The organism is Variovorax sp. V35 (assembly GCF_041154465.1).
Lineage (GTDB): Bacteria > Pseudomonadota > Gammaproteobacteria > Burkholderiales > Burkholderiaceae_C > Variovorax > Variovorax boronicumulans.
In genome coordinates, this window is record NZ_AP028666.1 from 1,992,740 (window position 1) to 2,048,125 (window position 55,386).

Consider the following 55,386-nt stretch of genomic DNA (forward strand, 5'->3'; position numbering starts at 1 on the left):
GAGCAGCTCGACCGCGCGCACCAGTCGCCGCCGCCCGCGCTCGGCAAAGCGCTGCAGCGGCTGAACGATTCACTCATCGAAGTGCGCCGCATCTCGCACCGGCTGCGCCCCGCGCTGCTCGACACCCTGGGCCTGCCCGCCGCGCTGGAGCGCCTGGGTGCCGAGTTCGGCGAAGAAGGGGGCATCGACGCGTCGATCATGGTCGAGGGCGAACCCTTCGAGCTGTCGCAAGAAGCCAAGACCGCGCTCTTTCGCGTCACGCAGGAAGCGTTGACCAATGTGCGCAAACACGCCCGTGCGCAGCAGGTGCACATCGCACTGGGCTTCGACGAAGAGGCCGTGCGCCTGGAGATCAGCGACGACGGCGTCGGCTTCAACGTCGAGGCCATGCAGCTCGACCCGCAGCGCGGCATCGGCCTGCGCAACATGCGCGAGCGCATGGAGTCCATCGAAGGCCGGCTGCGCATGCGCTCGGGCCGGGGCCACACGTCCATCGTGGCCGAAGTGCCCGTGCGGCGCGCAAAGCCAGAATAGCGGCCATGAAAGAAGACCCCGCCGCTGCTGCTCCCGTTGTCGTGCGCCTGTTCCTGGTCGACGACCACCCGCTGGTGCGCGACGGCCTGCGCGCGCGCCTGGGCGCCATGCCCGGTCTGGAGATCGTGGGCGAGGCCGGCAGCGGGGCCGAGGCGCTGGCACTCATCGGCCCCGCGCAGCCGCACCTCGTGCTCATGGACGTGGGCATGAAGGACATGAACGGCATCGAGCTGGCGGCGCTGCTGCTGCAACAACAGCCGCAGCACCAGCAGCCCGCGCCGCACATCGTGATGCTCAGCATGTACGACAACCCCGAGTACGTGCAGAAGGCCCTGCAGGTCGGCGCGCGCGGCTACGTGCTGAAAGACGCGCCGGCGGCGGAGATCGTGGCCGCCATCGAGGCCGTGTCGGCGGGCGGCACCTTCCTGAGCCCGGCCGTGTCGAAGAAACTCTTTCGCAACCAGACGCCGCGCCCGCTGCTCACGCCGCGCGAGAGCGAGATCTTGAGTGCGCTCGGCCGCGGCGAATCGAGCAAGCAGATCGCGCGCGACCTCGGCCTGAGCGTGCGCACCGTGGAGGCGCACCGCCAGAGCATCAAGCGGCGCCTGGGCATCGAAGGGCAGGCGGAGCTCATCAAGTACGCGGTGGAGCACGCGCGGGAGTTCGGCGGGCAGGGCTGAGGCGCTGCTGTCGATGCGGGGCTCGGGCCCTGCTTTCAGGGCCTGACTGTCAGGGCTTTGTGAATCGCCGCTGCCGCAGCGCGATTACTTGCGCGAACCGCGCATTCCTCGGCGAAATTTCTCTCTGTGCCGGGCAGGACTTCTCTACAGTGAATGCCCCTGTGATGACACGACCCGCCATGTGGGCGAGGAGGGCAGCACACACCACACCACGGACCACTGACTGATTGAGTGAATGAAGGAACCGCTTCGCCTCACGGCGGGCCATCGATGCAGATCGATCGATGCGAACGTGAGGCACAAAAGGCGACGGCCACGGTGCGCGAACACCATGACCGTCTAACCAAGTGACGTGCATAACCTTGAAAGAGAGCACAACAAATGGCTAAACGAATTATGGCCCGGCCTACCGGGTCGACCCCTCCCCACGCGACCACCCCCAGCGCAGCAGACCTGTTGGAATGCAAGCTGGAACAACTGAACTCACTGCTGTGGTGCTGCCACGGCGCCGGCGATGGATGGTTCGAAGATGCAGGGGCAGGGCATCGGGACAACCTGCTTTGGATCGCCTCGGATCTGGCGCGGGATGCGGCGGCGTTGTTTCAGGAGAGTGGGGGAGGGTGAGAGTTTGGCGCCGGTATTGGATACCGGGGTGGCTGCTTCAGCCTGATTGCTGCCGCTCGGGGCGATATGCATCGAGGGCGGCTTTGCGACCCGGCGGGGACTTCCGCCTCGCAAATCTGCCCGAGCCGTCTGACTGAAGTAGACACGAACCAGCCGGTGCGCTCGTGTCAATAAACGGAGGTTCCAAACGCTCTGTGGCTTGGGCGACTGCTCGCATGCGTTGTGTCTTCAGTCTCGCCAAAGCGACGCAACAAGGCACATACGGTCGGTTGCCCAGGAGGCTCTACAGCATGGTTGTCGATGTCAGTTCGCAGCGTCTCGTCGAGCGTTGGCGTGTCGCCCCTGGCCAGTCGAACTTCGATCGACCACACAATGGCGTCACGAAGGATTTTCGGCATGCTGCGCCCACTGAGGTAAGTCCGAAGCAGCGACTCGGCGGTGAACTGGGAAGGTGTCATGCGCCCCTCCGTTGAAGAAGTTGAAGCTGCCACACTACCGCGCAGGAGATTTTTCGACCGTGCGCTGGCGCACAGACCGAAAACAAAAGGCGCGCCATGATCTGGTTGACGGCCATCCGGCGCTGGTAGAGGAAGCTTAAGCACCCGCCCATCAAGAGCGGCACCTCGATGCCGGCGGGCCGTCACCTCGCTGGATTTCATGGCAAAGGCCAAGCACTTGGGCCTGCAGAGCGATCAACTCCCGTTGTCTTACGGGCGCGAAGCGCCAAGCGTGTGATAGTGCACAGCCGCCCCCAAGAAAGATTTTCGCAATGTCCGATGCTCCCTACTTTCATGATGCCTCTGGCTCCGTCCGCTTCTGGGTGGACCTGGAAGGCAACCGGTTCGTGAGTGCCAGCGTCGGGAGCCAAGCGCTGCGCTATCACTTTCACACACCCGAGAGCGCCGATCCGCTTGAAACCTTCGGCCACCATGTCGAAGAGATTGAAGCCGCGGTGCGGCGGCGTCTCTCACAGGGGGCCATGGAGCCGGTGATGCTACGGGAGAACGATCTTCATGCTCCTGCCGTGTGAATGGCAGGAAGGCCACCTGTCATGAGATCAACCGCGCGTAGTTGCGCTGGTTGGCCCGATAGCAATCGCACGCCGCATTTTCCAGTCCTTGGCGATCCGTGATCGTGATGGCGCCGCGGCGGTATTCGATCAGCCGACGCTCGTGCAGTGCCGTCGCTGCATTGGTGATGCCGACCCTGCGCACTCCCAGCATGCGACCCAGTACTTCATGAGTCAGTGCCAGGTGGGCGGAGTGCGCGCAATCCTGCGTGGTCAGTAGCCAGCGCGCCAGGCGCTCCTCGATCAGATGGAAGCGGTTGCACAGGCCCGAGCGACCCAGTTCCATCAGCAGCACACAGACGTAGCGGTTGAGAACACGCCTGAGCATCGTGTTGTGCTCCAGTTCCTGAGCAAAGGACTGCGCCGTCAGGCGCCAGGCCAGACCGCCGCCTTGAACGAACGCTCGCAACGGTGCGCTCTGAACACCCAGCGACAGTTCGTAGCCCAAGGCGCCCTCGTTGCCCACCAAGCCTGTTTGCAGGCCGTCGTGGCCGTCCGCCGTGGAAACCAGCGAAACAAAGGCGCTCGTGGGAAAGTGGATGTGGTGGATGACATCGCCCGGCTCATAGAGCGTCTGGGCCGCGGCCAGTGGCACGCTCTCGCATTTTTCGAGCAGACGCGCCCTGACCATCGGCGGCAGCACTTCGAGCAGACGGTTGTGAATGGGGCGGGTCGGATGGGATGTCACAGAGCCCCTGTTGAGAGGGGCCAGCGCGAAAATGCGTGACCCGCCGCATTGTTGCCGATGCGATGGCTCACGTCTGTGCGGCGGCGCACCGAGCGTGACCATCGGCGCGGCGAATCAGCTTGCCACTTGGCGAGGCAGCAGCCGATCCGTTTCGCGCTTCACGACCTCATAGCATTCACACACCTGCTGTTCCAGGCCCGGGCGGTCGAGCACCGTGATGTGACCTCGCGCGTACTTGATCAGGTTCAGACGCTGCAATTTGCCTGCCGCCTCCGTCACGCCTTCGCGTCTCACGCCGAGCATGTTGGCGATCAGCTCCTGCGTCATGACCAGTTCATTGCCGGGCAATCTGTCCAGGCTCAACAACAGCCAGCGGCACAGCTGCTGCTCGAGCGAATGATGCCGGTTGCACACCGCCGTTTGCGACATCTGGGTGATGAGCGACTGGGTGTAGCGCAGCAAGAGGTGAAGCAACGGGCCCCCCTTGTCCGTCAGCTCCTGAACGTGGGTGGCACTCAGCCTGAAGGCCTTGCCTGCACTTTGCACCACGGCACGATTGGGGGTGCTACCTCCGCCCATCAGGAGCGACACGCCCACCATGCCTTCGAAGCCGACGACCGCGATCTCCGCCGACTGCCCGTTCTCCAGCACGTACAGCAGGGAGACGATGCAATCGACGGGGAAGAAAACGTGTCGCTGCACCACCCCCGACTCGTAGAGCACCTCTCCGAGACGCAGCGGCACCAATTCCAGGAACGGCTCCATTCGGGCCATCACCTCGACAGGGATGGCATCCAGCAGTTCGTTGTGTGCAGCGGCCCGACGCAACGAAGAAGAACGAGGAGGCAATGCCATGGGCGAGATCTGCTTCCAAATTTTCATGATTCTGCGACCGAAATCCGGCGTCTGTGCGCTGGCGTACCAATCGCCGGGGCATTTTTTGGGGGGGGCTTGGTGCGCCAGCGAACAGTCAGGGACTCACTTTCTGGCTAGCGTGGGCCCCCGGAACCTCGCGTTGGAGAGCAACCCCATGTACGCCATGAGCCCCGCGGAAATCGACACCGAGAACCTGGCGCGCACTTGCTTGTACGGCCGTCAATTGCCCCGAATCCTGCACCGACCGGCGCGTGGGTTTCGGGCACATGGTTGGGCGGCCGCACGTTCTCAGCAGTCAACACTGCCGCCCAACACAGACCCGGGAAATCCAATGCCTATACATCTGCTCCGCCGCTTTTGCCGCGCGCGACCGCCTGTGCCGACCGATGATCTGGAGGAGACTCGAATGCGCGGAGTGCTGCGCAGCGCGGGGTTGATCGAGGCTGAATCTCCGCTCCCCCGGTTGTACCCACGTGGGCGAGTCGTCTGTTCAGTCCGGGCCACCGTGATGCGCGTGACGCCCAAAAGGCATGCTGCATCGGAACAAGCGCATTGAGCCCGTAGCATGGCCAAGCTTCTCGTGCACACAGCGACGGTGACTCTCAGCTTGCCCTTCGACATTGACGCGGACGCCGAAGTCGCAGCCCTTCGCGGCGCAGGAATCCCCGTTGATGCGCTCGGCAACGCAGAGTCTGGCTACCTGTTCGTGAGGCTCGCCAACAACCGCTGCGACAACATCTTCCGGTGGTTTCCCAACAAGAAGTTCTCAAAACCCTGAGAGGCTGCATTGATCTCTACGTCGGCGGCGAATGGCAGCAGGGATTTTCGAGGGTCGATTTTTCTGACGCGGGAGGCTACCCCTTGCTTACAGCCGGCGATCTTGATTGGGGGGCACATGGGCTCATGCGAGTGCGATGCGCCATTGAACTCAAAGCAGACGTCCGTCGCTTCGCGGTCGATTTCTACAATCGCTGCGAAGCGGACTTTCTCGACTGCTGGTTGTAGGACGGCATAGGGCCCACTGCGGTCTTCCGACATTGTCCAAAGCTGCCGGTCGTCGCGCCACTAAGAGACATCTCCTTCCACGCATTGTCTAGCCAGGCACGCTGAATAAAACCCAACCATGTCCGCCGCTGTAGTCCCACGCCCCCAGTGCACCGCTTGCCTGCGCCCGCTCAGCGCCTGCATTTGCCGCTGGGTCGCGCCCACTGCCCACACGGTGGAGGTACTAGTGCTGCAGCACCCGTTGGAGGTACACCAGGCCAAAGGCAGTGCCCGCCTGCTGCACCTCAGCTTGGCGCACTGCCGCTTGGTGGTGGGTGAGGCATTTGCCGTACCCGTCTGGCCGGAGGACGGCAAGCACACGCTGCTGCTGTACCCGGACAGTCTGCAAGATACCGCCCCGGACCTGCGAGTCCCACCCCCGCTACCGCCCGAGTGGCCGCAAGCCCCGTCGCGCCTGCGCCTGGTCGTGCTGGACGGCACCTGGCGCAAAAGCCGAAAGATGCTCTACCAAAGCCCGCCACTGCAACAGTTGCCCCGCTTGGCCCTGCACAACCTGCCGCCTTCGCACTACCGTATCCGCAAAGCCCATGGGCCCGACCAACTGTCCACGCTGGAGGCGACCTGCTCCGCCTTGTGCCAACTGGAAGGCGGTGCGGCGCGGTTCCAGCCCTTGTTGAATGCCTTCGACGGGTTTGTAGAGTACTTGGAGCAGGCTGGTGGGCAGCGAAATGCGCAAACCGACAAGTCCTGCCCTCGATCAAGGGATACAGGGTTCATTTAAGCGACCAGGTGAATGGCCGGTTTTGGCCGATAGTACCTATTCGTCTCGCAGGCGCCAACGACGGCAATCGCTGCATTGCCGACATTGCGGAACTACGAAACGGATCTGAGCGATCTTGCTTTGATACCCTGTAATTTGTACCTGCCCGAAGCTTCTCGTGATGCCCGACCTTCCCTTCAGCCCCGCCGCCGACCGCAACAAGCAACCCATCCTCGATGCCCTGACCCGCATCCTCGATGAGCAGGGCACCGCCTTGGAAATCGCCTCCGGCACAGGCCAACACGCCGCCTGGTTCGCCGCCGCCTTGCCTTCATGGACCTGGCAACCCACCGACGCAGATGCCCGCTCGCTTCCCGCGATCGCCAGTCGCGTCGAGCAAGCCGCGCTGCCCAATCTGCGCCCGCCGCTGCTGCTCGACGTGATGGCGCCGCAGTGGCCCTCGCAAGGCCCCGCGTTCGCTCAAGAAGGCAAAGAGGAAGAAAAGTTCGACGCCATCTACTGCGCCAACATGCTGCACATCGCACCCTGGCCCACCTGCGCCGCGCTCATGGTCGGTGCCGCGCGGCATCTGCGTGCCGGCACCGGCGCGCTGATCACCTACGGGCCTTACTTCGAAGACGAAGCCCAGCACGGCCCCACGGCACCGAGCAATCTGGCGTTCGACGAAGACCTGCGCGCGCGCAATCCTGCATGGGGCATTCGCCGGCTCGACGACGTGGTGGCAGAGGCGCGCCGTGTCGGCCTCGCATTGCGCGAGCGGCACGCGATGCCTGCGAACAACCTGCTGCTGGTCTTCGGCTTCAGCTGATGATGAGGAGGACGGGCGAGGGCGTTGTCGCCCGCCAAGGGGCTCTGCATTGCGATCCGGGCCACTCGCGCTAGAGTCGGGCCACGTCCACAAGACCGGCCTGCGCCCATGCTCGACACACCATTGCCGACGCCTCCTCATTCCCCCGCATCGCTGTCGCTGCTGCAGCAGCGGCTCCTGTTCCGACTGATCCCCGCCGTCACCGCCTGCCTCCTGGCCATCGGCTGCGCGAGCCCGCCGTCGACGCGTGCGCCCGGTGGTTCGGTTCCGAGCAGCAACATCCCGCCGTTGACGTCGGAGCAGTCGAACAGCATCACGATCCATGCGCTGGGGCTGGTCGGCACGCCGTACCGCTATGGCGGCAATTCGCCCGAGGGCGGGTTCGATTGCAGCGGACTCATCGGCTACGTCTACCGCCATAGCGTGGGGCAGGTGCCGCCGCGCACGGTGTCGCGCATGGCGGGCTTCGGTCGGCCGGTGCCGATGTCGGAGCTTCGCTCGGGCGACCTGGTGCTGTTCGGGTCGGCGTCGCCCACGCATGCGGGCATCTACGTGGGCGACGGGCGTTTCGTGCATGCGCCGTCCACGGGCGGCGAGGTGCGGCTCGACCGGCTCGACGGCGTGTACTGGTCGCGCCAGCCGACGCAGGCGCGACGGCCCGGCTGATCCGGCGAATCCGATTCGCGCGTTACGCGCGCGGCGATTGCACGTGCTCGGCCCGCACGCCGATGCCCACGGCGCGCGCCGGCAGGGTGCGCAGCCACGGCCAGCGCCCCAGCAGGCGCAGGGGCCAGGGCATGGGGCGGGGCGCGGTCGATGCAGCTGCCTTGCGGCTGAGCACGGGCATCAGCACGCGGTCTTGCACGAGGCGCTGCGCGGCCTGGGTAACGCGCACGGGCCATTCGCGGCGGCGCTGCAGCTGGGGCAGCAGGTTGTCGATCTGCTTGTCGGTGGCGCTGCCGGCCAGCGACGCGGCCAGCAGGTTGGCGGCGGCCACGGCGTCCTGCACGGCAAGGTTGATGCCGACGCCGCCCACGGGCGACATGGCGTGCGCGGCGTCGCCGATGCACAGCAGGCCGGGGCACGACCACGATTCGAGCCGGTCGACGGTCACTTCGAGCAGCTTCACGGCCTCCCAGTCGGGCAGGGCCTCGGGCAGGCGCGTGGCAAAGAAGGGCGCGATGCGCGCGATCTCGGCATGGAAGGCGGCAATGCCGCGCGACTGCAGTTCGGCGCTGCCGCCCTTGCGGATGACGAAGGCGCACTGCCAGTAGTCGCCGCGGTTGAGCGTCACCAGGAGGTGGCCCGCCGCGATGTGGCCGCCGGTGGCCTCGGGGTCGCCGGGGAGCTTGGGAATGCGCATCCACAGCACGTCGATGGGCGCGCCGTAGCTGATGTGCGGCAGCGCCGCCGCATCGCGCAAGGTGGAGTGGCGACCGTCGGCGGCCACGATGAGGGAGGCGTGCAACTCGATGTCTCTCGGGCCGCCGCTGTCGGGGCTGCGGGCGCCGATGCGCACTTTCACGCCGTTGACGCGGCCCTTGTCCTGCAGCAGGCCGATGGCCTCGGCGTCGGTCCACAGCTCGAAGCCGGGGTAGCGCCGCGCCTCGTCGCACATGAAATCCAGAAACTCCCACTGCGGCATGAGCACCAGGAAGCGGGCGTGCGTGGGTAGCCGCCTGAAGTCGGCAATGGTCACGCCGCGGCCTTCGTAGGTGCCGCGCAGCTCTTCGATGCGGTTGTGCGGGCGCTGCAGGAAGGCGTCGAGCAGGCCGAGTTCGTGCAGCACTTCGAGGGTCGAGGGGTGCACGGTGTCGCCCCGGAAGTCGCGCAGGAAGTCGAGGTGTTTCTCGAGCACGACGACGGGCACGCCCGCGCGCGCAAGCAGCAGGCCCAGCACCATGCCGGCCGGGCCGCCGCCGGCAATGCAGCAGCGGGGCGACGTGGGAGCGGGCGCAGAGGTGGTGTGGGTGTCCATGGCTCCGATCGATCCGGTCGCGCCATGGGTGGCGTGGCCTGTGGGGTGCACGGTGCGCGCACCCTCGGTGCACGCACTGCGCGGCCGGACCGCCGGGGCCCGGACCTCAGGGCTGCATGAAGCTCACGCTTTGGGCGATGAGCACGCCGTCGACCACGCGGTCGCCGACGACGGTCACGCGCTTGGCGTTGCCCAGGTCCGCGGCGGTGCCGTTTTCGAAGATGGTACCGGAGCCGCTGGCATTCACGCGCTGGCCGCGCACGATGAAGTCGGCGGCCGACATGTAGTTGGCGATGGGGCCGATCACGGTGAACGACACGGGCCCGCCGGTGCCGGGCACGTGGCGGATGCGCAGTTTCTTGACCACGAGCACCTGGCCCGAGAGGAAACCGTCGACCTCGACCTTCACGCCGTTGCCGATGGAGCCGCTCGGCCCGCCGGTGATCTGGGCGTTGCGCGCGTCGATCTTGTTGCCCAGCACGCGGAAGTCGCCCAGCGCGGCGAAGTCGGTGACCACGCCGGCCAGCTGCAGCGCGATGCCGTCGGCCGAGGGAATAGCGTACCAGCCCTGCACCTGGGTGGCGGTGAAGCGGCCGGCGGCCGGTGCCGCCGTGCCGCGCACGCGGACGATGGCGCCGTTGGCCAGGCTGGCGGCGTCGATGCCGGGGCCGAAGGCGGCGCTGGCGAAGTCGACGGTCAGCAGGCCGAGCGTGAACTGCTGGCCGCCGCGGTCGAGGTTCTGCACGGTGCCGGTCACCAGCGGGGCGGTGGTGGCGGGCGCCAGCTGGACGCGCGTGGCGCGCAGGGTGCCCGGTGCGGCGGGCAGGCCCCACACCTGCACCACGGCGCCGTCGACGAGGTCGGTGGTGCCGTCGGCGTCGGCCCAGACGGTGGCGTTGTCGGTGGTCACGCGGGCGCCCATGACGATGAAGCTGCCGTCCTTCAGGTCGATGGCCGACACGGCGCCGCGCAGCTCGGCGGCCGAGACGACGGTGGCGGCGATGCCGCTGGTGAAGTTGGCGTCGACCTTGCCGGCGATGCGCGCGCTCATGCCGATCTGCAGCTCGGTGGTGTCCTCGAGGCTGAAGGTGGCGCTGTCGGTGTTGTAGCGCAGGCCGTTGAGGATCACGCTGCCCAGGCCGTCGGCCGCGCCGATGCCAGCGGCGTCGGCGGTCACGCCGGTGCCGCCGGAGCCCACGCCCGAGCCGTCGCCGTTGGTGTTGCTGGCGGTGCTGTCGCCGCCGGCGCCGGTGCTTCCGGTGCTGCCGTTGCCCGTGCCGCTGCCGGAGCCGGCGTCACCCGAGCCGCCGTCGCCGCCCCCACCGCCATTGCCGTTGCCGGTGGCCGTGGTGCCGGTGGTGCCGAAGCCCAGTGTGCCGCCGCCACCCCCGGCGCCGCCTCCGCAGGAGAGAAGCAGGGCCATGGCGCCGGCCATCAGCAGGCCGCGCACGAGTCGCAAGGAGAGGGGAGGCGTGTTCATCGGGGGGACTCGTTGTGCTGGGGCGTGCCGGGGGCGGGCGCGCCTTCTTCGTCTTCGTAATACGTGTAGATGCCGACGCGGATGCGTGCCTTCGCGGTAGCCTTGGCCTCGGGGGGCACGCGGTCGACGGCTTCGGTCATCTCGCGGGCCAGCTCGTGGTGCAGGCCGGCCCAGCGTTCGCGCACGAGGCGTTCGATGGCCGTGCAGTCGGCCAGCGTGAGCCCGCGCGCGTACACGGCGCGCTCGAGCATGCGGGGCGTCTCGCCCAGGGTGTTGGAGACGGCGGCCAGCAGGTGGTCGCGGCCGTTGTCGCCCAGGAAGGCGAGCATCGACTGCAGGTCTTCCACCGGCACGAAGCCATCGGCCGTGAGTTCGGCGCTGCCGTCGCTTTCGGCCACCATCTGCAGGCGCACCAGCTCGTCGAGGATGGTGCGGTGGTGCACGTTGCCCCGGCTGGCCAGGCGGGCCACGCGCTCGAACGAGGGCCCGTCACCCTCGGTGACGACGGGCAGGCGGCGCAGGGTGTCGTCGTCGGTGGTCATCTGTAACCACAACGTAAAAGTCTTGGCAGCCGCTGACAGCTCGGTGTGGGGCAGCGGGTCGACGGTGGCGCGGACCTTGGCGGTGACGACCTTGCGGTTCAGCCCGGTGGTGACCGAAATCTGGCTGAGGTTGGGCTTGGTCACGCCCTGGGCGCGCCAGGTGCGCTGGGCTTCCTCGATGAGCAGGTCGCGCAGCAGGGCTTCGAGGTGCGGGTGCTTGACGCCCATGCCCAGCGCCAGCCGGACCACGGGCCTGAGGATGCGAGCGCAGGCGGCAAGGGCCCAGTCCAGCCGGTGTTCCATGAATGCGGGAGCGTTGTTCCTGGTGAAGGTCGTCAAGGCAAGAGAGGCGGGACCGGCGCCCGGGCTTGCCACAGGGCCCTATTGTCGTTCGTCCGGCGGACCCCCTCGGCCGGCCCGGGTCAGGTCGCGGCGCAGGTGCCGCCGCTGGACCGGGTGACGGTGGTGCGCCCCGTGGCGCTGATGCTCACGGCGCGCGACTGGTCGGCGCTCGGGGTGGCGCGGCAGATGGTGATGCTGCTCCGGCCGGCGCCCAGGCCGGTGGCCTGGAACACGATGGCGCTGGCGCCATCGGCCTCGCGCAGCCGGTAGCCGCTGGCGGCCGCGGGCTCGACGCGCAGCACCTGCGTGTCGCTGCGCACGATCCAGCCGGCTTCCCACTGCCCGTTGGTGCTGCAGCTGGTGCCGTTGGCCGAGGCGCACAGGGTGACGGGCGCGTTGCGCTTGATGGCCTCGCTGCGCGCCAGCTGGCTGCCGGCGACCAGCGCGGTGCTGTAGCTGCTCAGGCGGGTGGACAGCCGGATGCCGTCGAACGAGGGCACGGCAATGGCGATCAGCACCACCAGCACGGCCAGCGTGACCATCAGCTCGATGAGCGTGAAGCCGCGCGGCCGGGTGCGGGCCTGCCTGGGGTGGTGGTTGCGCATGCGCGGGTGCACGGCGTTACTTCTGGATGAACCAGTAGACCCGGCCCTTGGGCTGCTTGAAGGCGGCCTTGGGCGCGGTGCCCTTGGGGCTGAGGAAGGAGTCGGGGTTGGCGCCGATGACCACGTCGCGCATGCCGCCATCGCCGTCCAGCTGCACGCGGCCCACGACCGGCGTGGGCGCGAGGCCGCCGCCCACCACGTTCTGGAAGCGCCCGTTGGTGCCCTGGGCGGCCGCGTTGACGTACGACACGTTGTAGACCCGCGCGGTGCCCAGGTCGGCCCGGCACGACTGCGTGTTGGGGTTGGTGGGCGTGTGGGTGTTGAAGGTGGTGACGCCGTAGGCGGTCACCGAACCGGTCACGACCTGCTCGCCCGCTGCGAGCCCGAGGTACCAGCCCTTCTTGGTGGCGAGGTCGGACGAACTCGGCGTGCTCGCGTCGGTGATGGCCTGCAGCGAGGTATGGCACAGCACCTCGTTGCCGGTGCCGCAGCGGTCGGCCTCGCTGGTCAGCCAGGTGGCGTCGGTGGGCTTGTCGACCAGCATGTAGAAGCGGTTGGCCACGCCGAGCGCGACGTTGTAGTGGCGCAGCGGCTTCTCGCGGTCGCCCGAGCCCAGCAGCACGACGTAGGCGCCGTTGTCCGCGACCACGTCGGGGCCGAACATGAACTTGCGGTTGGGCGTGCAGGTGGTCACCGTGTCGCAGCCGAGCGAGGCGATCTGGGTCATGGCCCAGGCGGACGGGGCCGCGCTGCCGATGGCGATGCGGTAGACGTTGCCGCCCAGGTCGGCTGCGTAGGCGATGGTGGCGACGCCCAGGGTGTCGGTGACCACCGTCACTTCGCCGACCACGGGGCGGGCGGTGGTGAACACCTTGAGCTGCGCGCCGGTGTTGGCGTCGAGCACGTAGATCCGGTTGCCCTTCACGCCGGTGCCGCAGGCCTGGGCGGCGCTGTTGGTGTCGACGTCTTCGCACTTGTCGTAGCCGCCGCCGAAGACCAGCAGCGGGCTGCTGCCGCTGCCGTAGCCGGTGGCGCGCAGCACCTTCGGCGCCGACCAGGTCTGGCCGATGCCTTCGAAGCCGGTGTCGCAGCCGGTGTCGTCGTTCTGGTTGGGGCAGCCCTTGCGCCACTTCAGCGTGGGTGCGGCGGGCGACGAGACGTCGAAGGCGTAGACCAGCCGGCCGCCGCGGCGCATGCTGGCGTAGAGCCAGGCGGTGCTGCCCTGACGGTAGGCCGCGACCGCGCCGTCCATGCCGTAGGGCTTGGGCGCCACTGTGCCCAGGCTGACGGGCAGGCCGGGGAAGTTGATGCGCGTGGTGTTGTCGTACAGCCGCTTGAGGCTGCCGTAGAACTCGGGCGGCATGAACGACCACAGCTCGGAGCCTGCGGCGGCCCCGCCGATGGCCGTGTTGCGGTTGCCGTTGATGGCGCGCAGCACACCGTCGTTGCCGCCGTAGAACACCACCACCTGGGGCGAGGCGTCGGTGCCGTAGTTGATGGCCACCGGGCGCGAGTGCACCACGTCGCCGTGCACCGAGGGACGCATGGCGCTCGAGGGCACCGGGTTGCCCTGGGCGTTGGGCCGTTCGTCGCCCTTGTTGTCCAGGCCTCGCGCCCAGTTGATGAGCTTGGTGCGGTCCGCGGTCGCGTCCGCGGCGATGCCGAGCGCGGTCGTGGTAATGGCCGTGTTGGCGTCGTCGAAGGCGGTGAGCGCGGTGCAGCTGCCCGCCGCGCAGGTCTTCATGTTGCGCACGGCCGGCACGACGCCGCGCAGCATGTAGCCCTGCGCGCCTTTTTCCACCACGTTGCCGTCGGGGCTGTCCGCGGCTTCCTTCTTGAGGCAGTCGCCGGACGGCCGGAAGCTCCAGTAGGCGTCGCTGTCGCTGGCGGCGGGTGTCCAGAAACTGCGCGCGCAGGGCGCGATGAAGCCGGTCTGGTTGTTCACCGCGTTCTTGTCGTCCGCGTCCTGCAGGATCAGCTGGCTGCTGCTGTCCAGCCCGAGCTTGTATTGCTTGAGGTTGCCGTTCCAGCGCGGAAAGGCGTTCTCGTCGGGGCGGAACATGCCCACGAACACCTGGTTCAGGTAGGTGCCCTGGGTGTTCACGCTCACGGGCAGGCTCACCGAGGAGAACACGCTGTTGACCGACTGGATCTTGCTGAAGATGTCGTCCAGCGCCTCGCCGAGCGCGGCGCCGAGTTCGGGCTTGCTCGAGAGGTCGTAGTACTCGCCGTTGCTCTGCTTGGCCATGCTCTGCAGCAGCGCGCTCCAGCCCGGGCCCTGGCCCTGGGTGGCCTTGGCGGCCTCGATGGTGTAGACCTTGACGCCCATGCTGGTCTGCAGGAAGCGCGCCCATTCGTCGGCCGTGTTGTCCTGCGAGCCGCTGGGGCTGAGCGTGATCTGGGCGGTGCTGCCGCCGGCGGCGCGCAGGGCTTCGTTGGAGAGCTGGTTGTCGTTGTTGTTGTCCTGCGCTGCGCCGTTGCTGATGTAGATGACGAAGGTGCCGATGCAGTTCTCGGTGCTCGGGCCGACATAGGTGCTGGCGTTGACGCTGGCCAGGGCGTTGCGCGTGAGCGCGTAGATGGCCTTCGATGCCGCGGTGCCGCTCACGTTGCCGGTGTAGTCGGTCTTGACCTTGCCGTTGCCGGCGATGGGCGCGGCGCTGGCCAGGTAGCGGTAGACCTCCGCCATGGTCTTGCCGGCCTTGCCGCCGTTGGACTTGTCGGCCACCTTGTCCAGGCTGCGGATCATGGCGCCGTACTTGAGCTTGGTGCCGCTGTCGAGCGTGCGCACCGCGGCGCGCACGTAGCCGCCGTCGCTGTTCGAATTGCCCTGGCCGGTCTCGGTGAACATCATCAGGCCGACCTTGAACTTGTCGGCCTGCAGGCTTTCGAAGGCGCTGGCGAGCGCGTTGAGCTCGGCGGTGAAGGGCTGGTTCCAGTTGGCCGTGTTGTCCAGCACGAACAGCACGTTCGGGGCCTGGGTGACGGCGGGGTTGTAGCCCACGAAGAGATCGATGTCCTCCGCCTGCGCAGCCTGCATCGGCAACGCGAGCAGCACGGCGGCCCACAGCGTGGTGAGTAGTTTTCTTGTCATGGCGGGGGCCCGTTCATCGTCGTGGTTCAAGGGGGGACAGGCGCAGGTTCGGCTGGTGCGGCAGGTGGCGGCGCGCACAGCGCTTCGAACTGCGCCTTGTTGAGCAGCGCCCGCACGCCCTGGCGCACGGAGGTCGAGGTGCCGGTGGCGCCGGGGGTGGTGTCGGTCACGGTGGTACTGATGTCCCACACGGCGTTGTACTGGTCGGGCAGGGCCGCAAGCCCGGAGCCGCTGCTGGACGCGCCGCCCGTGATGCCGCCCGGGCCCGTGCTGCCGCCGCCGCTGCTGTCGACGGCCTTGGTGGCGCGCACGCACACGGGCGGGGCAATGGTGACCTTGTAGTCGTCCACGCCGTCGTTGTTGATGTCGACCATGCTCACGGTGCCCTGCGGCGGCGCGAGCGACGGGGTGCCGTCGCTGCCGGGCACCAGCAGGCTGGCCGCGACCTCCTCGATCGCGCGGTTGGCGGCGGCCACGGCTTCGTTGCGGGTCTGCAGGTTGCCCACGGCCTTGAGGTTGGCGCCGCTGAGGTTGAAGGCGGCGGTGACCACGAGCGTGATCAGCAGCAGCATGATCATCCCGATGATCAGCGCGGCGCCGCGCTGGGTCTGGGTGGAGCGGCCGGCGTGCACGCGTGGCTTCATGGCGTTTCCCTCCGGCCGGTGACGTTGGTCAGGCGCACGGTGGTCGCGAACGCGTGCCGCTTGTAGTGGTCGTTGAACGGCGCGAGCGTCGCAGCGCCCATCTGGTACCTGCGCGTGTCGGTGTGGCCCGGCGAGATGGTGGTGGCGCGCGCGAGCACATACAGCTTCACGGCCACCGCGTTGACCAGCTGGTCGGCAGTGCAGGTCGCGCCGCAGTGCACGAAGGCGCCGTCGGGGCTGCCGTCGCCGCGGTTGGACGGGGTGGACTTGTTCGCCGGATCGGCCCAGGCGATGGCCTGGGTGTAGTTGACGGCGGCGCCGGTCTTGCTCAGCGTGTCCAGGCCGAGCTCGACGCGAAAGCCCTCGACGCCTTCGATCAGCGCCGTGGGCGGTTGCTGCACGAGCGTCCCGCCCACCAGGTCGAAGCGCGAGCGTGCCAGCGTGGGAATGCCGTCGCCCACGGCCTCGGCGTAGTCGCGCACGTAGTAGATGTCGGCCACCAGCTTGCGCTTGGGCGAAGGGGTGGTGCAGTCCTTGAGGAACATCTGGTCGAAGGCGCCGGTCGAGAGGTCGAACGACGAGGGCTTTTGCGTGCCGCACAGCGACGACTGGAAGTACATCGCGCCGGCCACGTCGGCGTCGCAATGCGTCGTGCCGGGCAGGCAGGTTTCGGCATGGCGCACCACGAGGATGTCGGTGCCGGTCTTGTGGCGCGTCAGCAAGTCGGTGCAGGTGGCCGGCACGCTGCTGTAGACCTGCACGGGCAGGTCGAGCAGCTGGCGCTTGTAGTCCTCGGTCCAGTTCGCCGCCGAGTAGGCCAGGCAGGGGTCGGGCACGGCGCCGGTGGGCACGTGCGTGGGCGCGGCGCTGACCGTGAGGTCGTCGAACTCGGGCATGTAGTTTTCCCAGAAGCCCGCGTGCGAGATCTCGTTCTCGAGCACGAAGATGCTCAGGCGCCCGGTTTCGATCTGGCGGTTGACGCGTTCCATCTCGCGCTGGGAGCCGCTCACGTTGAGGAACAGCGTGAGCAGCGCGGCCATCACGATGAGCATGATGGTGATGGCCACCATCAGCTCGATCAGCGTCAACCCGCGCTGGGCGCGGCGTGCGGTGGGGCGCGGGTTCATGAGAGAGATCCGATGCGCACGAGCGTGGTCACGGTGCGGCGGCACAGGTCGTTGATGCACTTGGTGCCGGTGTCGTAGAGGTCCTTGCCGCAGGCCACGCCGGCCGGCGGCGCCGAGATCGGCCCCAGGCCCTGCCAGGCGACCGTCACGAGGTACTCGTTGTTGCCCATGTCTTCCACGCAGCCGCGCCCGCCGATCACGGTGCCCAGCTTGTCGTTGCCCGAGAACTCGGCCGCGCCCTGCAGCGCGTTGCACCACTCCTTGGCGTCGATCTGCTGGCGCGTGCCGGTGCCGGTGGGGCAGGCATCGGTGCCGCCCAGCGGTGCGCTGGTGGCGTAGCTGGCCGCCACGCGGCGGTTGATGGCGATGCGGTTGGCCATGTCGTTGAGCAGGATCAGCGCCTGCGAGCGCTGGTACGACTCCATCTCGGAGGCCTGCAGCCGGGCCTGCAGGCCGACGAGGCCGAACAGGCCGAAGGCCAGCACGAGCAGGGTGACCAGCACCTCGATCAGCGTGGCGCCGCGCTGGCGCCGCAGGGCGGGGCTCACCATTTTTCGGGCGGCGTCTTCACGCCTTCGCTGGTGAGCCCGAGGTTGCCGTCGCCCGCCTGGCTGCCGATCGCGGTGAAGGTGATCGTGAAGGTGGGCGGGCCGGATTCCTGCAGCGCGACGTCGTAGCTGTAGTTGCTGCTGACTTCGGCGGGCAGGCTGTAGCCGCTGGCAGTCAGTGCCGTCTTGTCGGCGTAGCCGCGGTTGGCAATGAGGAACTGCTGCTGCCGGTTGGCGATGTCCATCATCTGCGCCTGGGCCGCCGAGCGCTTCGATCGCACGATGTACTGCTGGTAGCTGGGCAGCGCGATCGACGCCAGGATGGCCACGATGGCCACCGTGATCATGACCTCGATCAATGTGAAGCCGCCGCTTGTGCGCGCCTGCGAATGCTGGGTCATCGTGGACTCGTCAGAGATGTTTCACATTGTTAGTGAATGTGAATTTATCACATCTAATGTGAGCGCAACGGATTTGCGGCGCTTCCCGCGGCGGTCCGGCGGAGGCGATCCGGGCGTGGATAGGGGTTATCCATTAGGCAATTCCACCCGGCCGGCCCGCGCAGTCCGACGGATGCGGCCCGGCGGCGGGCGGGGAACACTCGCCCGGTTCATATCGAGGAGACATCCGCATGCCCAACATTCGCCGCCATCTGGTGTGGCTGGCCGTGGCCGTGCTCGGCGCTTTTGCGCTGGGCACCGTCGCCCTGAGCCGGGGAGAGAGCATCAACGCCCTGTGGGTCGTGACCGCCGCGCTCTGCACCTACCTGATCGCCTACCGCTACTACAGCCTGTTCATCGCCGACAAGGTGCTGGGGCTGGACGCCAACCGCAAGACGCCCGCGCACCGCCACAACGACGGCCTGGACTACGTGCCGACCGACAAGAACGTGCTGTTCGGCCACCACTTCGCGGCCATCGCAGGCGCCGGCCCGCTGGTGGGCCCGGTGCTCGCCGCGCAGATGGGCTACCTGCCCGGCCTCCTGTGGGTGCTGGCGGGCGTGGTGTTCGCGGGGGCGGTGCAGGACTTCATCATCCTGTTCATCTCCACGCGCCGCGACGGCCGCTCGCTGGGCGACCTGGTCAAGCAGGAGATGGGCGTGGTGCCCGGCATGATCGCGCTGTTCGGCACCTTCATGATCATGATCATCATCCTGGCGGTGCTGGCCCTGATCGTGGTGAAGGCGCTGGCCGAATCGCCCTGGGGCAGCTTCACGGTGGCCGCGACGATTCCGGTGGCGCTGTTCATGGGCGTGTACCTGCGCTACATCCGCCCGGGCCGCATCGGCGAGGTGTCGGTGATCGGCTTCGTGCTGCTCATGGCGGCCATCTTCGGCGGCCAGTGGGTCAGCCAGCACCCGGTGTGGGGCCCGGCCTTCACCTTCGACGGCAAGGCGCTCACCTGGATGCTCGTGGGCTACGGCTTCGTGGCCGCCAGCCTGCCGGTGTGGCTGCTGCTGGCGCCGCGCGACTACCTCTCGACCTTCCTGAAGATCGGCACGATCATCGCGCTGGCCATCGGCATCGTGGTCGTGATGCCCACGCTGCAGATGCCTGCCATCACGCAGTTCGCGCAGGGCAACGGCCCGGTGTGGTCGGGCAGCCTGTTCCCGTTCCTGTTCATCACCATCGCCTGCGGTGCCGTCTCGGGCTTCCACGCGCTGATCTCTTCGGGCACCACGCCCAAGATGCTGGACAACGAACGCCACGCGCGCTTCATCGGCTACGGCGGCATGCTGGCCGAATCCTTCGTCGCCGTGATGGCGCTGGTGGCGGCCTCGTGCATCGAGCCGGGCATCTACTTCGCGATGAACAGCCCGGGCGCGCTGGTCGGCACCACGGTGCAACAGGCCGCCGCAACGATCTCCGGCTGGGGCTTCGTGGTCACGCCCGAGATGCTGCTGCAGACGGCCAAGGACGTGGGCGAGACCACCATCCTCGGGCGCACCGGCGGCGCACCGACGCTGGCCGTGGGCATGGCCCACATCCTTCACCAGGTGATCGGCGGGCAGGCCATGATGGCCTTCTGGTACCACTTCGCGATCCTGTTCGAGGCGCTGTTCATCCTCACGGCGGTGGACGCCGGCACGCGCGCCGGCCGCTTCATGCTGCAGGACCTGCTGGGCAGCTTCGTGCCCGCGCTCAAGCGCACCGACTCGCTGCCGGCCAACCTGATCGCCACCGCGCTGTGCGTGGCAGCCTGGGGCTACTTCCTGTACCAGGGCGTGGTCGATCCGCTGGGCGGCATCAACACGCTGTGGCCGCTGTTCGGCATCTCCAACCAGATGCTGGCCGCGGTGGCGCTGATGCTGGGCGTGGTCGTGCTGTTCCGCATGAAGCGCGAGCGCTACGCCTGGGTGGCGGCGGCGCCGGCCGTGTGGCTGCTGGCCTGCACGCTGACGGCGGGCTGGCAGAAGATCTTCTCGAGCGATCCGAAGATCGGCTTCCTGTCGCACGCGGCCAAGTACGCAGACGGCCTGGCCAACGGCGTGCTGATTGCGCCGGCCAAGACGCCCGAAGCCATGTCGCGCATCGTCTTCAACGACCGGCTCGACGCGGCGCTGTGCGCGCTGTTCATCTTCGTGGTGCTGAGCGTGCTGGTCTACAGCATCAAGGCCTGCCTGGCGGCCCGCGCGGCCAACCGGCCGACCACGCAGGAGACGCCGTTCGAGGCGATGGGCGCGGCCTCGTCCGCCGCCCACTGACCGAGCGAAAGAACGCCATGGGCCTCGCCATGCCGGAAGCCGGGCGCTACATCGCCCGCTCGATCAAGCAGTCGCTGCGGCTCATGGTCGGGCTGCCCGACTACGACGTCTACCTGACGCACATGGCGGCCACCCACCCGGACCGGGCGCCGATGAGCTACGAGGAATTCTTCCGCGAACGGCTCGAGGCGCGCTACGGCGCGGGCAAGGGGCGCTGCTGCTAGCGGCAGCCGGCTGGCAACAAGAAAAGGGCGCACACGGTGCGCCCTTTTTTCATGTCACGAGGCGTCGAGGATCTGCGCCATCCGCAGCGCCGCCGGCGAGAGCGGCCGGTTCTTCAGCGCCAGCCGGTACAGCGGCCGCGACAGCACCGCACCCGGCAGCTTCAGCTCGCGCAGCGTGCCCAGCGCGAGCATGTCGGCCACCACCACGCGCGGCAGCATCGAGATGCCGACCCCGCTGGCCACGGTGCGCGCAATGGCTTCGTTGCTCGCCATTTCCATCCACGGCGGCGCGTCGATGCCGTGCGCCGCGCACAGCGCCTCGGTGGCCTGGCGCGTGCCCGAGCCCGGCTCGCGCAGGATCCAGTTCTGCCGGCCCAGCAGCGCGGCCGTCACGCCGCGCCGGGGCAGGGCGGCATCGGGCGGCGCGACGATGGCGAGCGGGTCGGTGGTCCATTCGCGCACCTCGACGCGCTCCTCGTCCACGCGGCCCTCGACCAGCGCGAGGTCGATGCGGCATTCGAGCAGCTGCTCGCACACCCACTGCGTGTTGCCGACCGTGACGCGCGGCACCACCGCCGGAAAGGCGGCGCAGAAGGCTGCGATCTGCGGCGGCAGCCAGTAGCTCGCCACCGTGGTGCTGGCGCCCAGCGTGAGGCTGCCGCGCTGCACGCCGACACGCGCACGCACGTCGTCCAGCGCCGCGCGCTCCATCGCGAAGATGCCGCGCGCATGCGTGAGCAGCGACGCGCCGGCCTCCGTGAGCCGAAAGCCCTTGCCCGCGCCGCGCTCGATGAGCGTCAGGTCGAGCTGGTGCTCCAGCTCGCGGATGCCCTTGGACACCGCCGGCTGGCTGATCCACAGGCCCTCGGCCGCGCGCGAGAAGCTGCCCGCCTCGGCCACGGCGACGAACAGGCGCACCAGGTGCAGGTTCAGGGTCATAACTTAACTTCATGCATCGGTGAAGTTTATGTCTTTGACTCATGAGGTGTCGATTCCTAAGCTCGGGTCCATGTCCTCCCTTGCCGCCTCCTTGCCCGGTTTCTCCTTCGCTCGCCGCTGCGGCCCCGGCGTGTTGCTGTCTGCACTGCTGGCAGCCGCCGCCGCGCTGCTGGCCGAATGGCCGCCGATGGTGCACCTGGGCCTGAGCGCGCTCACGCTGGCCATCGCGCTGGGCATGGTGGCGGGCAACACGGTGTTCTCTGCGGTGTCGCAGCGCACCGGCGCCGGCGTGGACTTCGCGCGCAGCGCCTTGCTGCGCGCGGGCATCGTGCTCTACGGCTTTCGCATTTCGCTGAGCGACATCGGCGCCGTCGGCTGGCCTGGCGTGCTGATCGCGATGGCGATGGTGGCGCTGACCTTCGGCCTTGCGGTGCGCATCGGCACGCGCTGGCTGGGGCTCGACCGCGAGACCGCCGCGCTCATCGGCGCGGGCAGCGCCATCTGCGGCGCCGCCGCCGTGATGGCGACGCAGCCCGTGGTGCGCGGCGAAGAGCACAAGGTGTCGATCGCCGTCGCCACGGTGGTGGTGTTCGGCACGCTGTCGATGGTGGCGTATCCGCTGCTCTATCCGTACCTCGGGCTCACGGAGCATGCCTTCGGTCTCTTCGCGGGTTCCACCATCCACGAGGTGGCGCAGGTGGTCGCGGTGGGCGAGGCCGTCAGCCCGGGCGCGGCCAACGCGGCCGTGGTCGAGAAGATGCTGCGCGTGATGATGCTGGCGCCGTTCCTCATGGGCCTGTCGTTCCGCGTGGCGGCGTCGACACCGGGCGCGGCGAGCGTGGGCGCGTGCTGGCGTCAGGTGCGCGTGCCATGGTTCGCCGTGCTGTTCATTGCCGTGAGCGCCGTGCATTCGCTCGACGTGCTGCCCCGTGCACTCGTCGCCGCGCTGGTGCAGCTCGACACGCTGCTGCTCGCCACCGCCATGGCCGCGATGGGCCTGCGCACCAGCGCCGCGAGCTTGCGCAAGGCTGGGGCGCAACCGCTCAAGCTGGGGGCGCTGCTGTTCGTGTTCCTGACGGCCGGCGGCTATGCGGTGAATGCGGCCGTGCTGGCGATGTTCTGAACGAATTTCGCGCAGGGCTCAGGCGGCGCCTGAGGCGTCCTGCGTGAATTCCAGTTTCTCCTGCGCGCGCCTTCGCGGGACCATCGGTGCCACGCAACCCGTGGAGAAAAAACCGATGTCATCCGAACTCAACCAGATCGCCAGTTGGTCGCTGCGCTGGCGCATCTTTCTGTCAGGCGTGCTGTGCCTGGTCGCCGCCATCGCCGCGGCGAAGCCCTTCGACGCGAACGTCGACCTGCAGACCGAGCAGCGCTACCAACTCGCCCTCGAAGCGCAGGCCGCACGCGACTACCGCACGATGCTCGAGCAACTGCGCCAGGCCGCCACCGAAGGCCATCCCGAGGCGCAGGAGATGCTCGGCATGGTGCTGCTCACGGGGCCCACGCTGTACGGATCGGCCGTGAAGGCCGACCGCTGCGAGGCGCGCACGTGGATGCTGCGCGCCGCCGGGCAGGGCAGCGAAACGGCCAGGGTGCAGCTGGCGTTTCTCAACAGGCTGCGCAGCGCGCCGTCCGGAAAGATCGCCTGCGGTTGATGGCGGGCGCGGTGCGGCCATACTCGGCGCTCCTTCACGAGCGCGCCGTTGCATGCCCACTCCTTCTTCTGCGAACCGATGCAAGCGCACCGTGTCCTGGCTCCTGTTCGCGTTCGTGCTGGCGCTCGCGCTCGCCGGGTGCACGGCAACGGGAAACAAGCCCGACGCGACCGTCACCCGGACCGCCGACGGCTACGAGGTCACGCTCTACGCCACCCGGGGCCTGATGGTGCATGACCCTGTGTCGCTGATCTTTCACCGCAGCTACGAACTCGAATCCCGCATCCGGGTGCCGTCGATCGAAGGGCGAGTCGACGCAGCCGACGCCTCGGTGTACGAGGTGAGCGAATTCGACAAGGCGGCCGAGAAGAAAGCGCCTTCCACGCACCCTGTCGACCTTCGGCTGCGGGAGCACTACGAGAAGGAGCGCAGGCCGCGCCTCACGGGCGCGCTCGTTTTCTCGGGCAAGACGCTGACGGTCGACGTGCAGGCGGTGGGGCAGGGCAGTTCGTCCCCGTACCCGTTCAACGGCACCTACCGCCTGAAGACACGAAAGTAGCGGCGATTGCCGGCTGCGTCTCAGGTCGCCCAGATGCGCGGCGTGGCCGCCGGCAGTTGCCACAGCTCGCTGCGCCACGCCTGCCAGACCTGCCGCAGCAGTTGCATCGCGGGCTCGACCACCGGCGCGAGCACGCGCAGCACCACCACTTCCGCATGCGGGCTGGTCGCGCCCGCGCTCTCGCGCAGTTCGTGCACGTCGAGCAGCCCGCGCGCCTGCGCCAGCAGGGCTTCGCGCCGTGCCTTGGCCATCGGCGAGCCGGCCACGACGAACAGCGAAGCGAGGCAGCGGTGGCCGCCCAGCCCCAGCGGGCTTTGCAGCAGGCGGTGGTCGCTGGCGTCGATGCGCCCGCGCTCCAGCCACACGCCGGGCGCCTCGATGTGCTGCAGGTAGGTGCCGCGTTCGAAGGGCTGGTGGGCGTTGGGCAGACCGAGCGCGCACACGTCCCAGCCGATCATCTCGGCGCCCGGTGCGACCTCGAGCGTGAGCCGGTTCTCGGCCTGGCAGCCGCTGTAGCAGATGGCCTCGAGCGGCAGCCATTCGAGCCGCGCGCCCGGTGCGAGGCGGATGCGCGTGCGTTGCAGCGCGGTCTCGCCTTCGGAGCGGTAGAAGCGCGAGGCGCCGGGCGTGGTGATCAGGCCGTGGCTGCCGTCGGCGGCTTCGATGTCGATGTCGAGCGTGTCGCCGCCCACGAGGCCGCCGGGCGGATGCACCAGCACGTTGTGGCACACCGCATCGCCCTCGGGGTAGAGGCTCTGCAGGATGCGCAGCGGGCCGTCGTGGCGGAAACGGGCGACGCTGCGGTCGGCTTCTTTTTGGTAGGCGAGGTGGAGACGGGCGTGCCAGGGCATGCGGGGAGTCTAGGTCTTCCAGGCGCCGTCATGCGCGGCGGCGGCTTCGTCGATCAATGCCGGCCCGATGCATTCGATGGCATGCGGCGACGCGCGGAACACGTCGCGGCACGACAGCTCCGCATCGCGCTGGTCCTGCCGCTCGCCACGGAACACACGCAGCCGCTGCGCGTCGATGCCGAACACCACGCGGCCGATGTTCGACCAGAAGATCGCACCCGCGCACATCACGCAGGGTTCGCCCGAGGCATAGAGCGTGGCGCCCGCCAGTTCTTCGCGCGTGAGGCCGCGACCGGCCAGCGCGCGCAGCGCGTTCACCTCGGCGTGCGCGGTGCAGTCGCCGGTTTCGGCGTTGCTGTTCGCAGCCTCGGCCAGCACTTCGCCGGCGGCCGAAACGATGACCGAGCCGAAGGGCCGGTTGCCGCGCCGGCGCGCGGCGTGCGACCACACGATGGCCTTGCGCAGGTAGCGGCCGTCGCGCTCGTCGAGCGTGGTTTCTTCGGGGAGGGAAGGAGTGGGGTTTTCAGGAGGGGTCATGCCTTGGGTGCGGGAAGAAGGCGCTCGCTGCGCGCAGGCAGCATCGCGCCGTTGAAGAGGGCATCGGCCGAGGGCCGCGTCTTCAGGCCGAAGGTGTCGGCCACCTCGTCGACCTGCTGTTCGAGCGTGAGCTTGCGGATGTCGCCCAGCCCGTGGCCGCGCGTGTCCGCCGCGCCCACGTACTGCGCCGTGAGGCCCCAGCGTTCGAGTTCGACCTTCTCGTCCAGGATCGGTTCGCGCTGGCGCATGGCCGCGATGCTGGGCACCGGGTTGGCAAAGGTCTCGACGATGGCGCGGTTGGTGGCGCGCAAGAAAGCCGCCACCACCTTCGGGTTCTGCGCGATGAGGTTGCTGCTCGCCAGGATCGCGTTGCCGTACAGGTTGACGCCCGCGTCCGAATACTTGAGCACCGAGAGTTCCTCGGCCTTCATGCGCGCGAAGAGCGAGACGGCCGAGTCGTGGAAGTAGGTGGCGGCATCGACGTCGCCGCGCACCATCACGTTGTCGCGCGCGCTGAAGTCGGTGGTCTGCCACTGGAAGGCGTCGCCGCGCATGCCCTGTTTGCGCGCCACCATCGGCCAGGCGCGGCGCGTGGACTCGACGGCTGCGGCTGCCACCTTCTTGCCCGTGAGGCTCTTGAAGTCGCCGGTCACGCCGCGGTCCTTGCGCCCGATGATCACGAACGGTGCACGGTTGTAGTACTGGTACACGGCCTGCACCACCGGCGTGCCCGGGTTCTGTGCATTGAACTCGACCAGCGAGCTGATGTCGCCCAGGCCCAGTTGGTAGACGCCGCTCGCGATGCGGGTGATCGATGCGACCGAGCCGGCGCCGGTGTCGATCGTCACGTCCAGCCCCTCGTCGCGGTAGTAGCCCCTGGCCTGCGCCAGGAAGAAGGGCGCGGTCTGGCCGTTGATGCGGAAGTCGAGCGTGAACTTGAGCGGTGTGAGCTTGCCGCCCTGCGCGAACACGGCAGGGGCGGCGAGGGTGGCGGCAGCGGCGGCAAGAAAGGATCGGCGTTGCATGGTGGGGCCTCGGAGTCGGTGGTCTTGACGGATGCCTCCCACCGCGGGCGGGAGGCGCCTCAAGAGCAATTTCCGGGCGGGCGCACGGGGTTGGTGCGTGCGCTGCTGAACGCTTCTACTCTTGCTCGCTGTCTTGCATGAGGCATGCCAGGGTGCGGCGCTCGGGCATGGCGGCGCGGGGCTTGGAGGCGCGACAAGGGCGCGCCACAATCCGGGCGCGCTAATTGCAAGTCGATCGGCGCAGAGTAGAAGCGTTCAGCCTCGCGCATGCCGTTCATCAGGCATGCCGACGAAGCAGGAAATTGCTCTTTCACGTTCGTCCCCCCACGCAACAACGAAGGAGTTCGCCCATGCTCGTCACCCGACAACCCGTCTTCCGCAAGTTCTGGCATGCCGTCATGCCGCTCACCGAACTGGCCCACGGCCCCAAGCCTTTCCGGCTGCTGGGCGAAGACATCGTTCTGTTTCTCGACGCCGACGGCCAGCCGGCTGCCCTGCGCGACCGCTGCTGCCACCGCACCGCGAAGCTTTCGAAGGGCTGGTGCGTGGACGGCGAAGGCAAGGCCTGCGGGCAGGGCGCGATCCAGTGCGGCTACCACGGCTGGACCTACGACCGCAGCGGCCAGGTGGTGCGCATTCCGCAGTACGAGCCCGACCGCAAGATCTCGCCCGAGTACAGGACCACGGCCTACCCCTGCACCGCGCGCTACGGCTACGCCTGGGTGGCGCTGGAGGAGCCCATTGCCGACATTCCGGCCATTCCCGAGTTCGACGACCCGGGCTACCGCACCATCTTCCAGTTCTACGAGGAGTGGCAGACCAGCCCGATGCGCGCGCTCGAAAACTCGTTCGACAACTCGCACTTCAGCTTCGTGCACCGCGCCACCTTCGGCGTGGCCGCGAGCCCGAAGCCGAGCAAGTACGAGCTGGTGGAAAACGAGTCGGGCTTCCATGCCGAGACGGTGATCGAAGCGACCAACCCGGTGAAGTTCCACGCGATCAGCGGCGTGACCGACGCGATCACCACGCGCCACATGCGCAACGCCTACTTCCTGCCGTTCGCGCGCCGCCTCGACATCGAGTACCCGAGCGGCATCCGCCACATCATCATCAACTGCTTCACGCCCATCGACGACGGGCGCATGCAGCTGTGCCAGTGGCTGTTCCGCAACGACACCGAGGCCGACTGCGCGGCGCAGATGCTGATCGACTTCGACGAGGAGATCACGCGCGAGGACAAGGACATCCTCGAATCGACCGACCCCGACGCGCTGGTCGACACGCGGCGGCGCGGCGTGGAGTACTCGATGGAGTCCGATCGGCCGGGCATGCTGATCCGCAAGCACCTGATGCAGCTGCTGGCCAGGCACGGCGAGGCGGAGGTGCACCGGGGCATGACGATCCCGATCGCGAAGGCCGCCTGAACGGGCTACCGCTGCGGGCCCGCATGCGCGTGGCCGCAGCGGTCGGGGGTTCACACCTTCTCAGGCCTTCACGAAGGCGCCGTGCAACCCCAGCGGCAGCGCGTACGGCAGCGTCGCCTGCGCCACCGGCCCGGCGGCCAGGTGGTCGGCGGCGAAGCACGACAGCACCGTGCGCTGCCGGCCGAAGTCCAGCGCGGTGCCCAGCACCCAGCCGGGCTTGCCGCCATCGGGCACGAAGACGTGCTCTTCCACGATGGCCTGCGCGCCGTAGCTGAAGCGCTGGCTGCGTCCGCTCTCGATGTCGGTGCGCGCGACGGCGCCGAAGCCCGGCACGTCGGCGCGCGTCTGCGTGGCGTGCACCACCTGGCGGTGGCGCAGGCCGACACGGCGCGGGTCGATGCGCGGGAACTCGGCCTCCAGCGGCAGTTCCCGCTGCGTGGCCTTGCCCGTTCCCAGGTCGAGCGTGGCGACGGTCAGGCGCGGTTCGTTGCGGCGCACGCGGCGCGCGCGCATCACCTCGCGGTTGCTGGTGAACACCGACTCGGCGTTCTGCGTGCGCACGTAGTCGATGTGGATGCGTGCACCGCGCGGCGTGTCTTCTTCCCACGCATTGCCGACGTGGAACAGGAAGCCGGCCGGCAGCTCGAACAGCTGGCGCTTGTCCCAGTCCTGCTTGTCGACCACCAGCGCGCGCATGCCGAGCTCGGGCCGCCAGACGTGGGCGTCGAGAAAGCTCGCGCCGGCCTCCTTGCGCTTGCTGTCGTACACCAGCGGCGGCATGAGGAACACGAGGTGCCGCGCGGTCACGGCGAAGTCGTGGACCATGGGCAGCTCGGGCACCGGCACAACGGCCGCGCGGCGCAGCGCGCCGCCGGGCGCGATCTCGTACAGCGCCAGCAGGCTCTGGCCCGAGCTCACGCCGAAGTTCCACACCGTGCCGTCCGGGTCGACCTTGGGGTGGGCCGAGAAGGGCATGCCCGCGAGGTCGGCGCGCCAGGTCTTCACGCCCAGCGTGTCGAGCGTGCGCGCATCGATGCGCGTGGCCGAGCCGCCTTCCCACAGCGCCAGCACCTCGCCCTGCATCGGCAGCACGCTGGTGTTGGCGACGTTGATGGCGTCGGCCGAGGTGGGCGGCTCCACGCCCGGTGGCATGGTGCCGAAGGCTTCGGTGAGGTGGCGGCCGGCCTTCACCTCGGCCAGGCGCTTGGGCGTGGCGACGTAGCGGCCCTGGTGGCGCACGTCGGCGCCTTCGATCACGAAGCGATGCACCATGCCGTCGCCATCGAACCAGTGGTGATAGCGCTCGCCGCCCAGGTCGTGGCCGGCCGGGCCGATGCGAAACAGCGTGCCGGCGACGGCGTCGGGAAAGCGCCCGCGCACGATGGCGCGGGTCAGGGGCAGGTCGCCGGGGGGCGTGGCGAAGCCGATCTTCCAGGGCGCGTCGGCGGCGTCGAACTGGGCTTGCCAGTCGTCGGTGGTGCCGGCGGCACGCGCCAGCGGGGCGAGCAGGGGCAGGGCGCCGGCCGTGGCCAGCAGGCGCAGGAGTTCGCGTCGTTCCATGGCCGTGTCTCCTCAGCGCAGGTGGATGACGGCCTGCGCGTCGGCGTCGATGCGCAGCGCCGCGGCCTCGAAGTCGGGCGCGCCGCGGTTGCCCTTGGCGTCGTTCGAGAAGCCGTAGCGTTCGATCGGCATGCCCACCAGGTTGGTGTCGAGCTTGCCGTTGCCGTTCTCGTCGGCGAACACGCGCAGCGCGTAGCGGCCCGGCGCCAGGTCGGTGAAGACGAAGCGGGCCTTGCCTTCGCGCAGGGGTGCGGTCTGCGAGGCGAGGGCCTTGCTCTCGGCGTAGCTGGCGGCGTCGTTGTACAGCGCGACGTAGAGCGTGGCGCCGGCGGCCGGGCCATCGGCGATGCGCAGGTTCAGGTCGGCGGCCAGGGCGCCGAGCGGGGCGAGCGCGGCAGCGGCGATCAGGCCGCGCGCGGCGGGGCGGGAGAGGAAGGCGGGAAGGTGCATGGCAGGCCTCGTGGTGGGTGGAGGGCCCGACGATCCCGCAGTCGCCGGGCGGTGCCCAGCGTCATGCGACGGAATGCATGAATGCGCGCGCGAAATGCACGCAGAAGGAGCGAACGCCGGAGGCCCGGCGCCGTGTCAGGCCTTGTCCTGCCCGTTCTTCGGGGCTTCTGCGGCTTCTTCGGTCGCGTGCCCCGTGCCCACATGGCCCGAGTCGGCAAACAGGCTCCAGGCCGCCATGAACAGCGCCGCGATCACCGGCCCGATCACGAAGCCGTTGATGCCGAAGATCGCCATGCCGCCGATGGTCGACATCAGCACGATGTAGTCGGGCATCTGCGTGTCCTTGCCCACCAGCACGGGGCGCAGGATGTTGTCGACCAGGCCGATCACGAACACGCCGATGAAGATCAGCACGCCGCCCTGCCAGAAGTGCCCGGTGGCCAGGTAGTAGATGGCCACGGGGCCCCAGATCAGCGCCGCGCCCACGGCCGGCAGCAGCGACAGGAAGGCCATCAGCACCGCCCACAGCAGCGCGCCCTGAACGCCCAGGAACCAGAAGGCCAGCCCGCCGATGGTGCCCTGCGCGATGGCCACGGCCACGTTGCCCTTCACGGTGGCGCGGATCACGGTGGTGAACTTGTTCAGCAGGTAGTGCGTGTGCGGCTTGGCCAGCGGCAGCGCGTCGCGCATGGTCTTCGAGAGCGACGTGCCGTCGCGCACCAGGAAGTACAGCAGGTACAGCATCACGAAGAAGCTCACCACGAAGTCGAAGGTGTTCTGCCCGATGGCCAGCGCCTGGCTGGCGATGAGCTGGCTGGCCTGGCCCGCGATGGCCGAGACGCGCGCCTGCCAGGCCGCCATGTCGCCCAGGTTGAAGCGCTCCACGATGTTCAGCAGCCACTGCGGCGTGGCGTTCAGGATCTGCTGGAAGTAGGCCGCGAAGTTGATCTGGCCCGAGCGGATGCTCTGCGTGATCAGCGCGATCTCCTGCACCAGCGACACGCCCACCATCGCCAGCGGCAGGATCACGATGAAGAGGCAGATCGCCAGCGTGGACATCGCGGCCACGTTGCGCCGGCCGGGCATCTTCTTGAGCAGCCACTTGAAGAGCGGCGTGAACAGGATCGCCAGCGCCACCCCCCAGAGCACCGCGCCGAAGAACGGCATCAGCACCCACAGAAAGGCGACGGTGACGGCGGCAAGCAGGGCGAGGAAGACGCCGCGCTGGAGTTGGGGAGAGTTCATAAGTGTCTCGGACTGTAGCCGAGCCGGAACCCGCCGCTGTGTCAGCCGGCGCGCCCTTGTGCGGCGCAACAGGGTTGCCAAGGAAAAACGCCGCAGGCGCAGGGCCGGCGGCGGGTGTCAGCTATGCAATCGATAGCTGATCGTGGCACAAATGCACAGCTTCAACGTCTGGCGGCGCGCGGCAGCGCCACCGGCGCCAGCGTTGCGCGCAGCCGGCTCGGCGCGTCGGGCTCGGCGGTGGCGTCGACCTCCAGCGCCCGTTCGACATTGCCGATGTGGTCGAGCATGAGCTGGCGCGCCTGCTCGATGTTGCCGGCCTCGAGCGCCGCGACGATGGCGCCGTGCTCCGCGCACGACTGCCCGGCTTCGTGCTTCGATTGGTAGAGCGTGGCCGCCAGCGTGGTGCGCGCCGTGAGGTCGCGCAGCACGTCGACCAGCAGCTGGTGGCCCATCTGCTCGGCCAGGCAGACATGGAAGTCGGCCAGCAGGAAGGCGCGCGTGGCGGCGTCGGCGCCTTCGATGGCGCGCTGCTCGTCGGCGATGTGGTCGCGCAGCTTGCGGATCACCTGGCCCAGCGGCCGGCCTTCGCTGGCGGCCAGGATGCCGGCCTCGACGATGCGGCGCGCCGAGAAGGCGTCGCGCGCTTCCTCGGCCGAGGGCTCCACCACGTACCAGCCGCGGCGCGACTGCACCTCGACGAAACCGCGCGCCTGCAGCTGCATCAGCGCCTCGCGCACCATCGTGCGGCTGACCGAGAAGTTCTCGGCCAGCGCCTGCTCGCCGAGCCGGTCGCCGGGCGCGAGCTTCTGCGCGAGGATGGCCTCGACGACGCGTTCGGCGATGGCGGTGGGGCTGACGTCGGCGGGCATTTTTTTCAGTGGGCGGTGGAAGCGGCGGTGCCGGTGTTTACCACGGGCGCCTCGGCCAGCGGCTCGTCGTCGGGCGAATAGGTGCCGTCGAGCACGGCATGGGCACGTTCGCGGTCGATGTCGCCTTCCCACGCGGCGATCGCCACGGTGGCCACGCAGTTGCCGATCAGGTTGCCCAGCGCGCGGGCGATGCCCATGAACCAGTCGACCGACAGCACCAGCACCAGGCCGATGGCGGGAATCGCCGGAATCGCATGCAGCGTGGCGGCCAGCACCACGATCGCCGAGCCCGGCACGCCGTGCGCGCCCTTGGAGGTGACCAGCGCGATCGCCAGGATGGTCAGCAGGTCGGCCATCGAGATCGGCGTGTTGGTGGCCTGCGCAATGAACACCGCCGCCAGCGTGATGTAGATCGAGAACGCGTCGAGGTTGAACGAGTAGCCCGTGGGAATCACCAGGCCCACCGTCGAATCGCGAATGCCCATGCGGCGCAGCTTGGCCATGATCTGTGGCAGCACGCTGTCCGACGAGGTGGTGGCGAACACGATGGCCAGCTCTTCGCGCAGGTAGCGCAGCAGCTTCCAGAGGCTGAAGCCCGACATGCGCATCACCAGCCCCAGCACCACGAACACGAAGACCAGCACCGCGCCGTAGAAGAGGGCGACCAGCATGCCCAGCTGCTTGAGCGAGCCGATGCCGTACTTGCCGACCGTGAAGGCAATGGCACCCAGCACGCCCAGCGGCGCCAGCTTGATGATGATCCCCATGATCTTGAACAGCACCAGCGAGAGCGCATCGACCACCGCCGCCACCGGCGCGCCGCGATCGCCCAGCAGCGACAGCGCGCAGCCGAACAGCACCGCGAACAGCAGCACCTGCAGCACGTCGCCCGTGGCGAAGGCGGCCACCACCGTGGTCGGAATGAGCTTCATCAGGAACTCGACCGTGCCGCCGCTGGTGAGCTTGTCGGCGTTGGAGGCATAGGCGCTCATGGCGCTGGCGTCCAGCGCCTTGGGGTCGACGTTCATGCCCACGCCCGGCTCGAACACGAAGGCCAGCACCAGGCCCATCGCCAGCGCGATGGTGGTCAGCACCTCGAAGTAGATCAGCGCCTTCACGCCGACCCGGCCCACGCGCTTGAGGTCGCCCGCGCCGGCGATGCCATGCACCACCACGCAGAACACCAGCACGGGAATGATCATCTTGATCAGCTTGATGAAGCCGTCACCGAGCGGCTTGAGCTTGGCGGCGAACTCGGGGGCAAAGAGGCCGACGAGCACGCCGATCACCAGTGCGATGACCACCTGTCCGAAGAGCGATTTGGCAAAGCGAGGCATGGAAATCTCCTGTCGTTGTCGTGTCGAGGTTTTGCATGCAAGGATCGCTTTTTCTTGCATACAAGAACTGTAGGCAAGAAGATTGCAGGGGGTTCAGAGGGTATTCCCGGGGCGTTCCGGCTGCCTGCGGGGGGCTCGGGCGTGAACCTTCCAGCTTTGAAGCGCCGTGCGCCATGTGCAAAGAACGAAGGCGCCATCGGCAAACTCCGGGGAGGCGCGGGCGATACGCTGTAGCCATGAACGCCATGCCGCAGCCCTTCTTTCTTCCTTCAGATTCAGTCGCACGCCTGCATGCCCTGATGGCCAATGGCCAGCGCAAGCTGCTGGGACTGGTCGGTGCGCCCGGCGCAGGCAAGTCCACGCTCGCGATGGCGTTGCGCCAGGCGGCTGGCGCCGGCTGCGCGCAGGTCGTGCCGATGGACGGCTTTCACCTCGCCAACGTCGAGTTGCAACGGCTCGGCCGTGCCGACCGAAAGGGCGCGCCCGATACCTTCGACAGCGCCGGCTACGTCGCCCTGCTGCAGCGGCTGCGCAATCAGCGCCCCGACGGTGACATCGTCTACGCCCCCGAGTTCCGCCGCGAGATCGAGGAGCCGATCGCCGGTGCCATTGCGGTGCTGCCCTCGACGCCCCTCGTCATCACCGAAGGCAACTACCTCCTGCACGACGTCGGCCCCTGGGCGGGTGTGGCGGCGATGCTCGACGAAGTCTGGTACGTGGACATCGACGACGCGGTGCGCGAGGAACGCCTGATCGCGCGCCATCGGCAGTTCGGCCGCAATGCCGAGGCCGCGCGCGACTGGGTGGCCAGCACCGATGCACCGAACGCGCGCCTGATCGCTGCAACGAAGGCTCGCGCTCACCACGTGTTCACGTGGCCTTGAGCCCCGCCGCCCTCAGCGAGGGTCCGCAAACGCCTTGCGAAACGCGGAAGGCGTCATTCCCTTCACCGCAAGGAAGCGGCGGTTGAAGTTGGCGACGTTGTTGAACCCGACGTCCTGGCAAATCGCGGCGATCGGATCGCGCGCATGCGCCAGCAGCTGGCATGCCCTGGACACGCGCAGCTGGATCAGGAAATCCGTGAACGTGTTGCCCGTGCGCCGATGAAAGAGACGCGAGAAGTGGCTCTTGCTCATGCCGAAGTGCCGAGCCACCCGGGGCATCGAGAGGTCTTCGGCATAGCGGTCGTTCATGAAGCCGATGATCGCGTCGATCTGCGCCATCGAGCTGGCGTCCTCCGCCGCATCGGTCCAGGGGTTGGAGAGCAGCCGGTAGTCCTTCCACTCGCCGAGCACGCAGAGGAACTCGAGGAAGACCGAGAACCTCGAGATGCCCTGGCTGGCACGGATGCGGCCGAAGTAGTCGCCCGCGAGCGCCGACATGTCGAAGAATTCGATGCCGCGCGCAGACCGGTCCAGAAGGGGCAGCACGTCCTTGAGTTCCGAGATCGATTCGGACGCCCGGTCCAGCGGCCCCCGGTCGAAGACGATGCAGTGATCGCGCAGTGCCACGCCGCCGGCGGGTGCGTTCGTCGAGATCCAGTTGTGAGGAAGCCTCGGGCCGGTGATCACGAGGTTGCCCGGCTCGAAGGTGCCGATGTAGTCCCCCACGAACATTTTTCCGCAGGTGGACACGACCAGGTGGATCTCGTAGTCGTCGTGGTAGTGCCACCGGATGAGCGGCGAGGGCGTGCCGTGGCTCACGCAGCGCACGAGCCTGTCGAGATCGGACGAGGGGCTGTAGCCGAGCTCTGCGTTGCGGCACAGCGGATCTTCCCTGGACGGGTGAGACTTCTCCATGCGCTTTCCGGTCGCCCGTTGCGTTGGCTGCAAAGCGCCGGCTACTTGTAGTAGCCGGCCTTCTTCATCTCTCGCTCGGCGATGCTCTGCGAGGTCTTCAGCGCCTGGTCGACCGTGACCTTGCCCGACAGCGCCGCGCTCATCTGCTGCCCCACGCCGGTGCCGATGGCCTGGAACTCGGGAATGGCCGCGTACTGTACGCCGACGTACGGCGACTTGGGCAGCGTGCTGTCGCTGAGGTTGGCGCTGTCGATGGCCTTCTTCTCGGCGGCGGCGAACCTGGCGACCTTCTGGAACTCGGGGTTCGCGTAGGTCGACTTGCGCGTGCCGGTGGGCACGGAGGCCCAGCCGTTCTCCTTGGCCACGAGGGTGACGTACTCCTTGGAGGTCGCCCACTTCACGAAGGTCTGTGCGGCGGCGCCCTTGGTCGAGCTGGCGGGAATGGCCAGGTTCCAGGTCCACAGCCAGTTGGAGCCCTTGGGCGTCACGGCGACGGGTGCTTGCGCGAAGGCCACCTTGTCGGCCACCTTCGACTGCTTCGGATCGCTGATGAACGAGGCCGCGATGGTCGCGTCGACCCACATGCCGCACTTGCCTTCGTTGAACAGCGCCAGGTTCTCGTTGAAGCTGTTGGCCGAAGCGCCCGGCGGGCCGTAGGCCTTCATGAGGTCGACGTAGAAGTTGATGGCGTCCTTCCAGGGCTTGGTGTCGATCTGCGGCCTCCACTGCATGTCGAACCACTGGCCGCCATGCGTGTTCACGAGGGTGGTGATCGGGCCCATGTTGTCGCCCCAGCCCGGCTTGCCACGCAGGCACATGCCGTACAGGCCGCCCTTGGGGTCATGGATCTTGCCGGCCAGCTCCTTCGCCTGCGCCCAGGTGGGCTGCTCGGGCATCTTGAAGCCGACCTTGTCGGCCAGGTCCTTGCGGTACATGAGCATCGAGCTCTCGCCGTAGAACGGCGCGGCGTACAGCTTGCCTTCGTGCGACAGGCCGGCGCGGATGGCCGGCAGCAGGTCGTCGGCGTCGTAGGCGGCATCGGTGGCGATGGGCTGCAGCCAGCCCTTCTTCGACCAGATCGGCGCTTCGTACAGGCCGATGGTCATCACGTCGAACTGGCCGCCCTTGGTGGCGATGTCGGTGGTTACGCGCTGGCGCAGCGTGCCTTCCTCGAGCGTGACCCACTTGAGCTTGATGTCGGGGTTGGCCTTTTCGAAGAAGGGCGTGAGCTTCTGCATCTCGATCATGTGGCCGTTGTTGACGGTCGCGATGACCAGTTCGGTGGCCGAGACGGAAAAAGCGAACGCCGAGCCGGCCAAGCCTGCAAGCAGTTTCGTATAGGTCATGAGGTGTCTCCCATCGGGTTGAAATCGGCGATTCCGATCTCCCCCAAGGATCGCGAGGATGGTCCGATTCCTGTAACGCGTCGACTTGTCCGAATTGATACTTCGGTGCTTTTTGGTCTAGCGATTTTCCCTAGCCGGCCGGGCGGGCCGATGAGGCCGGCGCACTGCGCAGACGCCGGTTCATGCCGCATGCCGTGCACATGGCCGGCAGCTACTCGACAAAAAGCAGCGCCGGGCACTCGAGCGACGCCCGCACGGCCTGCACGAATTCGGCCGCCAGCTGGCCGTCGACCACGCGGTGGTCGAAGGAGGACGACAGGTTCATCATGCGGCGCGCGACCACCGCGCCGCCCAGCATCACCGGGCGCTGCACGATGCGGTTGACGCCGACGATCGCCACCTCGGGCGCGTTGATGATCGGCGTGGAAGCAATGCCGCCCAGCGCGCCGAGGCTGGTGACGGTGAGGGTCGAGCCGCTCAGTTCGTCGCGCGTGGCCCGGCCCGCGCGCGCGGCGTCGGCCAGGCGGGCGATCTCGGTCGCGCTCGACCAGAGGTCGCGCGCCTCCGCGTGGCGCAGCACCGGCACCATGAGGCCGGCCGCCGTCTGGGTCGCGATGCCGACATGCACCGCGCCGTGGCGCGTGAGCACGCCCGCCTCATCGTCGAAGCGGGCGTTGATCTGCGGGAAGCGCGGCACCGCCAGCACCACCGCACGCACCAGCAGCGGCAGCAGCGTCAGGTGCGCCCGCTCGCCGCCCCAGCGTTCGTTGATGCGGGCGCGCAGCAGCTCCAGCTCGGTCACGTCGACCTCCTCGACGTAGGTGAAGTGCGGGATGCGGCGCATTGCGTCCTGCATGCGCTGCGCGATGCGGCGGCGCACGCCGGTCACGGGCACGGCCTCCTCGTCGTTGCGTTCGGCGTAGCGCGCGGCATCCGGCGCCGGCGGACCGGGCCGGCGCAGCAGCCAGGCGTCGAGGTCCTCGTGCAGGATGCGGCCGTCCGCGCTGCTGCCCGGCACCTGCCGCAGATCGATGCCGAGGACCGACGCCCGATGGCGCACCGCGGGCGCGGCGAGCGGCTTGCTGGCCGAGGGGCGTGCGCGTTCGTCTGGTGCCGGCACCGCTGCAGGCGCCGCCGCCGATACCGCCGACACGGCCGGCACCGGCTCCTGCGCCTCGCCGCCGCCCGCCACATCGATCCGGATCAGCTCCGCGCCCACCGCGATCTGCTGCCCCACCTCGCCGCCGAGCGCGACCACCCGGCCCGCGACCGGCGAGGGAATCTCGACGGTGGCCTTGTCGGTCATCACGTCGGCCAGCACCTGGTCTTCGGCCACCGTGTCGCCGGGCTGCACGCGCCACGCCACCAGCTCCACCTCGGCAATGCCTTCGCCCAGGTCCGGCACCTTGATCGTGAGCGTGCCCATTCAGTTCTCCATGGCGCGGCGCAAGGCCGCACCGACGCGTGCGGGGCCCGGGAAGTAGGCCCACTCCTGCGCATGCGGGTAGGGCGTGTCCCAGCCGGCCACGCGCCCGATCGGCGCTTCCAGGTGGTGGAAGCAATGCTCCTGCACCAGCGCCGTCAACTCGGCGCCGAAGCCGCTGGTGCGCGTGGCCTCGTGCACGATCACGCAGCGGCCGGTCTTCTTCACCGAGGCGACCAGCGTCTGCAGGTCCAGCGGCCACAGGCTGCGCAGGTCGATGATCTCGGCATCGATGCCGGTCTCGCGCGCGGCCGCTTCGCAGACGAAGACCATGGTGCCGTAGCTGATCACCGTCAGGTCGGCGCCGGGGCGGAACACCGTGGCCGACTCCAGCGGCACCGTGTAGTAGCCCTCGGGCACCTCGCCCAGCGGATGGGCCGACCAGGGCACCAGCGGCCGGTCGTGGTGGCCGTCGAAGGGGCCGTTGTACAGCCGCTTGGGCTCCAGGAAGATGACCGGGTCGTCGTTCTCGATCGAGGCGATCAAGAGGCCCTTGGCATCGCGCGGATTGGAGGGCATCACTGTGCGCAGCCCGCAGACGTGCGTGAACAGCGCCTCCGGGCTCTGGCTGTGCGTCTGGCCGCCGTAGATGCCGCCGCCGCAGGGCATGCGGATGGTGATCGGCGCGGTGAAATCGCCCGCCGAGCGGTAGCGCAGGCGCGCCGCCTCCGACACGATCTGGTCGTAGGCCGGATAGACGTAGTCGGCGAACTGCACCTCCACCACCGGGCGCAGGCCGTAGGCGCCCATGCCGATGGCCGAGCCGACGATGCCGCCCTCGTTGATCGGCGCATCGAACACGCGCGAGCGTCCGTACTTGGCCTGCAGGCCTTCGGTGCAACGGAACACGCCGCCGAAGTAGCCCACGTCCTGGCCGTAGACGATCACGTTGTCGTCGCGCTCGAGCATCACGTCCATGGCGGAGCGCAGGGCCTGGATCATCGTCATCGAGGCCATGGCCGTCACCCCTCGGACGCCAGCTGTTCGCGCTGGCGCTTCAGGTGCTCGGGCATGTCCTTGTAGACGTCCTCGAACAGGGCGGCGTCGCCCGCGACATGGCCGTCGGCCATGGAGCCGAAGCGCTCGGCCTCCTTCACCGCGGTGTTCACCTGCGCCTGCATGTCGGCCTGCATCTGCGCGTGCTCCTGCTGCGACCAGGCACCGATCGCCGTCAGGTGCTGCGCCAGGCGCGCGATCGGGTCGCCCAGCGGGAAATGCGCCCAGTCGTCGGCCGGGCGGTAGCGCGACGGGTCGTCCGAGGTCGAATGCGCACCGGCGCGGTAGGTGACCCACTCGATCAGCGTCGGCCCCAGGTTGCTGCGGGCGCGCTCGGCCGCCCAGCGCGAGGCCGCCAGCACCGCGAGGAAGTCGTTGCCGTCGACGCGCAGCGACGCGATGCCGCAGCCCACGCCGCGCGCCGCGAAGGTGGTGGCCTCGCCGCCGGCGATGGCCTGGAAGGTCGAGATCGCCCACTGGTTGTTGACCACGTTGAGGATCACCGGCGCGCGGTAGACATGCGCGAAGGTCAGCGCCGTGTGGAAGTCGGACTCGGCGGTGGCGCCGTCGCCGATCCAGCCCGAGGCGATGCGCGTGTCGCCCTTGATCGCCGAGGCCATGCCCCAGCCCACCGCCTGGATGAACTGCGTGGCCAGGTTGCCCGAGATCGAGAAGAAGCCGGCCCGCTTCATCGAATAGCACACCGGCAGCTGCCGCCCCTTGAGCGGGTCGCGCTCGTTGGACATCAGCTCGCAGGTCAGCTCCAGCAGCGTCACGTCGTCGCGCGCCAGCAGCAGGCCCTGCTGGCGGTAGGTGGGAAAGCACATGTCGCCCTGCTGCAGCACCAGCGCGTGGCCGGTGGCGATGGCCTCTTCGCCCAGGCACTGCATGTAGAAGGAGATCTTCTTCTGCCGCTGCGCGATCAGCATGCGGGCGTCGAAGGCGCGTGTCTTCATCATCGCGCGCAGGCCGCGGCGCAGCAGCTCGGGGTCGGCCGGCGGCGCCCACGGGCCGACGGCGCGGCCGTCGTCGTCGAGCACGCGCACCAGCGTGTAGGCCAGGTCGCTGGTGTCGGCCGGCGATGCGTCGACCGGGGGTTTTCGCACCTCGCCGGCGCGCGACAGGTGCAGGTAGGAGAAATCGGTCTCGTGCCCCGGCCGCCCGGTGGGCTCCGGTACATGCAGACGAAGAGATGTGCCTTGGCTCATCGCGTTGTCTCCGCGCTCGATGGCATCGCGCGCCACCACAGCCTAGCGAATTTCGGGCGCGGGCGCAGCCGGTCAAGTGCGTGTTTCGCAGGCGCCCGCGGCGCAGGGGCGGGGAGGGTCGCGCGGCCCATGCCGGCACCCGTGTCTTCCCCCTTGCCTTTCCCGGCGCGTCTCTGCACTGTCCGTCCACCCTGTGGCCCTCGGCGCATGAACGACCTGGAACCTCCACCTCCTCTTTCCGAACCCGGCCGCAGTGCGCCGCGGGCGAAGGCCGCCGATGCGGCCGGGTGGCGCCGCTGGCTGCCGGGACTGCGCACGCTGCGCGGGTACGAACTGGCCTGGCTGCGGCACGACATCGTGGCCGGGCTGGTGCTGACCACGATGCTGGTGCCCGTCGGCATCGCCTATGCGCAGGCGTCGGGCGTCCCCGGCATCCACGGCCTCTACGCGACCATCGTGGCGTTGCTCGCGTACGCCGTGTTCGGCCCCAGCCGGATCCTGGTGCTGGGCCCGGATTCCTCGCTGGCGGCCCTCATCCTGGCCGTCGTCCTTCCGCTGTCGGGCGGCGACCCGCAGCGAGCCATCGCCCTGGCGGGCCTGATGGCGATCGTGTCGGGCACGGTGTGCATCCTCGCGGGCGTCGCGCGCCTGGGCTTCGTCACCGAGCTTCTTTCCAAGCCGATCCGCTACGGCTACATGAACGGCATCGCGTTGACCGTGCTGATCAGCCAGCTGCCCAGGCTGCTGGGTTTTTCGGTCGAAGGCGACGCACCGCTGGCGACCCTGAAGGCCATCGCCGTGTCGGTGATGGAGGGCAAGACCCACGCGATCACGCTCACGGTCGGCGCGGGCACCCTGGCGGTCATCCTGCTGCTCAAGGGCCGCCGGCGTGTGCCGGGCATCCTGATCGCCGTGGTGGGCGCGACCGTGGCCGTCGGCGTGCTGGGCCTGGCGACGCGCGAGGGGGTGCCGGTGCTCGGCGCCCTCCCGCAAGGCCTGCCGGCGTTCGGCATTCCGTGGATCACCGCCGCCGACTTCGGCCCCGTGCTGATCGGCGGCTGCGCCGTCGCGCTCGTCTCGTTCGCCGACACCAGCGTGCTCTCCCGTGTCTATGCGGCACGCACCCGCACCCACGTCGACCCGAACCAGGAGATGGTGGCGCTGGGCGCCGCCAACCTGGCGGCCGGATTTTTCCAGGGCTTTGCCGTCAGCAGCAGTTCGTCGCGCACCCCCGTGGCCGAGGCCGCGGGCGCCAGGACCCAGCTGACCGGCGTCGTCGGCGCGCTGGCCGTTGCCCTGCTGCTGGTGGCGGCGCCGGACCTGCTGAAGAACCTGCCCACCAGCGCACTGGCCGCGGTCGTGATCGCATCGGCCATCGGCCTGATCGAGATTGCCGACCTGCGGCGGATCTACCGCATCCAGCGCTGGGAGTTCTGGTTGTCGATCGCATGCACGGTCGGCGTGGTCGTGCTGGGCGCCGTCGAGGGCATCGGCCTGGCCATCGTGATCGCGGTCATCGAATTCCTGTGGGATGCCTGGCGCCCCTATTCCGCGGTGCTGGGGCGCGCCGATGGCGTCAAGGGCTACCACGACATCACGCGCTATCCCGACGCGCGCCTCATCCCGGGCCTGGTCCTGTTTCGCTGGGATGCGCCGCTGTTCTTCGCCAATGCCGAGCTGTTCCGCGACCGGGTGGGCGAGGCCATGGCGTCGTCGCCTGCGCCGGTGCGCTGGCTGGTCGTTGCGGCGGAGCCCGTCACCAGCGTGGACGTGACCTCCGCCGACATGCTGGCCGAGCTGGTCGACAGCTTGCGCGACGCCGGCATCCAGCTGTGCTTTGCCGAGATGAAGGACCCCGTCAAGGACAAGCTGAAGCGCTTCGGACTCTTCGCGCGGCTGGGCGAAGCCGCGTTCTTTCCGACCGTCGGTGCCGCCGTCAGCGGGTACCTCAAGACCCATCCGGTGGAGTGGGTCGACTGGGAAGACGAAGGGCGCTGAGCCCTTGCGGCCCGCGGCATGCGCCTCCCATGGATGGGGGAGGCGACGTTTCGAGGCGGCTCCTAGCATCCGCGCACCCACAACGAGGAGCCTCCCGATGAAGATCGCCTTTACTTCCTGCTTCAGTGCCCAGACCTTCAAAGAACAACCTGTCTGGACCCAGGTGGGCGCGTCCGGCGCCACGCACCTGGTGCTGCTGGGCGACTCGGCCTACTACGACGCGGACGGCTCCAGCATGGGCGCCATCAAGGCCATGGGCGCCAACGACTTCGCGATCCACGCCTTCGGTCGGCTGCGCGACCAGCTGAACCAGAAGGAGTTCGCCAAGCTGGTGCGCAAGACCGACCTGCAGATCCATCCGATCTGGGACGACCACGACTTCCTGTGGAACGGTGCCTGCGGTGCGCAGATCGAGGGACAGCCTTCCTACCGGCACCTGCTGGACCCGACCCGCGCGGCGTTCCAGGAATACCGCAAGGCGTTGGATTCACACGATCCGAAGACTTTTCCCAAGGCCGGCGATCCCTGGGCCTCGGGCGTTCCCGAACCCGGCTACCGGCCCCTCATGCTGAGCAATGTCGGCGACCCGGACGGCGCCGTGATGCTGCACCTCACCGACGGCCGCAGCTACAAGGCCAAGGGCGGCGAGGACGCCGTGCTCGGCAAGAAGCAGATGAGCAAACTGAAGAAGGCCATCGAAGACTCGGACGAGAAGGCCGTGCACCTGATCGCCAGCGGCCTCACCTTCGAAGCCCGCCACGGCGAGACCTGGATGGATTGCGCGGCCGAGCACGCCGCGATCCTCAAGCTCGCGGAGAAGCGCCGCATCCTCATCCTCAGCGGCGACGTGCACGAGAACCGCTTCGCCGTGCCGTGGCCGGCGGGCCCCTGGAGCCTGTTCGAAGCCACGTCCTCCGGCGCCGCGCTGCGCACGGCCGTCACCGTCGGCGCGCTGCAATGCAACTGGGGGCTGGTCGACATCACGAAGGACCAGGTGAACATCGAGCTGTCGCAGCTGAACATGGACACGCGCCGCCGCGTCATCGACCGCAAGAAGTGGAAGATGCTGTAGGCGTGGCGGTGAGCGGGTTCACGGGCCGCTCCTGCGGCTTGCGAAGCAGGATCACGAGGCCGGAGATCAGGAAGTACACGGCGCCCACCGTCGCATAGCCTGCGAGCGTCTGCAGGACCGGGGCGTCGGTGCCTTGCCGTGCGACGAAGAGGCCGCCGGCCAGCGCGGACTGCGCGCCGCTCAGCATCATCACCCACTGCCCCCGATGGCTCTTTCGGCGGCGAACGGCCGTCGCCAGTTGCAGAAGGCCCGACACGATGGCCCAGGCGCCGAAGATGGCCAGGCCGATCTGGAGCCCGAGCACCAGCGAGGCCGCCACGGCTACGGTGACCAGTGCGCTGATCCAGGTGTTCAGCATCTGGCTGGGGTTGGCCCGGGGGCCGCCGGTCATCCGGGCGTCCACCAGGTTCGCCAGCGCGTCCCACGCCGGATAGACGACCAGCAGGATCGTCGTCAGCACCGGCGATTGCCTGGCGACGCTGAAGGCCAGCGCGACCCACACGAAGGAAAAGGCCGCACGGGTGAAGTAGAGCTTGCGCAGCCAGGCGGCCGGCTGCAGAGGGGGTTGGATGATGTCGGACATGGAAGGGGGGAGGTAGGAGGAGGGGGCGCGCCTCGCACGAGGCGGGTGCCACGATTCTTCTGCGTTCCCCCGGACCCCGGTATCGGTCGAATGACCGACACGCGCTGAACCGGCGGCTGTGCGATGCTGTGCGCTCGCCCCCGCGATCCCATGCCCGACGACACCACCCTCACCGCTTTCGACGCGGCCCGCGCGCTCGCCTTCATCGGCGACCTGAGCATGGGCCAGCCCATCGACCATTCGCTGCGCACCGCCTGGCTGGCCGGCATGATTTCGACACAGGCCGGCTGCAACGCCGCGCAGGTCGAGGTCGCGCAACACGTCGCGCTGCTGCGCTGGTCGGGCTGCACGGCGAACGCGCAGGAGTTCGCGGACTTCCTGGAAGACGACGTGCTGGGCCGGCGAGCCCTTCTGGCCTCCGCGCAACCGCGCATGCGCCAGCCCCACCAGGCGTCCATCCCCGGGGCCGTCGTGGCGATGGCCCAGATCCACTGCGAGATTGCCGGCGACATCGCGAACATGCTCGGCCTGGGGCCCGAGGCCGAAGCCGCGCTGCGCGCCGTCTTCGAGGCCTTCGACGGCAGCGGCGTCCCCGGCCTGCTGCAGGGCGAGGGCGTGCCGCTGGCCACCTACGTCGTGGCCCTGGCGAGCGATCTCGAGATCTTCAGCCGCCTCTACGGGCTCGACGAAGCCCTCACGCTCGCGCGGGGGCGCGCCGACAGCCTCTACCCCGGCTTCCTGGTCGACGCCTGCGCACCGCACGCTGTGGCGTGGATGACGCGGCTGGATGCGTCGCCCGCGCCGTGGACCGATGCCGCCGACCCGCCGGTGTCGATGCGTCGGCGCGTCGGGCTGGAACTCGTCGGCGACGTGAGCGACCTCAAGCTGCCGTGGATGACGGGCTACTCGCGGCGCGTGGCCCGGCTGGCGCGCGACTGCGGCGCCCAGCTGGGCATGAGCGAAGCGATGTGCCATCGCATCCACCGGGCCGGCCTGATCCACGGCATCGGGCGGGCCGCGGTGCCCAACGCCATCTGGAATGCGCCCGAGCCGCTGCCGGCCGCGTCGATGGAGCGCCTGCGGCTCGTGCCGTACTGGACGTCCCGCGCGGCGGGGCAGATCGACGGTCTCGCGGCAGAAGCAGAGATCGCCTCGTTCGCCTTCGAGCGGCGCGATGGTTCCGGTTATTTCCGTGGTCGCTCCGGCGCGTCGATGCCGCTCGAAGGGCAGGTCGTCGCGGCGGCCGAGCAGTGGGTGTCGCACCGCACCCGCCGCCCGTGGCGACCTGAACTGACCGACGCCCAGGCGCGCGATCGCATGCAGGCGGACGCCGAAGCCGGTCGCTTCGACGCGGAGGTCGTCGGCGCGCTGCTCGCCTGCGCGCTCTCGGGCACGCCTGCGAAGCCCGCGATGCCTGTGCAGGACGACGCGTCACTGTCCCAGCGCGAGCTGGACGTCCTGCGTTGCATCAGCCAGGGCGACAACACGAAGCAGGTCGCGCGTGCGCTGGGCATCAGTGCGAGCACGGTGCGCACGCACGTCGAACGCGTGTTCCGCAAGCTCGGTTGCTCGACCCGCGCGGCCGCCACGCTGAAGGCCTCTGCCAGGGGCCTGCTGTAGCGGGCCGCGCCGGCCGTCCCATCGACTAAGCGGCCACAGGCTCCGGCCGAACCGCCCGCGCAGGCGCTGCGCTGTCGAGCTGCCCGCGCAGCATCTCCCACCGCACGCGCGCCGACACGATGCTTTCTTCCTTCACGTGCCCGAAGCCGCGGATCTGCTCCGGCAGGCGCGCCAGCGACAGGGCGGTGTCGAAGTCGATGCGCTCGAAGCGCGCGAGCAGGTCTTCGACCATCGCGCGGTAGTCGGCAGCCAGCTGGCGCTCCATGCGGCGCTCGGCGGTCCGGCCGAACGGATCGAGCGCCGTGCCGCGCAGGCCGCGCAGCTTCGCGAGCACGCGGAAGGCGCCGAGCATCCACGGGCCGAAGCTGGTCTTGACCGCGCGGCCTTCGGCATCGCGACGGCCCAGCATCGGCGGTGCCAGGTGAAAGCGCAGCACCGGCTTGCCTTCGAACTGCTCGCCGAGCTTCTCCATGAAGCGCGGGTCGGCATACAGCCGCGCCACCTCGTACTCGTCCTTGTAGGCCATGAGCTTGAACAGGCCCGAGGCCACGGCCTTGGCCAGCACCGTGCTGCCGCGCGTGCGCTGTTCGGCCTCGCGCACGCGTTCGACGAGGTCCGCGTAGCTGCGCGCGTAGGCCGCGTTCTGGTACGCCGTGAGGAACGCGGTGCGGTCGGCCACCAGCGCTTCGAAGCTCTGGGGTTTCTGCAGCGACACCACCTGCGCCGGCGCGGCCTGGCGCGTGACGGCCGCGAGGTCGAGCGCCGCCTTGCGGCCCCAGCGAAACGCCGCCTGGTTGGCCTTCACGGCCACGCCGTTGATCTCGATGGCCTTGTCGAGCGCCTGCGCCGACAGCGGCACGAACCCCTTCTGGAACGCGAAGCCCAGCAGGAACAGGTTGGCCGCGATGGCGTCGCCCATGAGGCGCGTGGCCAGTTGCGTGGCGTCGATGAAGTCGGCGCGGCCTTCGACCGATTCCTCGATGAGCGCACGCACCTGCGCGGCGGGGAACTGCCAGTCGGGCTGCTGCGCGAAGTGCCCGGTCGGCTGTTCGAAGGTGTTGACCAGCGCGTAGGTGCGGCCCGGCCGCATGCGCGCGATGGCGTCGGGCGCGCCGGCCGTGAGCATGTCGCAGCCCAGGATCAGGTCGGCCTCGCCGGTGGGAATGCGCTGCGCCTTCAGCTGCGCCGCGTCGCGCGCGATGCGCACGTGCGAGGTGACCGAGCCGTTCTTCTGCGACATGCCCGTCATGTCGAGCACGCTCACGCCCTTGCCTTCGAGGTGCGCCGCCATGCCGATCAGCGCGCCGATGGTGATCACGCCCGTGCCGCCGATGCCGGTGATCAGGATGTTGTGCATGCCTTCGAGCGCGAGCGGCGCCGGTGCGGGCAGGGCGGGCTCCTCGGCGGCCTTCACGGCCACGGGGGCGTGCTTGCGCGGCTTCACGCCTTCGACCGTCACGAAGCTCGGGCAGAAGCCCTTGATGCACGATTCGTCGGCGTTGCACGCGCTCTGGTCCACGCTGCGCTTCAGGCCCAGGTCGGTTTGCTTCGGTAGGAGGGCGGTGCAGTTCGACTGCTCGCCGCAGTCGCCGCAGCCTTCGCACACGGCGTCGTTGATGAACACGCGCCGCGCGGCGGGAGGAAACTCGCCCTTCTTGCGGCGGCGGCGCTTCTCGGCCGCGCACACCTGGTCGTAGATCAGCACCGACACGCCCTCGAAGCCGCGCAGCTCGCGCTGCACCGCGTCCATGTCGTCGCGGTGGTGCACGCTCAGCGCAAAGAGGCCGTCGCGGTCGGGCGGCAGCAGGCTGCGGTCGGCCCAGCGCGTCGGGTCCTCGGCCACCAGCGCGATGCGCTTCACGCCTTCGGCCGCCACCTGGTGCGCGATGCGCGGCACGGTGATCGGCCCGTCGACCGGCTGGCCGCCCGTCATCGCGACCGCGTCGTTGTAGAGGATCTTGTAGGTGATGTTCACGCCCGCCGCCACGGCCGCGCGAATCGCGAGCGAACCCGAGTGGTAGTAGGTGCCGTCGCCCAGGTTCGCGAACACGTGCTTGCGCTTGGAGAACCACGCCTGCCCGAGCCACGGTGCGCCTTCGCCGCCCATGTGCGTGGTGGTGCGGTTGTGCTCGGGGTAGATGGCCGTGGCCATCACGTGGCAGCCGATGCCCGCGAGCGCCAGGCTGCCCTCGGGCACCTTGGTCGAGGTGTTGTGCGGGCAGCCCGCGCAGTACCAGGCCGGTCGCGAGGGCGTGGCCACGGCCTTGCCGAGCACCACGTCTTTCGCGTCGAGGATCGCCAGCCGCATGCGGATGCGGTCGCTGGTGTGAAAGCGCGCCACGCGCCCGGCAATGACGCGCGCGATCTGCGCCACCGAGAAATCGGCCGTGGCCGGCAGCAGCCACTGGCCGCGCGGGTGCGCGCCCCATTCGCCCTGTTCGTCGAACTTGCCGATGACACGCGGGCGCACGTTCTCGCGCCAGTTGTACAGGTGCTCCTTGAGCTGGTACTCGACGATCTGGCGCTTCTCTTCGACCACCAGGATTTCTTCGAGCCCGTCGGCAAACTCGCGGATCGAGTCGGGCTCCAGCGGCCAGGGCATCGACACCTTGAACAGGCGGATGCCGATGCGCGCGGCCTCGTCGGCATCGATGCCCAGTTCTTCGAGCGCTTCGAGCACGTCGCGGTACGACTTGCCCGAGGCCACGATGCCCAGCCGCGCCTGCGGCGAATCGATGGTCACGCGGTTCAGGCGGTTCTCGCGCGCGTAGGCGATGGCGGCGTAGATCTTGTAGTCCTGCATCAGCGCTTCCTGCTTGCGTGCCTGCACGCCGAGCGTGTCGGTCGACAGGCGCGCATGCACGCCGCCGGGCGGGAACGCGAAGTCCTTCGGCAGGCGCGTGTGCACGTCGAGCGCGCCGGCGGCAATCGAGCCCGACGACTCCACCGTGTCGGCCAGCGCCTTGAAGCCGACCGGCAGTCCGGCAAAGCGCGACATCGCAAAGCCGTGCAGGCCCAGCTCGATGTATTCCTCCACGCTCTGCGGATAGAGCATGGGGATCATCGAGGCGGCGAACAGGTGATCGCTCTGGTTGGGCAGGGTGGACGACGACGCGCCGTGGTCGTCGCCCGCCACCAGCAGGATACCGCCCTTGGGCGAGGTGCCCGCGTGGCTCATGTGCTTGAACACGTCGCCGCAGCGGTCCACGCCGGGCGCCTTGCCGTACCACATGGCGAACACGCCATCGACCGCGCTCTCGCCGGTCAGGTGCACCTGCTGCGTGCCCCACACGGCGGTGGCGGCCAGCTCCTCGTTCACGCCAGGCAGGAATTTGACGGCGTTGGCTTCGAGCTGCGGCTGGGCTTTCCACAGCGCTTCGTCCAGGCCGCCGAGCGGCGAGCCGCGGTAGCCCGAGACAAAGCCCGCGGTGTTCAGGCCGGCCTGCTGATCGCGCCATTTCTGCACGAGCATGAGACGCACCAGCGCCTGGATGCCGCTCAGGTAGATCCGGCCTTCGGTGGCCGTGTATTTGTCGTCCAGCGCAACGCTGGCGAGTTCGTGGGTTGCCATGAGAAAAAAAGACTCCGGGTAGGACTCGTGGAATGCGGGCGTGGCCCCGGTAGAGGGCCGGCCCGCGAAACGCCTCGTCGGGGTTGCCGCCGAGACAGCGACGATTCTTTCGCACCCCGGCCCGAAAGTGCTTCTTCGTTTCGACGGGGAAACCCGCATTCCGGAAGAACCATCGCCGCCGCCGTCGATTCGCCGAAAGGCCTTCGGTCATGCGTCCACAACCGCGCAGGCCCGACAATGTCCGCCCGATCGACCGAGGACCCGATGAGACCCGACCTGGATTCGCTGGCGCTGTTCCTGCGCGCCATTGAGCACGGCAGCCTGTCCAAGGCGGCCGCCGAGAGCCACATGGTGCTGTCGGCCGCGAGCCGGCGCCTGGCCATCCTCGAGAGCCAGCTCGGCGTGGGGCTGCTCAACCGCACCTCGAAGGGCGTGACGCCCACGGGCGCGGGCGAGTCGCTGGCCATGCATGCGCGCCAGATCCTGCGCGACGTGGACCGCATGCGCGCCGACCTGTCGGACTACGCGCAGGGCGCCACCGGCCGCGTGCGGCTGCATGCCAACGCGTCGGCCATGGGCCAGTTCCTGCCCGACGACGTGGCGAGCTTTCGGCTGCGCTACCCCGAGATCCGCGTGAGCGTGGAAGAGCACCGCAGCGTCTACATCGTGCAAGCGATTCGCGACCGCCAGGCCGACGTGGGCGTGATCACCAGCGAGGCGGTCGACCCGGCGCTGCACTTCATTCCGTACCGCACCGACCGGCTCGTGGCCATCGTGCGCCAGAAGCATCCGTGGCGCGGGCGCGAGGTGTCGTTCGAAGAACTGCTCGACTTCGACTTCGTGGGACTCGAAGACGACTCGGCCATCTCCCGCACCATGGAAGACGCCGCGATGAGCGCACGCAAGGTGCTGCGCCTGCGTGTGCGCGTGAAGAGCTTCGAGGCCGTGTGCCGGATGATCGAAGCGGGAATGGGCGTGGGCATCCTGCCCGAGGGAGCGGCGGTGACTTACCGCAAGGAGATGAAGCTGCGCTTCATCAACCTCACCGATGCGTGGGCTTCACGACGGATGTACTTGTGTACGCGGCAGGAGGCGTTGAGCTTTCCGCAGCGTCGGTTGGTGGACCATCTGCTGGCGAGAGGGATGCCGTAGGGCGCGGGTTCATTCGGCGCGACGCAGGAACACATGCATGGCGCGCTCGCCCGCCACCTGCCGTTCGCAGCGGTAGCCCAGCGCCGGCAGATCCAGGCCTGCGAACAGCGCTTCCCCCTGGCCCAGCAGCACCGGCCGCAAGGCCAGGTGCAGTTCGTCGATCAGGCCGGCCTTCAGGTATTCGCGCACGGTGGCCACGCCACCGCCCACCCGCACGTCACGCTCACCCGCGGCGGCCCGTGCCTGCGCCAGCGCATCATGGATGCCGCCGGTGACGAAGTGGAAGGTGGTGCCGCCTTGCATCGTCAGTGGTGGGCGGGCATGGTGGGTCAGCACGAAGACCGGCACGTGGTAGGGAGGCTCGTCGCCCCACCAGCCTTTCCAGCTCTCGTCGGGCCAGGGACCGCGCACCGGCCCGAACATGTTGCGCCCGAGGATCCAGGCCCCCATATCGGCGAAGCCTTGCTCGGCCATCTCGTTGTCGATGCCGGTCTCGCCATTTGTCTCGCCCGTCTGAAGCATCTGCTGCCAGACACGCGTGGGCATGAACCAGTCCATGAGTTCAGGGCCGCGAACGCCCAGCGGATGCGCCAGACTCTGGTCCGGGCCGGCCGCGAAGCCATCGAGCGAAACACCGAAGCTGCGCACAAGCAATCGAGGCATGGGGTTGTCTCCTGCAAAAGCGGAGCCGCAGTTTAGACCTTGCAACACCGTTGAAAGAGGAGCCGAAGGACATGACACTCAAGCGAATGGACAACATCCTGATCGTTGTCGACGATCTGGAAGCGGTGAAGGCGTTCTTTGTCGCGCTGGGCCTGAAGCTCGAGGGCCAGACCACGGTGGAAGGGCCTGCTGTCGGCAGCCTCATCGGGCTGGGAGATGTCCGGGCCACCCTCGCCATGCTGCGAACGCCCGATGGGCAGGGAATCGAACTGGACAAGTTCCACACGCCGGATGCGGTCCGGTTCGGGCCCGTGAATGCGCCAGTGAACACCCTGGGTCTTCGCCGCATCATGTTTGCCGTCGATGGCATCGATGCGGTCGTTGCGCGGATGCAAGCCCATGGCGCGGAACTCATCGGCCAGATGCAGTACGAGACCTCCTACCGGCTCGCCTATACCCGGGGGCCCGAGGGCATCATCGTCGGGCTTGCCGAGCAGTTCGGCTGAGGCTCAAAAAAAAGAGCCCCTGCCGCCCGGCAAGCGGGCAACAGGGGCGTTGCACGCATGCAGCAATGGCTGCGCAGTCCTTCGTCGCAGATGTCGACAGGTCGCGTTCGTGGCGCCGTGGCGCTGCGCAGGCGCGATAGGTATGCAACAACATCCAGAACGCAGTGCGCAGCTGTCGGAGTTCACGTCCACCAGGTGGCGCGGGGCTGTCGTCGCGCGGCGTCTTTTGCCGGCGCGCAGGAAGAAGCGCGGGGCGAGGCGCCAACCCGTCCGTCAACGCCTGCGCTCTGCTTCTTGCTCTCAGTACAAATGAACCGGGTAGCTGCCGCCGGCGGTATTGCCCGAATTGGGCTCTGCAGGCTGCGAGACCGCCAGCGTGCCGCCGTCGGCCGAGAGCGCCAGGGAGACGGCGAACCCGGCACTGCCAGTGCTCGCGTCCGGGCCCTCCAGGCGGGCCTGTTGGGCCCAAGCCCCGCTCGTGCGCGTGTACACGTACGCCGCACCTGGGAGACGGAGGTTCAAGAACCCGGCGCGTGCGCAGTTCTCCCCGACCGCCAGCGTGGCGCCATCCGCCGACAGGGCCACGCCGCCCATGCCGAAGCATCGATCGGCGCTCGTGGTCGGGGGCTTGACGTAGCCCTGCTGGGCCCAGCTGCCATCTGCACGGCTGAACACATACACGGTGCCAGCCGGACGCACGCGGGTGCCCCCCTGGTCGCCATCGATGTCAGTGACGCTGCTGACCTCGCCGGGTGCCGCGACCGCCAGCATGGTGCCGTCAGCCGAGAGGGCAACGCTCAGGCCAAAAATCACGCTGGCAGGGTTGGACGCCTTCAGATAGGCCTGCTGAGCCCAGGTGCCGTTCGTGCGGGCGTACACGTACACCGCACCTGCGGGGAACGTGCTGTTGTCCGGGTCTGCGTACCCGCCGGCCTTGACGCCCGAGGTGCCGCTGTCCTCGGACGGCGCCCCGACCGCCAGCGTGGCGCCGTCGGCTGAGAGCGCCACGCTCATTCCGAAGTTGGCCCCTGCATCGGTGTTCGAGGCCTTCACGTAGGCCTGCTGGACCCACGTGCCGTTGCGGTGGGCGTACAGGTACGCCGCGCCTGCGTAGGGTGCACTGTTGTTGAGCTGGTCGCCGTCAATGCTGGTCGCGCCGCTTGCTTCAGAGGGCGCCCCGACCGCCAGCGTCGCGCCATCGGCAGAGAACGCCACGCTGCTGCCGAAGCGGCTGCCCGCCGTCCTCGCGCCTTTCACATAGGCTTGCTGGGCCCAGATGCCGTTCCGACGGGTATAGACGTACACCGCGCCGGTGTCGGTCGCGCTGTTGTCCGCTTGGTCGGCATCGATGCCGTAGGCGCCGCTGTCCTCGGCGGGCGCACCGACCGCCAGCGTCGCGCCATCGGCTGAGAGCGCCACGCTCATTCCGAAGTTGTCCCCTGCATCGGTGTTCGAGGCTTTCACATAGGCCTGCTGGACCCAGGCGCCGTTCACGCGGGTGTACACGTACACCGCGCCGGCCCCCTGTGCGCTGTCGTTCGACTGGTCGCCTCCAATGCCGGTGGCGTTGCTGTCCTCCCGGAGCGCGCCGACTGCGAGCGTGGTGCCATCGCCTGACAAGGTCATGCTGATGCCGAACAGGTCGTCAACGCTGGCGTTGGACGCCTTGACGTGGCCGATGGCCTTGACCGGGTCGGGCACGAGCGCGGCCGAGGCCGGCCCGCAGCCCGACGCGTTGCACGCCCGCACGGTGTAGCTGGCGTTCAGGCGCAGGTGCAGCGCCACGGTGTACTGCAGCGTGGTCACGCCCACGTTGGCGCCGACCTGGCTGGCATTCGCCGCACCGGCGCCGTCGGGGTCTTCCTGCAGTTGGTAGTAGCTTGCCCCTGCCACCGGGCTCCAGCTGAAGTCGTAGCGCTGGGCTGCATAGCCCACGGCCAGGTCGGCCGGCGCGCTGGCCGGCACGGGCACCGCCACGCCCTGGCAGCTCACGGCGACGTCGCTCACCGGCGCATCCGCCTGGCCCCGATCGTTGACCACCGCGCACAGCTGGCCCTCGGGTTGGGCGAAGACGGTGACCTGGTAGCGCGCGCCGCTGGCCACCGGCGTGGTGAAGCGGAAGGCGCCATCGGCCGCGATGGCCAGGTCGTCGCCCGCGTTGTTCTGCAGCACGAGGCCGGGTGCCGCCAAGCCGCTGACCGTGCCGCCGATGGCATAGGTTGCAGTGGGCGGCGCTGTCGGTGCAGTGCCTACAGTCGAAGGAGGTACGGCCCCAGTGGCTGAACCGCGATGGTCCCCACCGCCGCAGCTGGCGAGCAGCGTCGCCGTCAGCAGCGTGGCCGAGGCCGCCGAGCGCCGACCTTGCCAGCAGGTCCAGAGACGGCGTGAGCAATGGGTGGCAAGGGCGGACGCTGCCAGCGCCTCGTTCCAGATACTGGACAGCGCAAGCCGATGAAGAGAAAGGGACGAGCGCATGGGGGCCTTGATGGATGCAGACCGGCGCGATCCTAAGCACGCGCTGGTGGGAGCGCATTGGACTAAAGTCTCATGCCCGCCGCCGTTTTTGCCCGTTCGCCAACAGCGAAGCCTTACCAGGGGATGCTTCGCCCGCTCAAGAATTTCTTTGGCTCTCGAGAAAACGTCGGCTTTGAAGCGCTGCCAAGGTCGGCTCAGGGCCCAAAGCGGCCGGCCACGCACGCCGAAAGCGGCCATTCGACACCGTGGTTGAACCGCACCACGAAGCACCACCTTGGGACCGGCTGCTAGCCGTGTGGACTGCCGGTTCGCTCGTAATTCCCGATGTAGCGCTCAGTAGGCATTGCGGTTCCGGTAGCGATGAGCTTGCTAGTCCGTCTTTCAACAAGGATCGGGGCATTGCCTGCGATCGCGTAGCGCACGTCACGCGTCTCGTGCCATTTTTTTGAGGTGTAGAAGAACACCCACCCCCAAGGCTTTTCAAGGGTCTGCTCGTCAAGAAGAATGAGCTCGTCATCATCTGGGAGCCACTCCACCCTTCCGCAAACAGATTCAGCAACGAGCTGTCGAGCTTCCTCTTTCGTGATCATGCTATTGGACGCCTGTCATTTGGATGGTCTGCTTATGGCTGAATGTAGCCCACTGGCGGTCGGCACCACACGGCCCCAAGTTGACCTATGCCTCTACGCGGGGAAGCGCGGCAGCTTGGCTTTCTCGACGGCGGTTCTGAACGCTATGTCCCATGCAGTCCACTGCTCCGGCGACGCCTGGCCCTCAATGGTTATGCCGGATGGCTCAAACGACGCTTCTAAGCATGGCTCGTCAGAAGAATCACTGAAGAAGCCCATCGAGCCTGGCCGTGCCCCCGGCAATCCAAGAAGCAGCCTGCCCAGAGTTGCGACCTCACCTTCGGTCAGACTTCCCGTGTAGATGGTGTATGTCCCACCGATCTTTAAGAGCGGTCGAGCCGCCAAATCGTGCTCGTTCCAAGGCTGGAACCAGCCTTCTAAGCCCTCGATATGTTCTTCGCTGGTCATGAGTGCTCTTCTACTTCCGCTTTTGGCTGCTACCGGACCCGGTTGGCGTGTCGTTCGACGAAGAGTTTCGCATCGGCCAAAGTCGCAGGATATTGCACGAGTAGCCCACTGGGCTGTTCGCGGATGGATTGAAAGCGGAACCCATGGCTGACGAGATACTCGACTTTGCACCACTGATCAACGTCGCTCATCCTGGGCGCTGAGAACTTGCGACTGAGCATTACCATGGGGCCGTGGCACTGCGGGCAGAGCCTAGGGAGCGCTCGCATAGGCTTCTTGAAGGACTTATGACACGAGAAACAGACGTGCGGAAACAGGTGCTTCTGTTCTTGGCGCGGCTTGGCAAAGTACGAATGGTGTCTGAACTTCTTCATGCTTCTGATCTGGGCTCGGAGGGCCGCTCTTGGCCGACTGTAGCCGGTCGGGCTTCCGCAGCGAAGGGCCCCAAGCGGAAGTACATCCCGACGAAAAGCAGACCTTCCCTCAGCCTTGCAGTTCAACGTTCGTGTCGGTCAAGGTCAGGCCGTCGAACGAGGTGATGCAGACCCAATGTCCCCAGAACATCTCTCCGGCCGTGTAGGAGAGAGAAAGCAACTTGGCACCCGTTACATCAAGCGCCACTGGGGTGAGCGCTGAGACAAATTGCGCCTCGGTGAGGAGCGGCTTCTCGAACTCCTCGGTTCTGCCATCGGCCTTTAGAACCGCGCCAAACCGCCACTCACTGTTGTATGACGTCAAGAAATCAGCAGCGACAAGTGCTCTGCAGCGAACATCAAGTTCCGCAAGCATAGAGACTGCATCCGCCGCTAAAGCGAGCGCGGCTTCCATTGGGTCTCCATCCGGAGCGACGCTGATGTCAATTGTCATGCCGCCCACCGTGACTGCGCCTCCCAGAACGCCTGAGACTTTCTCGCTTGACTCAAGTCGACCCAAAATTGGATGGTCAACGGCGTCCAGACGAACGAATGGAGGCTTCTTCTTTATCAGTCCAAACAACGCGAATCCTTCACTAAAAGCGAACGGTCAGCATTATTTCGAGCGGCCGCTTCTGGCCGAGGCCGACCGTCATG

General features: G+C 68.3%; 52 protein-coding genes (2 of these 52 only partly in view). 19 read left to right on the plus strand and 33 right to left on the minus strand.

The annotated features are described in order from the left end of the window. From ACAM42_RS09215 to ACAM42_RS09225, 3 genes are all read left to right on the plus strand, one after another. On the plus strand, positions 1–534 hold the end of the coding sequence (locus tag ACAM42_RS09215; RefSeq protein ID WP_369631805.1) for a cache domain-containing protein. It extends 831 nt beyond the left edge of the window; 534 of the gene's 1,365 nt are visible here — the last part of the coding sequence; the start codon falls outside the window, past its left edge; its stop codon occupies positions 532–534. A 5-nt stretch (positions 535–539) separates the two neighbouring features. Beyond that, positions 540–1,214: a response regulator gene (locus ACAM42_RS09220; RefSeq protein WP_369631806.1), complete on the plus strand. Its 675-nt coding sequence runs from the start codon at positions 540–542 to the stop codon at positions 1,212–1,214. Between the two features lie 1,393 nt (positions 1,215–2,607). Continuing rightward, positions 2,608–2,868 (plus strand): DUF1488 family protein, encoded by a 261-nt coding sequence (locus ACAM42_RS09225; protein ID WP_369631807.1) that lies wholly within the window; start codon positions 2,608–2,610, stop codon positions 2,866–2,868. 19 nt (positions 2,869–2,887) lie between these two features. Here the strand turns inward: ACAM42_RS09225 and ACAM42_RS09230 are convergent, their stop codons facing one another. Beyond that, a complete protein-coding gene (locus tag ACAM42_RS09230) occupies positions 2,888–3,697 on the minus strand; it encodes a Crp/Fnr family transcriptional regulator (RefSeq protein WP_369631808.1) in 810 nt (269 codons plus the stop codon). Between the two features lie 12 nt (positions 3,698–3,709). Next, a complete protein-coding gene (locus tag ACAM42_RS09235; RefSeq protein ID WP_369632749.1) occupies positions 3,710–4,450 on the minus strand; it encodes a Crp/Fnr family transcriptional regulator in 741 nt (246 codons plus the stop codon). A 586-nt stretch (positions 4,451–5,036) separates the two neighbouring features. On the opposite strand from ACAM42_RS09235, the gene ACAM42_RS09240 reads away from it, so the two are divergent. The 4 genes from ACAM42_RS09240 (at position 5,037) to ACAM42_RS09255 (ending at position 7,731) form a co-directional block, all read left to right on the plus strand. Beyond that, positions 5,037–5,249 (plus strand): hypothetical protein, encoded by a 213-nt coding sequence (locus tag ACAM42_RS09240; RefSeq protein ID WP_062472154.1) that lies wholly within the window; start codon positions 5,037–5,039, stop codon positions 5,247–5,249. A gap of 345 nt (positions 5,250–5,594) precedes the next feature. Next, positions 5,595–6,257 carry a tRNA-uridine aminocarboxypropyltransferase gene (locus ACAM42_RS09245; protein ID WP_062472152.1) on the plus strand — a complete coding sequence of 221 codons (663 nt, stop codon included), beginning with the start codon at positions 5,595–5,597 and terminating at the stop codon, positions 6,255–6,257. Between the two features lie 160 nt (positions 6,258–6,417). Further along, entirely contained in the window at positions 6,418–7,065 is a 648-nt protein-coding gene (locus ACAM42_RS09250; protein ID WP_369631809.1) for a DUF938 domain-containing protein, read from the plus strand. Positions 7,066–7,173: 108 nt separating this feature from the next. After that, complete coding sequence (locus ACAM42_RS09255) at positions 7,174–7,731, plus strand: C40 family peptidase (RefSeq protein ID WP_369631810.1); 558 nt, start codon at positions 7,174–7,176, stop codon at positions 7,729–7,731. Between the two features lie 22 nt (positions 7,732–7,753). Here ACAM42_RS09255 and ACAM42_RS09260 read toward each other — a convergent pair whose 3' ends face one another. The 9 genes from ACAM42_RS09260 to ACAM42_RS09300 form a co-directional block, all read right to left on the minus strand. Further along, positions 7,754–9,043: an FAD-dependent oxidoreductase gene (locus ACAM42_RS09260; RefSeq protein WP_369631811.1), complete on the minus strand. Its 1,290-nt coding sequence runs from the start codon at positions 9,041–9,043 to the stop codon at positions 7,754–7,756. 106 nt (positions 9,044–9,149) lie between these two features. Next, complete coding sequence (locus tag ACAM42_RS09265; protein WP_369631812.1) at positions 9,150–10,523, minus strand: DUF5666 domain-containing protein; 1,374 nt, start codon at positions 10,521–10,523, stop codon at positions 9,150–9,152. Continuing rightward, complete coding sequence (locus ACAM42_RS09270; RefSeq protein ID WP_369631813.1) at positions 10,520–11,368, minus strand: DUF6502 family protein; 849 nt, start codon at positions 11,366–11,368, stop codon at positions 10,520–10,522. The genes ACAM42_RS09265 and ACAM42_RS09270 overlap by 4 nt, the downstream gene beginning before the upstream one ends. A 119-nt stretch (positions 11,369–11,487) precedes the next feature. Continuing rightward, positions 11,488–12,024: a GspH/FimT family pseudopilin gene (locus tag ACAM42_RS09275; protein ID WP_223301370.1), complete on the minus strand. Its 537-nt coding sequence runs from the start codon at positions 12,022–12,024 to the stop codon at positions 11,488–11,490. Positions 12,025–12,028: 4 nt separating this feature from the next. Next, the gene (locus tag ACAM42_RS09280) at positions 12,029–15,106 is read right to left on the minus strand and encodes a pilus assembly protein (protein WP_062472140.1); all 3,078 of its coding nucleotides are present in this window, start codon (positions 15,104–15,106) and stop codon (positions 12,029–12,031) included. 26 nt (positions 15,107–15,132) lie between these two features. Beyond that, positions 15,133–15,750, minus strand: a complete 618-nt coding sequence (locus ACAM42_RS09285) for a PilX N-terminal domain-containing pilus assembly protein (RefSeq protein ID WP_062472137.1) — start codon at positions 15,748–15,750, stop codon at positions 15,133–15,135. After that, the gene (locus ACAM42_RS09290; RefSeq protein WP_369631814.1) at positions 15,747–16,877 is read right to left on the minus strand and encodes a PilW family protein; all 1,131 of its coding nucleotides are present in this window, start codon (positions 16,875–16,877) and stop codon (positions 15,747–15,749) included. The genes ACAM42_RS09285 and ACAM42_RS09290 overlap by 4 nt, the downstream gene beginning before the upstream one ends. Then, on the minus strand, positions 16,874–17,428 hold the full coding sequence (gene pilV, locus ACAM42_RS09295; protein ID WP_070061625.1) for a type IV pilus modification protein PilV: 555 nt from the start codon (positions 17,426–17,428) through the stop codon (positions 16,874–16,876). Before pilV ends, ACAM42_RS09290 begins: the two co-directional genes overlap by 4 nt. Then, on the minus strand, positions 17,422–17,826 hold the full coding sequence (locus ACAM42_RS09300; protein WP_369631815.1) for a type IV pilin protein: 405 nt from the start codon (positions 17,824–17,826) through the stop codon (positions 17,422–17,424). Before ACAM42_RS09300 ends, pilV begins: the two co-directional genes overlap by 7 nt. A 230-nt stretch (positions 17,827–18,056) precedes the next feature. On the opposite strand from ACAM42_RS09300, the gene ACAM42_RS09305 reads away from it, so the two are divergent. Both ACAM42_RS09305 and ACAM42_RS09310 read left to right on the plus strand, forming a co-directional pair. Then, entirely contained in the window at positions 18,057–20,129 is a 2,073-nt protein-coding gene (locus ACAM42_RS09305) for a carbon starvation CstA family protein (protein ID WP_095744137.1), read from the plus strand. 17 nt (positions 20,130–20,146) lie between these two features. Continuing rightward, complete coding sequence (locus ACAM42_RS09310; RefSeq protein WP_062472123.1) at positions 20,147–20,353, plus strand: YbdD/YjiX family protein; 207 nt, start codon at positions 20,147–20,149, stop codon at positions 20,351–20,353. Positions 20,354–20,407: 54 nt separating this feature from the next. Here the strand turns inward: ACAM42_RS09310 and ACAM42_RS09315 are convergent, their stop codons facing one another. Further along, entirely contained in the window at positions 20,408–21,292 is an 885-nt protein-coding gene (locus tag ACAM42_RS09315; protein WP_369631816.1) for a LysR substrate-binding domain-containing protein, read from the minus strand. 70 nt (positions 21,293–21,362) lie between these two features. Between ACAM42_RS09315 and ACAM42_RS09320 the strand changes: the two genes are divergently transcribed. The 3 genes from ACAM42_RS09320 to ACAM42_RS09330 all read left to right on the plus strand — a co-directional run bounded on the left by ACAM42_RS09320 (position 21,363) and on the right by ACAM42_RS09330 (position 23,509). Then, complete coding sequence (locus tag ACAM42_RS09320; protein WP_369631817.1) at positions 21,363–22,415, plus strand: YeiH family protein; 1,053 nt, start codon at positions 21,363–21,365, stop codon at positions 22,413–22,415. Positions 22,416–22,530: 115 nt separating this feature from the next. Continuing rightward, on the plus strand, positions 22,531–22,950 hold the full coding sequence (locus tag ACAM42_RS09325) for a sel1 repeat family protein (protein ID WP_369631818.1): 420 nt from the start codon (positions 22,531–22,533) through the stop codon (positions 22,948–22,950). A 91-nt stretch (positions 22,951–23,041) separates the two neighbouring features. Then, positions 23,042–23,509, plus strand: coding sequence for a hypothetical protein (locus tag ACAM42_RS09330; RefSeq protein WP_369631819.1), 468 nt, complete (start codon positions 23,042–23,044; stop codon positions 23,507–23,509). Between the two features lie 20 nt (positions 23,510–23,529). Here ACAM42_RS09330 and ACAM42_RS09335 read toward each other — a convergent pair whose 3' ends face one another. The 3 genes from ACAM42_RS09335 to ACAM42_RS09345 are packed head-to-tail and all read right to left on the minus strand — an operon-like array spanning position 23,530 to position 25,922. Continuing rightward, positions 23,530–24,360 (minus strand): urease accessory protein UreD, encoded by an 831-nt coding sequence (locus ACAM42_RS09335; protein ID WP_369631820.1) that lies wholly within the window; start codon positions 24,358–24,360, stop codon positions 23,530–23,532. Between the two features lie 9 nt (positions 24,361–24,369). Further along, positions 24,370–24,897, minus strand: a complete 528-nt coding sequence (locus ACAM42_RS09340) for a nucleoside deaminase (protein WP_095744142.1) — start codon at positions 24,895–24,897, stop codon at positions 24,370–24,372. Beyond that, entirely contained in the window at positions 24,894–25,922 is a 1,029-nt protein-coding gene (locus tag ACAM42_RS09345; RefSeq protein WP_369631821.1) for an ABC transporter substrate-binding protein, read from the minus strand. Before ACAM42_RS09345 ends, ACAM42_RS09340 begins: the two co-directional genes overlap by 4 nt. A 350-nt stretch (positions 25,923–26,272) precedes the next feature. Between ACAM42_RS09345 and ACAM42_RS09350 the strand changes: the two genes are divergently transcribed. Next, positions 26,273–27,346 (plus strand): Rieske 2Fe-2S domain-containing protein, encoded by a 1,074-nt coding sequence (locus tag ACAM42_RS09350; RefSeq protein ID WP_369631822.1) that lies wholly within the window; start codon positions 26,273–26,275, stop codon positions 27,344–27,346. A 60-nt stretch (positions 27,347–27,406) separates the two neighbouring features. Here the strand turns inward: ACAM42_RS09350 and ACAM42_RS09355 are convergent, their stop codons facing one another. From ACAM42_RS09355 to ACAM42_RS09375, 5 genes are all read right to left on the minus strand, one after another. Further along, entirely contained in the window at positions 27,407–28,906 is a 1,500-nt protein-coding gene (locus ACAM42_RS09355) for a carotenoid oxygenase family protein (protein ID WP_369631823.1), read from the minus strand. Positions 28,907–28,918: 12 nt separating this feature from the next. After that, positions 28,919–29,356, minus strand: coding sequence for a DUF2141 domain-containing protein (locus ACAM42_RS09360; RefSeq protein WP_159278020.1), 438 nt, complete (start codon positions 29,354–29,356; stop codon positions 28,919–28,921). Positions 29,357–29,491: 135 nt separating this feature from the next. After that, on the minus strand, positions 29,492–30,601 hold the full coding sequence (locus tag ACAM42_RS09365) for an AI-2E family transporter (protein ID WP_307637257.1): 1,110 nt from the start codon (positions 30,599–30,601) through the stop codon (positions 29,492–29,494). 161 nt (positions 30,602–30,762) lie between these two features. Next, complete coding sequence (locus tag ACAM42_RS09370; protein ID WP_062472095.1) at positions 30,763–31,470, minus strand: GntR family transcriptional regulator; 708 nt, start codon at positions 31,468–31,470, stop codon at positions 30,763–30,765. Positions 31,471–31,475: 5 nt separating this feature from the next. Further along, positions 31,476–32,807, minus strand: coding sequence for a C4-dicarboxylate transporter DctA (locus tag ACAM42_RS09375; protein ID WP_062472092.1), 1,332 nt, complete (start codon positions 32,805–32,807; stop codon positions 31,476–31,478). A 236-nt stretch (positions 32,808–33,043) separates the two neighbouring features. Between ACAM42_RS09375 and ACAM42_RS09380 the strand changes: the two genes are divergently transcribed. Further along, on the plus strand, positions 33,044–33,691 hold the full coding sequence (locus ACAM42_RS09380) for a nucleoside/nucleotide kinase family protein (RefSeq protein WP_369631824.1): 648 nt from the start codon (positions 33,044–33,046) through the stop codon (positions 33,689–33,691). A 12-nt stretch (positions 33,692–33,703) separates the two neighbouring features. On the opposite strand, the gene ACAM42_RS09385 is transcribed toward ACAM42_RS09380, so the two are convergent. From ACAM42_RS09385 to ACAM42_RS09405, 5 genes are all read right to left on the minus strand, one after another. Next, entirely contained in the window at positions 33,704–34,606 is a 903-nt protein-coding gene (locus ACAM42_RS09385; RefSeq protein ID WP_070061640.1) for an AraC family transcriptional regulator, read from the minus strand. A gap of 41 nt (positions 34,607–34,647) precedes the next feature. Further along, positions 34,648–35,952, minus strand: a complete 1,305-nt coding sequence (locus tag ACAM42_RS09390) for a sugar ABC transporter substrate-binding protein (protein WP_369631825.1) — start codon at positions 35,950–35,952, stop codon at positions 34,648–34,650. Positions 35,953–36,163: 211 nt separating this feature from the next. Then, positions 36,164–37,378, minus strand: a complete 1,215-nt coding sequence (locus tag ACAM42_RS09395) for a dihydrolipoamide acetyltransferase family protein (protein WP_369631826.1) — start codon at positions 37,376–37,378, stop codon at positions 36,164–36,166. Continuing rightward, positions 37,379–38,392 carry an alpha-ketoacid dehydrogenase subunit beta gene (locus tag ACAM42_RS09400; protein ID WP_062472230.1) on the minus strand — a complete coding sequence of 338 codons (1,014 nt, stop codon included), beginning with the start codon at positions 38,390–38,392 and terminating at the stop codon, positions 37,379–37,381. A 5-nt stretch (positions 38,393–38,397) separates the two neighbouring features. Beyond that, positions 38,398–39,639, minus strand: coding sequence for a 3-methyl-2-oxobutanoate dehydrogenase (2-methylpropanoyl-transferring) subunit alpha (locus tag ACAM42_RS09405; RefSeq protein ID WP_369631827.1), 1,242 nt, complete (start codon positions 39,637–39,639; stop codon positions 38,398–38,400). A gap of 207 nt (positions 39,640–39,846) precedes the next feature. Here ACAM42_RS09405 and ACAM42_RS09410 point away from each other — a divergent pair, with 207 nt between their 5' ends. Next, a complete protein-coding gene (locus ACAM42_RS09410; RefSeq protein ID WP_369631828.1) occupies positions 39,847–41,637 on the plus strand; it encodes a SulP family inorganic anion transporter in 1,791 nt (596 codons plus the stop codon). Positions 41,638–41,734: 97 nt separating this feature from the next. Further along, the gene (locus ACAM42_RS09415) at positions 41,735–42,709 is read left to right on the plus strand and encodes a hypothetical protein (RefSeq protein WP_369631829.1); all 975 of its coding nucleotides are present in this window, start codon (positions 41,735–41,737) and stop codon (positions 42,707–42,709) included. Here ACAM42_RS09415 and ACAM42_RS09420 read toward each other — a convergent pair. Further along, complete coding sequence (locus tag ACAM42_RS09420) at positions 42,678–43,292, minus strand: DUF308 domain-containing protein (RefSeq protein WP_369631830.1); 615 nt, start codon at positions 43,290–43,292, stop codon at positions 42,678–42,680. The two genes, ACAM42_RS09415 and ACAM42_RS09420, sit on opposite strands and share 32 nt — an antisense overlap. Positions 43,293–43,442: 150 nt before the next feature. Here ACAM42_RS09420 and ACAM42_RS09425 point away from each other — a divergent pair, with 150 nt between their 5' ends. Next, on the plus strand, positions 43,443–44,912 hold the full coding sequence (locus ACAM42_RS09425) for an HD domain-containing phosphohydrolase (protein WP_369631831.1): 1,470 nt from the start codon (positions 43,443–43,445) through the stop codon (positions 44,910–44,912). Positions 44,913–44,937: 25 nt separating this feature from the next. Here ACAM42_RS09425 and ACAM42_RS09430 read toward each other — a convergent pair whose 3' ends face one another. Then, on the minus strand, positions 44,938–48,483 hold the full coding sequence (locus ACAM42_RS09430) for an indolepyruvate ferredoxin oxidoreductase family protein (protein ID WP_369631832.1): 3,546 nt from the start codon (positions 48,481–48,483) through the stop codon (positions 44,938–44,940). 264 nt (positions 48,484–48,747) lie between these two features. On the opposite strand from ACAM42_RS09430, the gene ACAM42_RS09435 reads away from it, so the two are divergent. Next, positions 48,748–49,635, plus strand: coding sequence for a LysR family transcriptional regulator (locus tag ACAM42_RS09435; RefSeq protein WP_062472076.1), 888 nt, complete (start codon positions 48,748–48,750; stop codon positions 49,633–49,635). Between the two features lie 9 nt (positions 49,636–49,644). Here ACAM42_RS09435 and ACAM42_RS09440 read toward each other — a convergent pair whose 3' ends face one another. Then, the gene (locus ACAM42_RS09440) at positions 49,645–50,298 is read right to left on the minus strand and encodes a dihydrofolate reductase family protein (protein ID WP_369631833.1); all 654 of its coding nucleotides are present in this window, start codon (positions 50,296–50,298) and stop codon (positions 49,645–49,647) included. A gap of 71 nt (positions 50,299–50,369) precedes the next feature. Here ACAM42_RS09440 and ACAM42_RS09445 point away from each other — a divergent pair, with 71 nt between their 5' ends. Then, positions 50,370–50,804, plus strand: coding sequence for a VOC family protein (locus ACAM42_RS09445; protein WP_369631834.1), 435 nt, complete (start codon positions 50,370–50,372; stop codon positions 50,802–50,804). 300 nt (positions 50,805–51,104) lie between these two features. Here the strand turns inward: ACAM42_RS09445 and ACAM42_RS09450 are convergent, their stop codons facing one another. The 5 genes from ACAM42_RS09450 to ACAM42_RS09470 form a co-directional block, all read right to left on the minus strand. Further along, positions 51,105–52,994 carry an integrin gene (locus ACAM42_RS09450; RefSeq protein WP_369631835.1) on the minus strand — a complete coding sequence of 630 codons (1,890 nt, stop codon included), beginning with the start codon at positions 52,992–52,994 and terminating at the stop codon, positions 51,105–51,107. Positions 52,995–53,566: 572 nt separating this feature from the next. Then, positions 53,567–53,869: a YrhB domain-containing protein gene (locus tag ACAM42_RS09455; protein ID WP_369631836.1), complete on the minus strand. Its 303-nt coding sequence runs from the start codon at positions 53,867–53,869 to the stop codon at positions 53,567–53,569. Between the two features lie 93 nt (positions 53,870–53,962). Continuing rightward, positions 53,963–54,316 (minus strand): hypothetical protein, encoded by a 354-nt coding sequence (locus tag ACAM42_RS09460; RefSeq protein ID WP_369631837.1) that lies wholly within the window; start codon positions 54,314–54,316, stop codon positions 53,963–53,965. 483 nt (positions 54,317–54,799) lie between these two features. Next, positions 54,800–55,312: a DUF2262 domain-containing protein gene (locus ACAM42_RS09465; RefSeq protein ID WP_369631838.1), complete on the minus strand. Its 513-nt coding sequence runs from the start codon at positions 55,310–55,312 to the stop codon at positions 54,800–54,802. Between the two features lie 69 nt (positions 55,313–55,381). Then, a protein-coding gene (locus ACAM42_RS09470; RefSeq protein WP_369631839.1) for a hypothetical protein crosses the window boundary here: on the minus strand, positions 55,382–55,386 show its final stretch. It continues 253 nt past the right edge of the window; only the last 5 of its 258 coding nucleotides appear in the window; the start codon falls outside the window, past its right edge — the gene reads right to left on this strand; it ends in the stop codon at positions 55,382–55,384.

What these genes read in the sequence shown, in the direction of transcription:
- ACAM42_RS09340 (WP_095744142.1), bottom strand. Translation starts at nt 24,897, where the DNA reads ATGACCCCTCCTGAAAACCCCACTCCTTCCCTCCCCGAAGAAACCACG.
- ACAM42_RS09400 (WP_062472230.1), bottom strand. Translation starts at nt 38,392, where the DNA reads ATGGCCTCGATGACGATGATCCAGGCCCTGCGCTCCGCCATGGACGTG.
- ACAM42_RS09420 (WP_369631830.1), bottom strand. Translation starts at nt 43,292, where the DNA reads ATGTCCGACATCATCCAACCCCCTCTGCAGCCGGCCGCCTGGCTGCGC.
- ACAM42_RS09415 (WP_369631829.1), top strand. Translation starts at nt 41,735, where the DNA reads ATGAAGATCGCCTTTACTTCCTGCTTCAGTGCCCAGACCTTCAAAGAA.
- ACAM42_RS09395 (WP_369631826.1), bottom strand. Translation starts at nt 37,378, where the DNA reads ATGGGCACGCTCACGATCAAGGTGCCGGACCTGGGCGAAGGCATTGCC.
- ACAM42_RS09315 (WP_369631816.1), bottom strand. Translation starts at nt 21,292, where the DNA reads ATGACCCTGAACCTGCACCTGGTGCGCCTGTTCGTCGCCGTGGCCGAG.
- ACAM42_RS09445 (WP_369631834.1), top strand. Translation starts at nt 50,370, where the DNA reads ATGACACTCAAGCGAATGGACAACATCCTGATCGTTGTCGACGATCTG.
- ACAM42_RS09305 (WP_095744137.1), top strand. Translation starts at nt 18,057, where the DNA reads ATGCCCAACATTCGCCGCCATCTGGTGTGGCTGGCCGTGGCCGTGCTC.
- ACAM42_RS09220 (WP_369631806.1), top strand. Translation starts at nt 540, where the DNA reads ATGAAAGAAGACCCCGCCGCTGCTGCTCCCGTTGTCGTGCGCCTGTTC.
- ACAM42_RS09405 (WP_369631827.1), bottom strand. Translation starts at nt 39,639, where the DNA reads ATGAGCCAAGGCACATCTCTTCGTCTGCATGTACCGGAGCCCACCGGG.
- ACAM42_RS09250 (WP_369631809.1), top strand. Translation starts at nt 6,418, where the DNA reads ATGCCCGACCTTCCCTTCAGCCCCGCCGCCGACCGCAACAAGCAACCC.
- ACAM42_RS09385 (WP_070061640.1), bottom strand. Translation starts at nt 34,606, where the DNA reads ATGGAGAAGTCTCACCCGTCCAGGGAAGATCCGCTGTGCCGCAACGCA.
- ACAM42_RS09290 (WP_369631814.1), bottom strand. Translation starts at nt 16,877, where the DNA reads ATGAACCCGCGCCCCACCGCACGCCGCGCCCAGCGCGGGTTGACGCTG.
- pilV (WP_070061625.1), bottom strand. Translation starts at nt 17,428, where the DNA reads ATGGTGAGCCCCGCCCTGCGGCGCCAGCGCGGCGCCACGCTGATCGAG.
- ACAM42_RS09460 (WP_369631837.1), bottom strand. Translation starts at nt 54,316, where the DNA reads ATGACCAGCGAAGAACATATCGAGGGCTTAGAAGGCTGGTTCCAGCCT.
- ACAM42_RS09370 (WP_062472095.1), bottom strand. Translation starts at nt 31,470, where the DNA reads ATGCCCGCCGACGTCAGCCCCACCGCCATCGCCGAACGCGTCGTCGAG.
- ACAM42_RS09255 (WP_369631810.1), top strand. Translation starts at nt 7,174, where the DNA reads ATGCTCGACACACCATTGCCGACGCCTCCTCATTCCCCCGCATCGCTG.
- ACAM42_RS09300 (WP_369631815.1), bottom strand. Translation starts at nt 17,826, where the DNA reads ATGACCCAGCATTCGCAGGCGCGCACAAGCGGCGGCTTCACATTGATC.
- ACAM42_RS09440 (WP_369631833.1), bottom strand. Translation starts at nt 50,298, where the DNA reads ATGCCTCGATTGCTTGTGCGCAGCTTCGGTGTTTCGCTCGATGGCTTC.
- ACAM42_RS09360 (WP_159278020.1), bottom strand. Translation starts at nt 29,356, where the DNA reads ATGCACCTTCCCGCCTTCCTCTCCCGCCCCGCCGCGCGCGGCCTGATC.
- ACAM42_RS09345 (WP_369631821.1), bottom strand. Translation starts at nt 25,922, where the DNA reads ATGCAACGCCGATCCTTTCTTGCCGCCGCTGCCGCCACCCTCGCCGCC.
- ACAM42_RS09230 (WP_369631808.1), bottom strand. Translation starts at nt 3,697, where the DNA reads ATGGTCACGCTCGGTGCGCCGCCGCACAGACGTGAGCCATCGCATCGG.
- ACAM42_RS09380 (WP_369631824.1), top strand. Translation starts at nt 33,044, where the DNA reads ATGAACGCCATGCCGCAGCCCTTCTTTCTTCCTTCAGATTCAGTCGCA.
- ACAM42_RS09285 (WP_062472137.1), bottom strand. Translation starts at nt 15,750, where the DNA reads ATGAAGCCACGCGTGCACGCCGGCCGCTCCACCCAGACCCAGCGCGGC.
- ACAM42_RS09390 (WP_369631825.1), bottom strand. Translation starts at nt 35,952, where the DNA reads ATGACCTATACGAAACTGCTTGCAGGCTTGGCCGGCTCGGCGTTCGCT.
- ACAM42_RS09355 (WP_369631823.1), bottom strand. Translation starts at nt 28,906, where the DNA reads ATGGAACGACGCGAACTCCTGCGCCTGCTGGCCACGGCCGGCGCCCTG.
- ACAM42_RS09425 (WP_369631831.1), top strand. Translation starts at nt 43,443, where the DNA reads ATGCCCGACGACACCACCCTCACCGCTTTCGACGCGGCCCGCGCGCTC.
- ACAM42_RS09270 (WP_369631813.1), bottom strand. Translation starts at nt 11,368, where the DNA reads ATGGAACACCGGCTGGACTGGGCCCTTGCCGCCTGCGCTCGCATCCTC.
- ACAM42_RS09235 (WP_369632749.1), bottom strand. Translation starts at nt 4,450, where the DNA reads ATGGCATTGCCTCCTCGTTCTTCTTCGTTGCGTCGGGCCGCTGCACAC.
- ACAM42_RS09410 (WP_369631828.1), top strand. Translation starts at nt 39,847, where the DNA reads ATGAACGACCTGGAACCTCCACCTCCTCTTTCCGAACCCGGCCGCAGT.
- ACAM42_RS09430 (WP_369631832.1), bottom strand. Translation starts at nt 48,483, where the DNA reads ATGGCAACCCACGAACTCGCCAGCGTTGCGCTGGACGACAAATACACG.
- ACAM42_RS09325 (WP_369631818.1), top strand. Translation starts at nt 22,531, where the DNA reads ATGTCATCCGAACTCAACCAGATCGCCAGTTGGTCGCTGCGCTGGCGC.
- ACAM42_RS09280 (WP_062472140.1), bottom strand. Translation starts at nt 15,106, where the DNA reads ATGACAAGAAAACTACTCACCACGCTGTGGGCCGCCGTGCTGCTCGCG.
- ACAM42_RS09320 (WP_369631817.1), top strand. Translation starts at nt 21,363, where the DNA reads ATGTCCTCCCTTGCCGCCTCCTTGCCCGGTTTCTCCTTCGCTCGCCGC.
- ACAM42_RS09335 (WP_369631820.1), bottom strand. Translation starts at nt 24,360, where the DNA reads ATGCCCTGGCACGCCCGTCTCCACCTCGCCTACCAAAAAGAAGCCGAC.
- ACAM42_RS09350 (WP_369631822.1), top strand. Translation starts at nt 26,273, where the DNA reads ATGCTCGTCACCCGACAACCCGTCTTCCGCAAGTTCTGGCATGCCGTC.
- ACAM42_RS09455 (WP_369631836.1), bottom strand. Translation starts at nt 53,869, where the DNA reads ATGATCACGAAAGAGGAAGCTCGACAGCTCGTTGCTGAATCTGTTTGC.
- ACAM42_RS09310 (WP_062472123.1), top strand. Translation starts at nt 20,147, where the DNA reads ATGGGCCTCGCCATGCCGGAAGCCGGGCGCTACATCGCCCGCTCGATC.
- ACAM42_RS09225 (WP_369631807.1), top strand. Translation starts at nt 2,608, where the DNA reads ATGTCCGATGCTCCCTACTTTCATGATGCCTCTGGCTCCGTCCGCTTC.
- ACAM42_RS09365 (WP_307637257.1), bottom strand. Translation starts at nt 30,601, where the DNA reads ATGAACTCTCCCCAACTCCAGCGCGGCGTCTTCCTCGCCCTGCTTGCC.
- ACAM42_RS09240 (WP_062472154.1), top strand. Translation starts at nt 5,037, where the DNA reads ATGGCCAAGCTTCTCGTGCACACAGCGACGGTGACTCTCAGCTTGCCC.
- ACAM42_RS09245 (WP_062472152.1), top strand. Translation starts at nt 5,595, where the DNA reads ATGTCCGCCGCTGTAGTCCCACGCCCCCAGTGCACCGCTTGCCTGCGC.
- ACAM42_RS09435 (WP_062472076.1), top strand. Translation starts at nt 48,748, where the DNA reads ATGAGACCCGACCTGGATTCGCTGGCGCTGTTCCTGCGCGCCATTGAG.
- ACAM42_RS09375 (WP_062472092.1), bottom strand. Translation starts at nt 32,807, where the DNA reads ATGCCTCGCTTTGCCAAATCGCTCTTCGGACAGGTGGTCATCGCACTG.
- ACAM42_RS09265 (WP_369631812.1), bottom strand. Translation starts at nt 10,523, where the DNA reads ATGAACACGCCTCCCCTCTCCTTGCGACTCGTGCGCGGCCTGCTGATG.
- ACAM42_RS09260 (WP_369631811.1), bottom strand. Translation starts at nt 9,043, where the DNA reads ATGGACACCCACACCACCTCTGCGCCCGCTCCCACGTCGCCCCGCTGC.